Below are 57,671 nucleotides of genomic sequence, written 5' to 3'. Positions count from 1 at the left end.
AAGGTTCTGCACGGTGCCTGACGCTTCGCGAGCGCGGCCCGAGGCCTCCGTACGGGAATCCCCGGTCATGTTGCCCACAACGCCTTCAACCTTGCCGGCGGCATCTTTCGCGGCGCCCGCGATACGGTCCTTGTCCATGTCATCCACTCCGTGAGGAAATTCTCGGACATTTAATTCACAAGGTGGCTCCGGGTTCCGCGTGGTTCGGCGAGGTGGCAGGGCCGCTGTGCTTGCGAGAAGGCAGGCGGTGCGTCACCAACCGGACGAATGCGGTAGCGTCATTGCCGCGCGGCTGCGAAGTGAGGAGTGATGTCCGACGTACCGGCGCTGGTCGCCGATTTGATCCGACTGGAAGGTCTCGGACTGTACAACATTCTCGATACCGCCGCGGAGGTCGGCTTCGACGATGTGGTAATGCTCGCGCGCCGGCTGTGCAACACGCCCATCGCTTTGGTGAGCCTGGTGGCGGAGCGGCGACAGTGGTTCAAGGCGGAGGCCGGTCTTGGTATCTGCGAGACGCCGATCGAGCAGTCGGTGTGCGCCCACGCGATCGCGCAGGGGTCTACACTCAATATTCCTGACCTGACGCAAGACCCGCGGACGTGCGACAATTCCCTCGTGACCGGCCCGCCCTTTATCCGATTTTATGCCGGGGCCCTGCTACGAACTCCCGAAGGACTGGTGCTGGGAACCGTGTGTGTCATCGACACGGTTGCGAGACCGGGCGGGCTCAACGCTGACCAGATCGGTTCGCTGGAGGCGCTGGCGCGTCAGGTGATGATTCAGCTGGAATTGCGCCGCGCCAAGATCGAGGGCGATCAGCTGGCGGCGGCGCAACGCGCCAATGAAATGCGGCTGCGCATGGCGCAGGAAGCCGGAAAGATCGGCAGCTTCGAAATCGACATCCCGACCGACCAGATGACCGTGAGCGAACAGTTCTGCCGGGTCTACGGTCTGGAGTATCAGCCGCTGACACGCCCCGAGGCGGTCGAGGCGCTGGTGTTTCCGGAGGACCGGGTTGAAATATCGACCCGGGAACGGCGCCAGCATGCGGACATGCCGCTGGTCGTTGAATACCGCATCCGCAAGGCAGACACCGGCGAGGTCGTCTGGATATCGCGCCGGGCGCAGTTCGAACTGGATGCCGAGGGACAGCCGGTGCGCATGCTGGGCACCGTGCATGACGTCACCGACCGCAAGCTCGCCGAAGCGCAGCTGCGGCTGGCCAATCTCGAACTTGGCCACCGGATGAAAAATTCGATGACGCTGGTGCAGGCGATCGCGTCGCAGACCCTGCGCAACGTCGCCGACCGCGATGCTGTCAATGCCTTTACCCTGCGCATCGCCGCGCTCAGCCGGGCACAGGACATGCTGGTGAACCAGAGCTGGGTATCGGTTCATATGCGTGACATCGTGGCGAGCGCGGTGGCCGCGCATGGCGAGCGCGCGCAGTTCATCCTGACGGGGCCGGAGGTCGACCTCGACCCCAAAGCGGCGCTGTCGCTGTCGCTGTCGCTGCTGCTGCATGAACTGGCGACCAACGCGGTGAAATACGGCGCGCTCAGCGTGCCGCGGGGGAAGGTCGCGGTGACCTGGTCGAGCAGCGGAACCGAACTCACTTTGGGCTGGGTCGAAAGTGGCGGGCCCGTGGTTCAGCAACCTCATCGAAAGGGGCTGGGGACGCGACTGATTGACATGGGTCTGCTTGGAACCGGTGGGGCCGTGAAGCGTTACGATCCCTCAGGCTTCCGCGTTGAATTTTGCGCCCCGATTGCCCTGATTGAATATGGCGGTGATGGTGGTACGCTCGGCTGACAAACAGATCGTATTGGTCGTCGAAGACGAACCGATGCAGTTACTGATGGCAATCGACCTTGTTGGGGACGCCGGCTTCGAGGCGGTGTGCGCCAGCAATGCCGACGAGGCGGTCGCCATCCTGGAGGCGCGCACCGACATTCGTCTGGTTTTCACCGATGTCGACATGCCTGGCTCGATGGACGGCATGAAGCTGGCTGCCGCGATCCGGGGGCGCTGGCCGCCGATCGAGATCATCATCGTCTCGGGCCACCGCACGGCGAATCTCGATCAGCTTCCGGAGCGCAGCCGGTTTTTCCAGAAACCGTACGATGCCCAGGCAATCATCGCGGCTATGCACGAACTGGCGGCGTAATGCTCCGGCGTTGAACCGGCTCAGCTCAGTTGCCTTCCAGTTGCGCCTTGTAATCGTCGAGCACACCCTGCACGCGGTAGCAGCTCGAGGAATCCGCGGAGAACGGCGCCCAGCGCTTCAGTTCGACAACATAGACCATCGATTCTTTCAGGCCACGCGCGTAGCCGTTTTGCATGTGGATGAGGTCGGTCGGGGAGAGATAGTTATTGAGCGCCTTGATCAGCGCCTCGGTCTGGCCCGGCGTGATCAGGTTCAACGTCTCGCATTGCGCCGCCGCGGCGAAGAATGATCCCGCGCTGGAGGCGACGCTTCTAGGCATTGCCAAAGCCGGAATGACAGATAGGCCGAGCAGCACGATTCCCGCCGCAAGCCACCGCATGACACGGATCGAGCGCGGAATACAATCAGCTGGCGTGCGGGTGAAGTCGTCAATGCGGATGGTCACGGCACGGTGGTGCCGGCGCAATCGTACTTTTCTGTGGTGACCCGATGGCATCGGGAAATTATCCACGTGGCTGTTGCACCGAAATTGCTATCACCGCGTTTTTCACGGCGGTGGAAACCGGTCCCCGCTTTCGCGAGGGCCGAAAGCTACTTCGCAGTTCCTAGCGCGGTAGCGTGGTGGCGCCCATCAGGAACTGGTCGATGGCACGGGCGCATAGCCGGCCCTCGCGGATCGCCCACACCACCAGCGACTGGCCACGGCGCATGTCGCCCGCCGAAAACACTTTCGGCAGCGAGGTGGCGAAATCGGTGAGCGCGGCGCGGACGTTGCCACGCTGGTCGAGATCGACGCCCAACGTCTTCAACATGCCGTCATGGAGAGGATGCACGAAACCCATCGCCAACAATACGAGGTCGGCCTTGAGTTCGAACTCGCTGCCGGGGATTGGCTTGAACTTGTCATCGACCTGCACGCAGTTGAGCTTCTCGACGCGGCCATCGGCGCCGGTAAAGGTCTGGGTCAGCACGGCGAATTCGCGCTTCGCGCCTTCCGCCTGGCTCGACGAGGTCCGCATCTTCAGCGGCCAGTTTGGCCAGGTCATAGCCTTGTCCTCATGTTCCGGCGGTGCCGGCATGATTTCCAGCTGCGTTACCGAGGTCGCGCCCTGGCGGAACGAAGTTCCGATGCAATCGGATCCGGTGTCGCCGCCGCCGATCACGACGACATGCTTGCCGGTGGCGAGGATCTCGTTGACCTCGCCGAGCGGCTCGTGGCCGACGCGGCGGTTCTGCTGCGGCAGGAAGTCCATCGCGAAATGGATGCCCTTGAGGTCGCGGCCCGGGATCGGCAGGTCGCGACCGGCCTCGGCGCCGCCGGTCAGTGCGACCGCCTCATAGGTCTTCAGCAGTTCGGCGGGATCGACCGCGCCGGGCGCGCTGCCGCCGACCGGTGAATTGTAGTGAAAAGTGACGCCTTCGGCTTCCATCTGCGCGACGCGGCGGTCGATGACATGCTTTTCCATCTTGAAGTCGGGAATGCCGTAGCGCATCAACCCGCCAGCCTTGCCGGCCTTCTCGAACAGATGCACGTCATGGCCGGCGCGGGCGAGTTGCTGGGCACAGGCCATGCCGGCCGGACCGGAGCCGACCACGGCGATCTTCTTGCCGGTCTTCACCGGGGCGATCTCGGGCTTCAGCCAGCCGTTTTCCCAGGCCTTGTCGACGATGGCGCATTCGATGGTCTTGATGGTGACGGGGTTGTCGTCGATGTTCAGCGTGCACGACGCCTCGCATGGCGCCGGACAGATGCGGCCGGTGATCTCCGGGAAATTGTTGGTGGAGTGCAGGTTGCGCGACGCCTCTTCCCAGTTGCCGTTATAGACAAGGTCATTCCAGTCCGGGATCTGGTTGTTGACCGGGCAGCCGGGCGTGCCGGGCTGAACCGAGCCGGTGCCGTGGCAATACGGGATGCCGCAATTCATGCAGCGCGCCGCTTGGTCCTTGGTCTCTTTTTCGCTCAGCGGAATGACGAATTCGCCATAGCCCTTGAGGCGCTCGGACACCGGCGCGTAGTTGCGATCGTGACGATCGATTTCGAGAAAACCTGTGATCTTGCCCATACGACTTACTGCCCCAAACCGTCTCTAGCTATTCGTCATTGCGAGGTCGCGGAGGACTGCTTCGCAGTCTTCCCCGACCTCGCAATGACGGCGAGTTTATTCCTGGTGTTACGCCCCGATCGCGATTTTCGGTTCGGCGTCGGCATTGGCCTTCATTTCCTTCAGTGCGCGACGGTACTCTATCGGCATCACCTTGCGGAATTTCGGCAGCCAGCTCTTCCAGTCGGCGAGGATCATCGCTGCCTTGGCCGAGCCTGCATATTTGGCATGGCGCGAGATCAGTACGTGCAGCCGCTCAACGTCCGACGCCAGCAGGTCGGCGAACACGTCGACCTTGCCATGGGCCTCGAGATCACCGCTCTGGTGGAAGCTGTTTTCGGCGATCATCTCCTCCGAAAGCACCGGCTCCAGTTCGACCATCGCCATGTTGCACAGCTTCGCGAAGTCGCCATCCTCGTCGAGGACATAGGCGATGCCGCCGGACATGCCGGCCGCGAAGTTGCGCCCGGTCTTGCCCAGTACCACGACAACGCCGCCGGTCATGTATTCGCAGCAATGATCGCCAGCGCCTTCGACCACCGCGATGGCGCCGGAGTTACGCACGGCGAAGCGTTCGCCGGCGACGCCGCGGAAGTAGCACTCGCCCTCGATCGCGCCGTACATCACGGTATTGCCGACGATGATCGACTCTTCCGGCACGATGCCGGAATTGGTCGGCGGCCGAACGATGATCTTGCCGCCCGACAGGCCCTTGCCGACATAGTCGTTGGCTTCGCCTTCGAGATCGAAGGTGATGCCGCGCGCCAGCCAGGCGCCGAACGCCTGGCCCGCCGTGCCCTTCATCGACACCTTGATGGTGTCGTCGGGCAGGCCGGCGTTACCGTAGATCCTGGCAATGGTGCCGGACAGCATCGCACCGGCGGAGCGGTTGGTGCTGTTGATCTCGATATCGATCTTGACCGGCGCGCCGCGGTCGATCGCAGGCCCCGCCTGCGCGATCAGCGTACGGTCGAGCACGGCCTCGAGGTGATGGTCCTGGGTCTCCGAGTGGTAGATCTTCTGGCCGGGCAGTTCGGGCTGGCGCACGAACAGCTTGGAGAAGTCGAGTCCCTTGGCCTTCCAGTGCGAGACCAGCGCGCTCTGGTCGAGCATCTGCACCTGGCCGACCATCTCGTTGAAGCTGCGGTAGCCGAGCGTCGCCATGATCTCGCGAACTTCCTCGGCGACGAAGAAGAAGTAGTTGATGACGTGTTCGGGCTGTCCGGTGAAGCGCTTGCGCAGCACCGGGTCCTGCGTCGCGACGCCGACCGGGCAGGTGTTGAGATGGCACTTGCGCATCATGATGCAACCGGCCGCGATCAGCGGCGCGGTGGCGAAGCCGAACTCGTCGGCGCCGAGCAGCGCGCCGATCACGACGTCGCGCCCGGTGCGAAAGCCGCCATCGACCTGGACCACGATGCGGCTGCGCAGCCGCTCGCGCACCAGGGTCTGGTGGGTTTCGGCCAGGCCGATTTCCCATGGGGAGCCGGCGTGCTTGATCGAGGTCAGTGGCGAGGCGCCGGTGCCGCCTTCGAAGCCGGCGATGGTGACGTGGTCGGCGCGCGCCTTGGCGACGCCCGCGGCCACGGTGCCGACGCCGATTTCCGACACCAGCTTGACCGAAACCATGCCCGAAGGATTGACGTTCTTCAGATCATAGATCAGCTGCGCGATGTCTTCGATCGAATAGATGTCGTGATGCGGCGGCGGCGAGATCAGGCCGACACCGGGCGTCGAATGGCGCACGGCGGCGATCGTCGCGTCGACCTTGTGGCCGGGCAGCTGGCCGCCTTCGCCGGGCTTGGCGCCCTGCGCCATCTTGATCTGCATCATGTCGGAATTGACGAGATATTCCGTCGTGACGCCAAACCGCCCGGAGGCGACCTGCTTGATCGCCGAGCGCATTGAATCGCCATTGGCCATCGGCTTGTAGCGATCAGACTCCTCGCCGCCTTCGCCGGTGTTCGACTTGCCGCCGATCCGGTTCATCGCGATCGCCAGCGTGGTGTGGGCCTCGCGCGAGATCGAGCCGTAGGACATGGCACCGGTGGCAAAACGCTTGACGATGTCTGCTGCGGATTCGACCTCTTCGAGGGCGATCGGCTTGCGCTTCTCCTGCTCGGCGGTCTTGATCTTGAACAGGCCACGCAGCGTCAGCAGCCGCTCCGACTGCTCGTTGAGAATCTTCGCAAAGGCGCGGTAGCGCTCGAGCGAATTGCCGCGCGCGGCGTGCTGCAGCAGCGACACCGACTCCGCGTTCCAGGCATGGTCCTCGCCACGGGTACGATAGGCGTATTCGCCGCCGACATCGAGCGCGGTCTTGTAGATCTGAATGTCGCCGAACGCCTCGCTGTGGCGACGCACGGTTTCTTCGGCGATCTCGGGCAGGCCGACGCCTTCGATCTGGCTGTGCGTACCGGTGAAATACTTGGCGATGAATTCAGCCTTCAGGCCCACGGCGTCGAAGATCTGCGCGCCGCAATAGGACTGGTAGGTCGAGATGCCCATCTTCGACATCACCTTGAGCAGGCCCTTGCCGATCGACTTGATGTAGCGCTTGACGAGTTCGTAATCCTCCAGCGCGGTCGGCAACTTGTCCTTCATCGCGATGATCGATTCGAAGGCGAGATAGGGATTGATCGCCTCCGCGCCATAACCGGCGAGACAGGCGAAGTGATGCACTTCGCGCGGTTCGCCGGACTCGACCACCAGGCCCACCGACGTGCGCAGGCCGGTGCGGATCAGATGATGATGCACGGCGGCGCAAGCCAGCAGCGACGGAATTGGAATCCGGTCCGAACCGGCCATCCGGTCGGAGAGGATAATGATATTGACGCCTTCGCGCACCGCGCCTTCGGCACGGGCGCACAATTCGTCGAGCACCTGCTCCAGGCCCGACGCGCCAAAGCCGGCGTGGAAGGTCGTGTCGAGCGTGCGCGAGACAAAGTTCGATTCGGCGACGTCGGTGATAGAGCGGATCTTTTCCAGATCGCCGTCGGTGAGGATCGGCTGTTTGACCTCGAGGCGCTTGGTGCTGGTGGTGCCGCCCTTCAGGTCGAACAGGTTCGGCCGCGGCCCGATGATCGAGACCAGGCTCATTACCAGCTCTTCGCGGATCGGATCGATCGGCGGATTGGTGACCTGCGCGAAGTTCTGCTTGAAATAGGTGAACAGCGGCTTCGGCTTGTCGGACAGCGCCGAGATCGGCGTATCAGTGCCCATCGAGCCCGAGGCTTCCTCACCCAAGGCGGCCATCGGCGTCATCAGGATCGAAACGTCTTCCTGGGTATAGCCGAACGCCTGCTGCCGATCGAGCAGCGGCAGGTTCGAGCGCAGGCCCTTGGCCGGCGCGTCGGGCAGTTCCTCCAGCATGATCTGGGTCTTGTTCAGCCACTCGCGGTACGGATGGCTGGAGGCCAGCGATGCCTTGATCTCGTCGTCGGGAATCAGGCGGCCCTGCTCGAGATCGACCAGCAGCATCTTGCCGGGCTGCAGACGCCACTTGGTGATGATGTCCTCTTCCGGAATCTTCAACACGCCCATTTCGGACGCCATCACGATGCGGTCGTCGCGGGTGACGAGATAGCGCGCCGGCCGCAGGCCGTTGCGGTCGAGCGTGGCGCCGATCTGGCGTCCGTCGGTGAAGGCGAGCGCGGCCGGGCCGTCCCACGGCTCCATGATCGCGGCGTGATATTCGTAGAAGGCGCGCCGCTGCTCATCCATCAAGGGATTGCCGGCCCAGGCTTCTGGAATCATCATCATCACAGCGTGCGGCAGCGAATAGCCGCCCTGCACCAGGAATTCGAGGCCGTTGTCGAAGCAAGCGGTGTCGGACTGGCCCTCATAGGAGATAGGCCAGAGACGGCTGATGTCCTTGCCATACAGCTTGGAGTGGATCGAGGCCTGCCGCGCCGCCATCCAGTTGGTGTTGCCGCGCAGCGTGTTGATCTCGCCATTATGCGCGACCATGCGATAGGGATGCGCCAGCGACCAGGTCGGGAAGGTGTTGGTGGAGAAGCGCTGATGTACCAGCGCCAGCGCGCTCTCGAAATCATGTTCGTGCAGATCGGCATAATAGCTGCCGAGCTGGTCGGCGAGGAACATGCCCTTGTAGATCACGGTGCGGCACGACAACGAGCAGGCGTAATAGCCGGCGAGGCCGCGGTCGCGACGCTGGTAGATCGCTTGCGAGATCGACTTGCGCAGGATGTACAGCCGGCGCTCGAAATCATCCTCCTTCATGACGGTATCGCCGCGACCGATGAACACCTGCATGTTGGCGGGTTCGGTCGGCTTGACGGTCTCGCCGAGCGACGAATTGTCGGTCGGCACTACGCGCCAGCCCAGCAGGGTCAGGCCTTCGGCCTTGATCTGGTCGGCGATGATCCCCTTGATGACCTGGCGCCACGCGGTGTCGCGCGGCATGAACAGCGCGCCCACGGCGTATTCGCCGGGGGCGGGCAGGGTAAAGCCGAGCTCGGCGGTCTTGCGGGCAAAGAAAGCGTGCGGAATCTGCACCAGAATACCAGCGCCGTCGCCGAAGCGCGGATCGGCACCGGTCGCGCCACGGTGTTCAAGATTGCACAGGATGCTGATCGCGTCCGCCACGATCTGGTGTGATTTCTTGCCCTTGATGTTGGCGATGAAGCCGACGCCACAGGCGTCCTTCTCCTGCGAAGGGTCGTAAAGACCCAGCGCGGGCGGGCGCCAGCTATGCAGTTCGCGGGCGAATTCAGCCGGTTTCAACGCCGAGTCCGCCGCCAGCGCATCGGTTTCGATCAAGTGGCGCTCGTGCTGTGACTCGCTCATCTTCGTCCTCTCAAACCCCGTGGGGTTTTGCCAAATCCGTCGGCGCACCTTGGGCGGTCGCGGAACCCCCTAGGGCCACCGCTCGCGCGCCGCGAGCCTCGATTTAAGAATGTAGACTGTGATGCCCATCGTCCGCGGTGGCCACCCAAGTTCCGTCATTTCGGGCGCCTCTACCAAGAGGCCGGCACCCGCATACGTTGCAAGCCCTGTGCCGGGTATGCCACATAAATAGAGACAGTAATGCTGTCCTAACACTGACTCTGCCAAATTTTTTTCTATCACACAAGCGCCGGCAAGTCCGCGCCGAACATGCGCATTCAGGCAGCCAAAACGCGTTGTAATGCGAGTTTGCGGCATTCGGTGCCGCGATCCGGCCAAAGCGCTGCCCAATTTGACGATCAGCCTCTGCCCTGTCCATCCGTTTGTCCGGTGGGTGCGTTGCACCGCCGCGCGGGTGGACAGGGCGTGGACCAGGATCTGGCCACGCTCCGGGCGCGGGGGCGTTCATGGAGCATGCAATGAAATATCTTCTGGGATGGGCGGCCTCGCTCGGCATGGCGGTCACGGCCGCCGCGGCGCAGGCCCAATCGCTGCCGCCGATGAAGAGCGATCTTCCACCATTTGTCCATATTTCTGATGTTGGCGGTCCCTATGCGGCGATACCACCCAGCTATGGCGACGGTTACGCGCGCTTCGCGCCGCCAATTCTGCCGCCGCGGGAGATCTACGCCATCCTGCGCGAAAGTGGCTTTTCGCCGCTCGGCGCGCCGCGGCAGCGTGGACTCGTCTATACCGTTTCGGCGATCGACCGGGATGGTGAGGATGGCCGGATGGATCGATGCCCGCAGCGGCCGTATCCTGCGCTTCATGCCGGCATGGCGCATGGGCGACCGGATGGGCAACGAGATGGTGACGCGCTACGGCCCGGCTGGCCCGCCGCTCGATCTTCCGCAGTATCGGCGTGCGCCGCCGCTTCCGGTGCCCTTGCCCAGGATTGCCAACCGGACGCCAGGCGTCCCGTTGCCAAAGGCGCCACCGGTTCGCGCCGTGGCAAGACCAGCCAAGCCGGTGGTCGCGCCGGTCACCGTCGCCGTTCCGCCGGCGCCACCGGCCGCCGCCGCGGCGCCCGCCGAACAATCCGCTGTGGTCACGCCAAAGCCAGGCGAGGTGCGCGTGATCCCCCTCACCGCGGCCCCCGCCGCTCCGCCCGCCGATGCCAAACCCACTGAAACCAGACCCATTGAAACCAAGCCCGCCGAAACCGCGGCCCCTTCGGTGCAGGGGCTGGAGTGAGGTAGCGTGGTCCCGACGGTCGTCCTTGCTCAGGCGGGGACGACCTTGACGTTGGCGGCCTTGATGCCGGGCGGGCCGCGCATCACCATGCCGGCATGGCCGCGGCACATTATACCGTTGGCGTCTTCAGTCGCCGTTTAGCTTTGTCTGATAAGTATTATATTATGCATAATGGTACCTCATCACGCTTGATCTGGGCTCCCGCGGTCGGCTTGTTGCTCATCAGCTGGCTCGCCATCGCCGGCCTGTCGCTGCAGACCCGGCCCGATGCCGAGGTGATCGCGGTGCTGTTTCCACCATGGTGGAATTCTCAACAGATCTTCGGTGCGGCGGCGGCGGCCAGCGCCACGGTTGTGCGACTGACCGGCGTCTCCACGCTGCTGATTGTTCGCCCGGACGACCATGATGGTCTGGCGCGGCTGCGTCGCGCCGGCGTCTTGCTGGCTTTTGACCCTCAGGCAATTGCTGCCTGCCTTAATATTAAAACCAAGGACATTTGACGATGACGACAGAAAGCCAAGGCCTGCACGCGCTTCGCGAAACCGCCAGCAAGACGCTGATCACGCTACTCTGGTTGCACGTCGCCGTCGCCGCCATGATCGGGCTGGCGCTCGGTCGGGAGGTGGTCGGGCCGGTGCTTTTCGCGGCCATGCTGGCCGGCGCCGCGACATTGTCGTGGCGGACCGCCGGCAACGGATCTTCAACCCGCCTGGTGGTAGCGGTCGCGGTGATCGGCGGCGCTTCGCTGTTCACCTATCAGCTGTCGGGAAATGCATGGCAGATCGATACCCACATGTATTTCTTCGCGTCGCTGGCTTGTCTGGTCGCCTATTGTGACTACCGCGCCGTGATCGCGGGCACTGCCGCGGTGGCGCTGCACCATCTGATGCTGAACTTCATCGTTCCGGCGGCGATCTTCCCCGGCGGCGCCGACTTCGGCCGGGTCGTGCTGCATGCGCTGGTGCTGATCATGGAAGCCGGCGTGCTGGTATGGCTGGCGCACCAGCTCGAAGTGTTGTTCGCCACGACCGAGCAGAAGACCGCTGAGGCGGATGCCGCCAATGCCGCCGAGGCCCGCGGCCGCGCTGAAAATGCCGAAGCCGAGCGCCGCCTGAAGGCAGAGTCGGACGCGGCGATGCGCCAGTTGGCGACCGATTTCGAACGCAAGGTGGGCCATATCATCACCGCCGTGGCGGTCGCCTCGGGCGAGATGCAGGGCATGTCGTCGTCGATGAGCAACAACAGTACGGAGGCGGCCCGGCAGACGGCGGCCGCGGCCGCGGCCTCGACCCAGGCCTCGCTCAATGTCGGCACGGTGGCGTCCGCCGCCGAGGAACTGACCGCCTCGATCACCGAAATCGCCCGACAGGCGGCGCGCTCGGCGGAAGTCGCCGGCAAGGCCACCGAGGAAGCGCGCCGGACCAATGAGGTGGTCAATGGGCTGGTGCTGGGCACCGACAAGATCGGCGAGGTCGTGACGCTGATCCAGAGCATCGCCAGCCAGACCAATCTGCTGGCGCTGAACGCCACCATCGAGGCGGCGCGTGCCGGCGAGCACGGTCGCGGCTTTGCGGTGGTTGCCAGCGAGGTCAAGGCGCTGGCCAACCAGACCGCCAAGGCCACCGAGGAAATCGCGCAGCAGATCCAGGCAATTCAGAACGCCACCGGCGAGGCCGTCACCGCGATCGCCGGCATTGGCGGCACCATCGCCGAGATCAGCGAAATTTCCAACGCCATCGCCGCCGCGGTCGAACAACAGGGCGCCGCGACCAGCGAGATTGCCGGCAATGTACAGCAGGCGGCCAGCGGCACCAGCGAGGTCAGCGCCAATATCGCCGGCGTCGCCCAGACTTCCAGCGAGGCCGGCGTCGCGGCCTCGCGGCTGCTGGACGCGGCCAATGGTTTGTCGTCGCAGTCGACGATGCTGAAATCGGAAGTCGACCAATTCCTCGGATCGGTTCGCGCGGCTTGATCGCAAAAAATGCGCCCCGGTTCCCGGGGCGCATGCTTATTGGCAACGTAAGATAACCAGCTTCTTACGCGGCGACCTGCTCGGCGGAGCCTTCGACGATTTTCGGCGCCGCAACCGCACTGGTGGTGCTGATCGGAATGCTGCGCGGCTTCTTGGCTTCCGGAATCTCGCGGACGAGATCGACATGCAGCAGGCCGTTCTCCAGCGAGGCATTTTTTACCTGCACGAAGTCGGCGAGCTGGAAAGCCCGCTCGAAGGCGCGGGCCGCGATGCCACGGTACAATACCTCGGCCTGCGGCGCGGCGTTCTCGTTGGCGGCCTTTTCGCCCTTGATCGTCAGGGTATTTTCCTTGGCGACGATCGAGAGTTCATTGGCGGCAAAGCCGGAGACGGCGACGCTGATGCGGTAGTCGTTCTCGCCGGTGCGCTCGATGTTGTAGGGCGGATAGCCGGGTGCGCTGTTGTCCGCAGTCTGGCCAGACTGGTCGAGCAGCGAGAACAGCCGATCGAAACCGACGGTGGAACGGTAGAACGGGGTCAGATCATAGGTACGCATGGTAGTCCTCCATTGAGCGACTGATTGAAGCAAACCCGCCCGCCATCGGGCCGGGCTTTCATGGCGTGCAGCCTAGATCAGGCCTGCACGAAGGTGATATGGGAGGGGGCAGGCGGCTCGCAAGAGGTCTCCAACGAAGCTTTTTTCGCGCCGCAGCCCTTGATTTCCAGCGATTTTCACCCAGCCGGTCCGCTCATGACGCTTGTCTCGATTCCCGCCAACCCGGTTCCGGACAACGTCGTCAGCGGCACCATCAAGACCCCCGACGGCGCCGAATTGCGGTTCGCGCGCTGGGCGCCGCCGGCTGGCCGCCGGGGCACGGTCTGCGTCTTTGCCGGTCGCGGCGAATGCATCGAGAAATATTTCGAGACCGTGCGCGACCTGCGCGATCGTGGTTTCGCGGTGGCGATGATCGACTGGTGTGGCCAGGGCCATTCTTCGCGGCAGTTGCGCGATCCGCGCAAAGGCTATGTCCACGACTTCGCTGATTACGAGATCGACGTGGAAACCTTCGTGCAGCAGATCGTACTGCCGGATTGCCCGCCACCCTATTTCGCGCTGGCGCATTCGATGGGCGGCGCGGTGATGCTGCGGATTGCCCATGCCGGCAAGCGCTGGTTCGACCGCATGGTGCTGTCGGCACCGATGATCGACCTGCCGGGCCGCAGCACCAGCTTTCCGGTGCGCGCGCTGCTGCGGGGGATGCGGTGGACCGGGCAGGGCGGCAATTACGTGCCCGGCGGCGGCGGCACGCTGGTCGGCAACTCGCCGTTTGTCAGCAACCAGTTGACCGGCGATCCCGTGCGCTATGCGCGCAATGCCGCGATCCTCGAGGAGGACCCGACGCTCGGCATCGCCTCGCCGACGGTGGCCTGGGCGGATGCCGCCTTCAAGGCGATGCATGAATTTCGCGAGGCCAGCTACCCGGTGAAGATCCGGCAGCCGATCCTGATGATGGCGGCGAGCCAGGACACCGTGGTGTCGACGCCTGCGATCGAGGAGTTCGCTTATCATCTGCGCGGCGGCTCGCATCTGGTGATCGCCGGATCGCGCCACGAGATCCTGCAGGAGCAGGACCGCTACCGGCAGCAGTTCTGGGCCGCGTTCGACGCCTTCGTTCCGGGTACACCGCTTTTCAAGTAGCAGGATATCTCGCCATGCTCGGCATCCATTCGCTCTGGCTGTTCGTGCTGTCCGGACTGCTGCTCAACATCACGCCGGGGCCGGACACGGCCTATATCGTCGGGCGTAGCGTGCAGGTTGGCTGGCGCGGCGGGGTCGCGGCGGCGATGGGCATCAGTGCCGGGTGCCTGGTGCATGTATTCGCGGCGGCGATCGGTTTGTCGGCGGTGCTGGCGGCGTCGTCCGTTGCCTTTACGGTCGTGAAATGGATTGGCGCGGCCTATCTGCTCTATGCCGGCGTGCGGATGTTGCTCTCGCATGCGCCGTCGCTGTCGCCGGAGGCCGCGTCCGGGCCCCGCGGGCTGACGATGCGGCAGATCTTCTGGCAGGGCGTGCTGACCAACGCGCTGAATCCGAAGGTGGCGCTGTTCTTCCTGGCGTTCCTGCCACAATTCGTCGGGGCGGATGCGCCGAGCAAGGCTCTGGCTTTCATCGCGCTCGGTCTGATTTTCATCGGCACCGGCACGGCGTGGAATCTCGGTATGGCGGCATTCGCGGCGAAGGCGGCTGGCAGGGTCCGGCGGTCGTCGCGCGCATTGCTCTGGCTGAACCGCGCGCTCGGCGGCATGTTTGTCCTGCTCGGAATACGCATGGCGATGCTGCAGAACCGGTAGCGCTATTTCAAGAACGCATAGGTCGCATTGCCGGTGAGATAGATTCCGAGCAGCAGCATCGCGACCAGAAACCAGCGGCGGAATGCTTCCGGCTGTAGTCGCGACCGCACCGCCTGGCCGACAAACATGCCGGCAAAGGCCGCGGCCATGCCGACCAGTCCGGGCAGAGCGGTGGACGCATTGAGCACACCCGCGCTGGACAGATTGAAGGCCTGCGCCAGCGTTGCCACGGTGAAGTAGACCCCGAGCGCCTGTACCAGTTCGTCCTTCTCCATGCCGATTGACTGCATGAAGGGCATCGAGGGGATCACCTGGATCCCGGTGGCGGCCGCGATCGCCCCGGTAATCAGGCCGACAACGCCACCAACCCATCCTTCATGGGCCGTCGCCACGATAAATTGAAATTTGACCAGGCTGACGATGGCGTAGATCACCAGCAGGATGCCGAGCACGATCGGCGCGTAGCGTGCGTAGGGGCCGATCATAAGTCCGCCACACGACCAAATCGCCACCGCGGTACCCAGCATCAGCGGCCACAGCCGCCGGATGATGTCGCGCAGATAGGGGCCGACGAACGTCTGCCAGATATTGGTAAAGATGGCAGGGGCGATGACAATGGCCAGCGCTTGCACCGGCGGCATGGCGACGGCGAGCAGGCCCATCGACACCGTTGGCAGACCCAGGCCGATGACGCCCTTGACGAAGCCGGCCAGCGCGAACGCCGCGGCAATCAGAATGATCATCGAATCGGGCATGGCGACATCTTGGCCGATCCCCGAACAAGGCACAATCTGGCGGCGCCCCGGCTGGCCGGCGGTACTGTCCACCAGCCGTGCGACATGCCGGAATGAAACCAGTCGCAGTTCAGGTCAGCGTGGCGGAATGATCGATCAGGGTCTGGTAGCACTCGCAGGACACGCGCTCCAGCGCCGGACGATCGACGATCTTGATGACGCCGCGGGAATAGGAGATGACGCCGTCACTTTGCAGCTTGCCGGCCACCTCGGTCACCGAGGTGCGCCGGACACCAAGCATTTCCGCCAGCAATTCCTGGGTCAGCCCGACGACGTCGGTGCCGGCGCGATCAGCCGATTGCAGCAGCCAGCGTGCGAAGCGGGCCTCTACCGGATGCAAGGCATTGCAGGCAGCGGTGATGCGGGCCTGGGTCAGCAGCACCTCATTGTAATGGATGCATATGTTGCGCAGCGGCTCGCTACCAGCGACGACCTTGCGGAAATTGGACGAGGAGATCTTGCTGGTTGTCGTCGGCAACTGTACGACGACGCGTACCATCAATTTGTAGAGGCCGAGACCAGCCATCGCACCTACCACGCCCTCGCGGCCGACGGTGGCGGTTTCGATCGCCTTGCCATCCCTCATCACGGCCAGCAGCGACAGCATGCCGTTGTGCGGGAAGTAGATCTGGTCGACCTCGTCGCCGGTCTCGAGCAACACGAGATTCTGCGGGAACGTGGACGTCGTTAAATGCGGCGCGAGCAATGCAAAATGTTCACGAGGTAATGAGGCGAGTAAGCGATTGCCCATTGGGTCAAGATGCGAAAAAGTCAAAGGTGATTACCTACCCGATCGGTCGGGCGTATTTCCGCAGGGGTGAGAAGAGCGCTCCGAGATAGCGTTCTGCGGGAACCCATTGATATAAGAAGCATAGTGGGCGTTTGTCGGTACGGTACCGGTCTTAGAGGCACTCAAGATTGCAACCCGAAAAAGGCAATAGCCAATTGTGCTGCAATGGATAGCGACGCGGCGGATGATGAGTAGGCAAAGTTTATTTTGTCGGGGAGCGTACGAATCTCGCTTTTTTTACGAATTTCCGCAAGAATAAGTCTTTTTTAGGACTCGCGCTGCGCGTGTCCGCGTGGCTGATCCAGCGTCAGCGGTTGAGTCGTTTCAGCGCCGCTTCGTGAACGCGGGGATCACCGGCCGCGACAATGCGCCCGCCACCTTGCGCGGGCTTTCCTTCCCACGTCGTCACCACGCCACCGGCGCCGGTGATGATCGGAATCAGGGCGGCGATATCGTAGGGCTTTAGATCGGTTTCGATGACGAGGTCGACATGGCCGGCGGCCAGCATGCAGTAGGAATAGCAATCGCCGCCGTAGCGGCTGAGCCGGACGTCTTGCTCGACCGCATGGAAGATGTCGCGGTCGCTGTCATTCATCAGCCGCGGGCTGGTGGTGAACATCACAGCCTCGCCGAGCGCAGCGCAGCGCCGCGCTGCCAGCTTGCGGTCACCGCTGGGCCCCTGGTAGCGCGCCGAGCCGCTGTCGCCGCTGAAGCGTTCGCCGATATAGGGCTGATGCATCATGCCGTAGACCGGGGTGCCCCGGTGTAGCAACGCGATCAGCGTGCCCCAGATCGGGAAGCCGGAGATGAAGGACTTGGTGCCGTCGATCGGATCCAGTACCCAGACATATTCAGCGTCTTCGCGTTCGCTGCCAAATTCCTCGCCGACGATGCCGTGCTGGGGAAAGTTCGACTTGATCAGCCGGCGCATCACCGCCTCCGCGGCGCGGTCGGCCTCGGTCACGGGATCGAAATCGTAGCTGCTCTTGTTGTCCACGCTCAGCGAGGTCCGAAAAAACGGTGCGATGGTCTCGCCGGAGGCCGTCGCCAGTCGGCCGATGAAGGCAGTAAAATCAATGACCGTCACGGCTGCATCCTTTGCGGTACCGGTTTTCGCCGGGACTCGTGCCCGACCTTGGGCTCGCCGCCTGCTATACCGCGTGGTGTCGCTGGCCGCATCTCCGATCGCAACAATCCGAGCGGATTTTCGCGGGCGCATAAGTAAATGAATCGCGTTTCGATTTCCCCAACGCATCCCCCAACGTTCGTCAAAAGTGCATAATTAAATGAATATTGGTTCACTACTAAAGATCAATCACGTTTTCGTCATTTCTTCAAGCCTCTGATATCATTGGCCAATAGTCTCGATTGCGTGCCAATTTGGCCTGTCACCTATGCAAAATTTGCATGAAGAAATCGAGGAAAACTCTTGCTCTTTGTGCGTCGCGGCCGCATATTGTTGCGGTGCGGTAACGCCTCGCGTTATCGCTGCCCTCCTTGGGCGTTTCCTCCCTAGACTTGGGCCGCTTGCCAACGCAAGCGGCCCTTTTTTCTGTCGGAGGGGCGTGCTGCGATGATTAGTGCGCCCGGCTCGAAGCCGCGGTCGATGCATCCGTGTAACACCCCGACAGCCTCGGATGTGAATGACGGGAATCGCCGCGGGCGAAAGGCCATCCGGAGCCGGCTGAGAGGCCGGGCCGTTTGCCATCATGCGTGGCCGATCATTTCAGTGACGTATTGATGTCGCCGAATTTGGAATTGAGGGTGGTGCCAAGGCCCTGAACGGCGGCAATGATCACCAGCGAAATCCCGGCGGCAATCAGGCCATATTCGATGGCGGTGGCGCCCGACTCGTCGGCCCAGAATCTTGCAAGAACGCGTTTCATAAAACCTCCTGAAAAGTTGTGCGATTGTTTTTCGCACTCGGAGGTTGATTTATAATATCTAAGGTTGAGTGAATTTCGACGGTAAAATTTTGCCGTTCAGGAGGGGGGACTGAAGCGCTGCAGCGACTGGCGGTTGACGAAGTCCTGGGGTTCGAAACCGAAAGTTTTCACAACCATTGGTTGCGTTCTGATGATGACAGCCGCGGCAGCCGACTGCGATCCGGCCTGACGCATGATGTGGTTGCTGGCGCGACAATTGTTCGGAGGAGGTCGGGGAAACGGAAGCGATCCGGCTATTCGGCGGCGGCCTGGAAAGGTCCCAGCTCGGTCAGTGGCACCGCGGCCAACGCATCCGCCAGCACCGTAAAATCAGCCGCGATCTGGTCGAACCGTGCGGTGCGCTCGCGGCGCCGTTCGTCCATATAGATCGCGCGGTTGAGCTCGATCTGGATGGCGTGCAGGCCGCTGGCCGGGTTGCCGTAATGTTCAGTGATGAAACCGCCGGCATAGGGCTTGTTCCGCCCCAGCGAATAGCCAAGCCTGCCAAAGGTGGATTCCACCACATCGACGAGGACGCCGGCGCAACTGGTGCCGTAGCGGTCGCCGATCACCACGTCGGGCCGGCGCGGCTCGTCGCGAGAAATCCCGATCGAGGGCATCGAATGGCAGTCCACCACGATCGCGGTGCCGAATGCCTGGTGTGCCTTGTTGATCAGCCGGCGCAGTCCGCGATGATACGGCTTGTACAGCGTCTCGATGCGGGCGAGGGCATCATCGACATCCAGCCGTTCGCGATAGATCTCCTGGCCGTCGCCGACGACCCGCGGAATTGTCCCCAACCCGCCGGCGACGCGCATCGAGCGGGTGTTGGCAAAGCTGGGCAGCCGTCCGGTGAACATTCGCGGGTCGAGCTCGTAGGGCTCGCGGTTGACGTCCACATAAGAGCGCGGAAAATGCACACGCATGACGGGAAAACCACGGTCGCTCAGGCCAACAATCAATTCGTCCATGAACGAATCTTCGGAGCGCCGCAGCGCCACCACGTCGATGCGCGACGCGCTGAGGAATTCCGCGGGATAGACTGAGCCCGAATGGGGAGAGTTGAAGATAATCGGCGCGCGCCACTGCGCGGGCTCGACAATCTCGAAGGGGGGCGACAGGTCACCGTCAGGCTGGGTCATCGGTCGGACGTCATCCCTCGACTACGATCACGCCGCAAACTCGGCCTGGCGCGAGATCGCTGTTTATGAGGGCGTATTGTCGGTAACCCATCGCGATCTGCCAAGTGAAATCGGCCGTCGAAAAAACAATTCGACCGTTGTGTTCGCACTAAAGTACCACCCGTGCCGATTGAGATGGCATCCGGCGCGTCGTCATGGGACAAAGTGTTGCGAGCCTGAGCACGGCCTTCACCCGAAATTTACCAGAGCTCAGGCTTAGTGTTCGCACAGGTCCTCTCATTGGGTTCGACGTCCAACCGCCATGCACAAGATTCTCCTTGCCGAAGACGACAACGATATGCGGCGCTTCCTGGTCAAGGCGCTGGAAAACGCCGGTTTTCAGGTCTCGTCCCATGATAACGGGCTATCCGCCTATCAGCGATTGCGCGAGGAGCCGTTTGAAATGCTTCTTACCGACATCGTGATGCCGGAGATGGACGGCATCGAACTGGCGCGTCGCGCCAGCGAACTCGACCCCGACATCAAGATCATGTTCATCACCGGCTTCGCAGCCGTGGCGCTGAATTCGGATTCGGATGCGCCGAAGAACGCCAAGGTGCTTGCCAAGCCGGTTCACCTGCGTGAGTTGGTCAGTGAAGTGAACAAGATGCTGGCGGCCTGAGGCAAGTCCGCTTTTTTTGAAAAGAGACAGGGATTGGCGCTTCGGCGTCCTTGCCTGTCTCAACCTGACCCGGTATACGGACCGCACCCGTAAGGACTGGACTTAGGGCGCGTAGCTCAGCGGGAGAGCACCTCGTTGACATCGAGGGGGTCACAGGTTCGATCCCTGTCGCGCCCACCATCCAAACCCCACCCCACCCCGCTCACGTTAGCCACCCCGGTTTCACCACCAGCTTTGGCGGTGTGCCGACGTGTAGGGGACGGGCGAATCGCCGTGAACGCATGGTCCGGTGTCTTCCCGCTTCGCACTGCCCAAAAGAATGATATTCTATATGTCTCGCCACGCCGGCAAGGCTGGCCTATATCTTGCCTCGCAACGGGATAACTTTGTGGAAAGAGACCCTGCATGAAGCGGCCGGTAATCGGCGTGATCGGTAACTCCTATCGCATCGAGAACCGCTTTTCGGTGCAGATGGTTGGCGAGGCGAATTTGCGCGCGGTGGCCGAGGTGGCAAACGCGCTGCCTCTGATGTTTGCCGGCATCCCGGAAGTGTCTGACATCAGTGCCCTGCTTGGCGTCGTCGACGGGATCGTGCTGACCGGCGCCCGTGCCAATGTCCACCCGACCCGGTTCGGCGTCGAACCGCATGTTCGTCACGAGCCCTATGACAATGCCCGCGACGCCGTGGCGCTGGCGCTGTGCGAAGCCTGCGTCGATTTGGGAGTGCCGATTTTTGGTATCTGCCGCGGCCTGCAAGAAATGAATGTCGCCTTTGGTGGTTCGCTGCATCCTGAAATCCGCGAAATCCCGGGGCGAATCAACCATCGCATGCCACGACTCGATAGCGGCGAAATCCATCCCGATCCGGCCGTCGTCTTCGCCGACCGTCATCGGGTGCATCTGACGCCGGATGGCATCTTCGCGCGACTGATCGGCCGGGATACGATCGCGGTGAATTCGCTTCATGGCCAGGGGATCGACCATCCCGGCAGGCGGGTCGTCATTGAGGGTATCGCCGACGACGGCACCATCGAGGCGATTCGCATTGCCGACGCGCCGGGTTTTGCGCTGGGTGTGCAGTGGCACGCCGAATATGACCCGCAGCTGAACCCGATCAACCGGGCGCTGTTTCAGGCTTTTGGCGCCGCGGTCGTGGCGCACCAGAACAGCAACTGACCTTGAAGGCTTCGCGTTCGTTTCAATGCTGCGCTGGATCGCGCGGCATTTGTCCAGAAATTCGGCGGCCTGTTCGTGCCGGCCATTCCCAGCGAGATCAACCCCATCGCCGGCAGCGCAATAATTGGCCCCGGTGCCGATCCGCGGCACCAGCTTGAAGCCGATCACGACGATGATGCGCCGTACAACAAAAAGATCAGCGTCATCAAGGTAACGATGACCCGGCCGGACTATTCGCCGACGTTGCGGCGCGTGCGGCGACGACGTCGCAGGGGGCATGAAGGGCGTTGCTCATCACCGGGATTTACCGTGCTGCGACATCCCCGACAAACCACCTTCCGTACAATTCCGTTTTGGCCCCGATTGTGCAAGCATCCCGAACGGCGGACCGGGGCGCTCATCCCAAAGTGGCAGGCGGCCGGTCCGGGTTGAACAGTTGAGGAGAGGGTACATGAAACGCATTCACCTATTGGGCACCGTGGTCGCCATGGCGATCTGCGCGGGGCAGGCTCAGGCGCAGGAGCTGACCGGTACCTTGAAGAAGATCAAGGACACCGGTGCGATCACTATCGGTTTCCGCGATTCGTCGGTGCCGTTCTCCTATCTGGATGACAATCAGAAGCCGGTCGGCTTCGCGATGGACATCTGCTACAAGATCGTCGACGCCGTGAAAGCCGACCTCAAGCTCGAGAAGCTCGAGGTCAAGCTGAACCCGGTGACCTCCGCGACCCGCATTCCGCTGATCGCCAACGGCACCGTCGATCTCGAATGCGGTTCGACCACCAATAATGTCGATCGCCAGAAGCAGGTTTCCTTCACCAACACCCACTTCCTGACCGCCAGCCGCTTCGTCTCGAAGAAGTCCAGCAAGCTCAGCGCGATCGATGACCTCAAGGGCAAGTCGGTGGTCTCCACCTCCGGTACCACCAATATCAAGCAGCTCACTGAAGCCAACGCCGCGCGCAACCTCGGCATCAACATCATCGCCGCCAAGGACCATGCCGAAGCCTTCCTGATGGTCGAGACCGATCGCGCCGTCGCCTTCGTGATGGACGATATCCTGCTCGCCAGCCTCGCCGCCGGCTCCAAGGATCCGACCGGATACGTCATCTCCAAGGATGCGTTCTCCAAGCCCGAGCCCTATGGCATCATGCTGCGCAAGGACGACGTGCCGTTCAAGAAGGTCGTCGATGGCGCGACCGCCGCGCTGTACACCAGTGCCGATGGCAAGAAGCTGTACGACAAGTGGTTCACCCAGGCGATTCCGCCCAAGGGCCTGAACCTGAACGTGCCGATGGGCACCGAGCAGACCAAGGCGTTTGCCAAGCCCTCCGATTCGGCTGATCCCGACGCCTACGCGATGTAACGACGACCACTGCCCATGCAATGGCCCAGCCATTGCATGGGTTCCGGCCAAGGCGCACGTCGCGGGGGACAGTCGTGAATTATAACTGGAATTGGGGAATCTTCTGGGAGCAGACGCCTGAAGCGACCGGCACTTATTTCAGCACGCTGATGAGCGGGCTGGGGGTGACGATCCTGACCGCGATCTGCGCCTGGACCATTGCCTTCGTGATCGGCTCGCTGATCGGCATCATCCGTACCTTGCCATCGAAATGGCCGGTGTTTCTCGGCAACGCCTATATCGAGATGTTCCGCAACATTCCGTTGCTGGTGCAGCTGTTCATCTGGTTTTTCGTCGTTCCCGAATTGCTCCCGCAGGATCTCGGCACCTGGGTCAAGCAGCTGCGTAACGGTCCGTTTTACACGGCGGTGATCGGCATCGGGCTGTATATGTCGTCGCGCGTCGCCACCCAGGTCAGCGCCGGCATCAATTCGCTGCCCAAGGGGCAGCGCATGGCCGGCACCGCGATCGGCCTCACCACCGTGCAGACCTATCGCTACATTCTGCTTCCGCTGGCCTACCGCGTGATCTTTCCGCCGCTGACCTCCGAATTCCTCAACACCATCAAGAACACCGCGGTGGCGCTGACCATCGGCGTGCTGGAACTGACGGCGCGGGCGCGCTCGATGCAGGAGTTCTCGTTCCAGGTCTTCGAGGCCTTCACCGCCGCGACCGTCATCTACCTCGCGCTCAGCGCGGTGGTGACGATCGGGATGCGTTATGCGGAGAAGCGTCTCGTCATCCCCGGCTTCAACGGGGGTAAGGCGTGATGTTCAGCGATTTCGATTTCAACGTCATCTGGCGCAGCCTTCCCTATCTGTTCCAGCAGGGCATGACCTTCACGCTGACGCTGACGGTGATCGCCACCGTCGGCGGTTTGATCCTCGGCACGCTGGTCGCCCTGATGCGGCTGTCGTCGAACAGTGTGCTGTCGACCTTCGCGGCGAGCTACGTCAATTTGATGCGCTCGCTGCCGCTGGTGCTGGTGATCTTCCTGTTCTACTTCCTGATGCCCTATATCGGGCAATGGATCATGCGCGCCGACCAGCCGGTGCAGGTCGGCGCCTATTCGTCGACCATCATCACCTTCACGCTGTTCGAGGCGGCGTACTTCTCCGAGATCATGCGCGCCGGCATCCAGTCGATTCCGCGCGGGCAGGTGATGGCCGGCTACGCCATCGGCCTGAACTACCGCGAGGTGATGCGCTACGTGGTGCTGCCGCAGGCCTTCCGCAACATGCTGCCGGTGATCTTTACCCAGACCATCGTGCTGTTCCAGGACACTTCGCTGGTCTACGTGCTGTCGATCACCGACTTCCTGGGCGCCGCGTCCAAGGTGGCGCAGCGCGACGGCCGCCTTACTGAAATGTATCTGTTCGCGGCGGTGGTCTATTTCGTGATCTGCTTTACCGCGTCGTTCTTCGTGAAGCGGCTGGGCAAGCGCATCAGCATCATCCGCTAGTCCATCTGAGCCTTATCCGTGTCTCCAACATCCGGTCGATCCCCATGCCCATGATCACCATCGACAATGTCAGCAAGTGGTACAACCCGACCTTTCAGGTGCTGAAGAACTGCACCACCGCCGTCGACAAGGGCGAGGTGGTAGTGGTTTGTGGCCCGTCGGGATCGGGCAAGTCGACGCTGATCAAGACCGTGAACGCGCTGGAGCCGGTGCAGGAAGGCACCATTACCGTGGACGGGCTCAACGTCACCACCATGAAAAAGGATCTGCCAAAACTGCGTTCGCGCGTCGGCATGGTGTTCCAGCACTTCGAACTGTTTCCGCATTTGCGCATCGTCGAAAATCTATGCCTTGGCCAGACCCGCGTGCTCGGCCGTTCGGAAGACTCCGCGACGGCCAAGGCGATGAAGATGCTGGACCGCGTCGGCCTGACGGCGCACGCGCAGAAATATCCGGGGCAGCTCTCGGGGGGCCAGCAGCAGCGCGTCGCCATTGCGCGGGCGCTGGTGATGGACCCGATCTGCATGTTGTTCGACGAGCCGACCTCGGCGCTGGATCCGGAAATGATCAACGAGGTGCTCGACGTCATGGTCGAATTGGCCCGCGAAGGCATGACCATGATGGTCGTGACCCACGAAATGGGTTTTGCCAAGAAGGTCGCCAACCGCGTGATCTTCATGGACGCTGGCGAGATCGTCGAGGACGCCAACAAGGACGATTTCTTCGGCAGCCCGCGCAGCGAACGCGCGCAGCAGTTTCTCTCTAAGATCCTGTCGCATTAGAGGTTGCGCCCGCGCATGTCGGCTATGCGTCATTTACTGTGCCGCATTGCGGAAAATTAACGATTGTATCAGGTCTCGCTGGTATTTTGTAACCTGTGAGGACGAAGCCCCGCGTCGCTGATTGAACTCCACCGGCGCGACCAGGTTTCGTCCTCACGGACTTCTCCAACGGGCATGTCCGCCGCGGCCACCTCCAGAATCCGCGCACCTTCGACCATAGATGTAGATAGCAAGACCGATGGTCGTTCGCCGCGGTCGGTGCCTTGGCTCGACCTTTCGTCAACTTCCGGAAAGTAGATTGAGATGATCACGTTCAACCGCGTCGGAAACAAGTTGGGGCTGGCCGGTGTCGTAGGCATCCTGCTTGCGGGTGGACTTGTTATAAACGAGATGCGGACGGAAGGTTCAATCAACGAGGCCAACCGTCATGCCGAGGTGCAGCAGAAAATCGCCGATAGCGCGCGGATGGTGGAGTTCGAGCTCGGCAATATGCGATTTGCCACGCGCAGCGTGCGAACGGCTATCACCACCTCGCAGGTAGACAAGGGCAATGCTGATATCCAGGCCGCCAAGGCGGCTCAGGACCAGAGTCTGGATGCGACGATAGCCCTGCTGGTACAGCCGGCCAACAAGGAGCGGTTCGCAAGGATCAAGGCGATGGCCGGCGAATATGTCGCGAGCGCCGCTGAAATTGTCGGCCTGCAGAAGAAGCTGCTCGAACTGTACCGGACACGGAATGTCGCCGCCCTCGACTGGGATCGCCATCTCGAACAGATGCGGGCGACCACGGCCATTGTCGAAACGGCGAGCTGGGCCGAAGTGAACGTCCAGCTCCGGAACGCCGACATCGCCATCAACGCGGTGCGTGCCGCGGCCTGGCGCTATGCCGCGATGAACGAGGCTCCGCAGAAAGCACTGATCACCAAATACGGCAGCGCGCTGACCAATGCGTTGGCACGCGCCAGCGTCGTCGACGAGAACGAAATGGTACAGGCCGGCCTGACGCAGCTGGGCACGGATATGAAGCGCTTCATGTCGGCCACCAGCGAAGCCATCAACATCAATGACCTGAAAACCAGCATCACCGATACCAAGGCTGCTCCCGCCGGCGAGGCCGCGTCGTCGCTGATCGCCGCCGCCGTGGCCGCGGCGCAGAAATCGACCGTGGAAGCACGCGCCGGGGCGGCCGACGAATTGGCGCGGTCGGGCCTGGTCAATCGGGCACTGGGACTGGCCGTCGTCGCGGTTCTGATCGGCACCATGTTGTTTTCCTTCCTCGGCGTCGCCCGTCCCATGACGCGGCTGAACGGCGCGATGGCGAAGATGGCGGCGGGCGACCTCGACCTCGAAATCCCCGGCGCCGGGCGCGGCGATGAAATCGGCGACATTGCCAAGACGGTTTCCGTGATCCGCGAGAACGCCGAGCAGAAAGCGCGCGATGAAGCCGCCGCGTCGGTCAGTCGCGACCAGCTGGCCGCGGCATCGCGCAAGCGCGACATGGTCAAGCTGGCCGATGATTTCGAGAATGCCGTCGGCAACATCGTTCAGACGGTATCGTCCGCCTCGACGCAGCTCGAAGCATCCGCGGGGACGCTGACGGCGACCGCGGAGCGAACCCAGCAACTCACCATCATGGTGGCCGCGGCCTCGGACGAGGCCGCCACCAATGTGCGATCGGTCGCATCCGCGACCGAGGAAATGGCGTCGTCGGTCGACGAGATCAGCCGCCAGGTTCAGGAATCCTCGACCATCGCCAGCGCCGCCGTCGATCAGGTTCGCAAGACCAATGATCGCGTCGGTGAACTGGCCAGGGCCGCGGCGCGGATCGGCGATGTCGTCGAACTGATCAACACCATCGCCGGCCAGACCAACCTGCTGGCGCTGAACGCCACGATCGAGGCGGCGCGCGCCGGCGATGCCGGGCGCGGCTTCGCCGTGGTCGCCTCGGAGGTCAAGGCACTGGCCGAGCAGACAGCCAAAGCCACCGGCGATATCAGCCAGCACATCCATGGCATTCAGGCCGCGACGCGGGAATCCGTCGGAGCGATCAAGGAGATCGGCGATACGATCGGCCGGATGTCGGAAATCGCCTCCACTATCGCCTCGGCGGTCGAGGAGCAGGGCGCGGCGACGAGAGAGATTTCCCGCAACGTCCAGCAGGCCTCGAGCGGTACCACCCAGGTCAGCAGCAACATCGTCGATGTCCAGCGCGGTGCCGGGGAAACCGGATCCGCGTCGTCCCAGGTGCTGTCGGCGGCGCAGTCGCTGTCCGGTGAAAGCCTTCGGCTGAAGACCGAAGTCGGCAGGTTCCTGGACTCAGTGCGCGCGGCCTAGCGGGAAGGTCTATCGCGGCCTCGCGGACCGCGGTGATCCGCATGGACACCGTGGCGCGCCGATCCATCGGGGCTGATCTGGCGATGCTTCATTCTGATACCAGAGCGGGATGACTTTAGTTTAGTCCAAATCACTGACCTCGCAATGACGGGGGATGGGACACCGATTCATCTTGAGGTCATCCCGCTCTGGCAGGCCGCCTACCACGTTAACGGGCAGGTTAGAGTTTCGATGGTAATTATACACCGTCGTTCTTCGTCCCGTCTCGGCTCTTCTGTTGCATCCGGACCGTCGCGCTGATCAAGGAAAATCGCATGTCGCTGTTTCGTCTCCGAATTCGTGGTCGTCTCTATGCGGGCTTTGGCGCGCTGGTAATGTTCGGCGCCGCCATGGCGGGATTTTCAGTGTGGCAACTCAGCGATATCAGCGGTCAGGTTCGATCGATGAATGTCGGCTCGGCCAACACCCTGCGATCGGTCGAGATTGCCGCCGAGCTGCAATCGATGCGCCGGGCGATGCTGCGATTCATCTTTGACCAGGACCAGGCCTCCTATCAGGAGTCCGGAAGGCTGCTGGACAATGTTGGCAGCCTGCTGGAAGTCGCCATCAGATTGGTGCGGCAGGAAGATCGTCGCGCGGTGTACCGCGAGATCGACAAGAGCGTCTCGGACCTGAAAGGCATGCGGCTCGATCTCGGCGACACTGTCAAATTGATGGTCGATGGCCGCGCCGCTTTGCTTGGCGAAAGCGAGAAACTGACGAGCGGGCTGCAGAAGCTGGTCATTGCCACGCGCAATACTGTTTTCGCCCAGGGAGCGACAAGCCTGCAGTCGGAAACGCTGCTGGTCCAGGTTGCCCAATGGCGATTTCTCGCCAGTCGCGACCAGGGCAGCCTGATGCAGTTCAAGACCAGTATCGGCAACGCACAGAAGCAGATCGCCGAGCTGGAAAAACTGGATATGCCGGCAAGCCTCGAGGCGTTGTTCGGCATGATCAAGGCCAATCTGAAGAGCTATTCGAACGTGTTCGACAAGGCGTCGGTCAATCTGTTGATGATGGACGAGCTGTTCTATAAGTCGGTGACGCCGACCATCATCGTCGCCATCGAAAAGATGGACACCGTCAAGGCGTCGTCGCAGCGGTCGTTCACGACCAACGCCGCGCTGACCGACGAGAAGATCACCGGCACCATCACGACCCAACAGGCGGTCGCCGCCGTTGCCGCCATTTGCGGGCTGCTGATTGCGTTCTTGATCGCGCGGGGCATCATCGGTCCGCTCGCGGGTCTGACCGCCGGCATGAAAAGACTGGCCGATGGTGATTTCGGCGTGGTGTTGCCCGGCCTCGGCCGCCGGGACGAAGTCGGCGACATGGCGCAGGCGGTCGAGACCTTCAAGGTCAGGGCGGAGCAGAAGGCGCGTGACGAGGCGGCAGCCAGGATCGCCGAGGACCAGACCGCCGCCGCGCAGCGCCGGCGCGAGATGATAAAATTGGCCGATGATTTCGAAGGCGCGGTGGGCCAGATCATCGAGACGGTGTCGTCAGCCTCGACCGAGCTCGAAGCCTCGGCGGGAACGCTGACATCGACCGCGGAGCGCTCGCAGCGGCTGACCACCATGGTCGCCGCGGCGTCCGAGGAGGCTTCCACCAATGTTCGATCGGTGGCGTTGTCCACCGAGGAAATGTCCACCTCGATCACCGAGATCGGTCGCCAGGTCCAGGAATCGGCACGCATCGCCAATGCGGCGGTGGCCCAGGCGAAGACTACCAATGACCGGGTCGCCGAACTGTCGAAGGCGGCGAGCCGGATCGGCGCGGTCGTCGAACTGATCAATACCATCGCGGGACAAACCAATCTGCTGGCCCTCAACGCGACGATCGAAGCGGCGCGCGCCGGCGATGCCGGTCGCGGCTTCGCCGTGGTGGCGTCCGAGGTGAAGGCGCTGGCCGAGCAGACCGCGCGTGCCACCGGCGAGATCGGAATGCAGATCAGTAGCATTCAGAGCGCGACCGATGAATCGGTGATCGCGATCAAGGCGATCGGCGATACGATCGGACAGATGTCGCAGATCGCGTCAAGCGTGGCTTCCGCGGTGGACGGGCAGGGCACGGCGACGCAGGAGATCGCCCGCAACGTGCAGCAGGCGGCGCATGGTACCACCCAGGTGACGTCCAATATTGCCGATGTCCAGCGCGGTGCCAGCGAGACCGGTTCGGCGTCGTCGCAGGTGCTCTCCGCGGCGCAGTCGCTGTCGTCGGAAAGCAGCCGGCTGAAGCAGGAAGTCAGCAGGTTCCTGCAATCGGTGCGGGCGGCGTGATATCGACCCAACGGACATCACGATCGCTCAATGAGGCGATCGTGACCGGGCGACACGCCTTTCTTTTGATCGATGATCAATACGACACATCACCGCGTGCTATCATAAAATAAGCAAGTACTTAACCGTATAGCGTGAGACTACGGATGCGAGTATCCGTGCGCGATTGATTGCGGAGGGGGCTCTGCCGATAACTGCTGATCGATCATTTTTTGCTTCGAAATCTATTGCGCTGACGTGTCCTCCTGCGATTCCACAGGCGGCACGCCACCTGTCTGTACGGAGATCTTAATTGTCATCGCAGCACATGGCTTTCGCCCCGGAACCGGAAGTTTCCCACGCGCGCACCGTTTTTGGCCTCGTACCCCGGATCATGCTGCTCTTGATCTCGGGCATCCTCGCTTTGGGCATCTGCGTGACCAGCGTTGCCTGGTACGTGCTGGACCGCGGTGCCAGCAGGGCCGCCACCGAGCGGGTTGAAACCAATCTGCGGGTGGCATGGGAGGTACTTGGTTCCAAAGGCAAGGATTTCAGCATCGCTGACGGCAAATTGCTGCGGAACGGACAAGTGCTGAACGGCGACACGGCCATTGTCGACAAGGTCAAGAGCCTGGTCGGCGGCACCTGCACGATCTTCATGAATGATACCCGGATCACCACCAATGTGATGAAACCGGATGGCACGCGCGCGGTCGGTACGCAACTGGCGCGCAACGCGGCCTATGCGGCGATCTTCGACCGCAAGACGTCGTTTCGTGGCGAGACGAAAATTCTCGAAGAGCCGTACATGACGGCCTATGATCCGATCCTCGATGCCAGCGGGCAGGTGATCGGCATTCTGTATGTCGGTCTCAAGAAAGTCGACTTCCTGGAAACGGCGCAGGAGACGCTGTGGACGATCATCTCTGCCACCCTGCTGGTCATGGCGCTTGCGATCGTCGCCAGCTATCTGGCCGCGCGTAACGGCGTCGCCCGGCCGTTGAAAGCAAGTATTGCGACGATGAACCGGCTGGCCGCGGGTGATTTGTCAGCCGACCTGCCGGTGCACCGCAGCCGCGATGAAATTGGCCAGATCATATCAGCGCTCGCGGTGTTCAAGTCCAACGGGCTTGAGGTCGAGCGGATGAAGACCGAACAAATCGAAGCCGAGACGCTGAGCGTCGAGCAGCGCCGTCAGGACATGATCCGGATGGCCGACCAGTTCGAAGGCGTGGTCGGAAGGATCGTTGATGCGGTCTTTTCGGCATCGGCCGAATTGGAGGTTTCGGCTGGCAAGCTGTCCGGGACGGCGGAGCGTTCGCAGCAATTGACCAATCTGGTCGCCGACGCCTCGGAAGTGGCGTCGACCAATGTGCAGTCGGTCGCCTCGGCCACTGAGGAGATGGCCTCGTCGGTCAACGAGATCAGCCGTCAAGTGCAGGAATCCGCGCGTATCGCGGGCGAGGCGGTCGAACAGGCCCAGCACACCAATGATCGCGTTTCCGAACTCGCCGTGGCCGCTTCACGGATTGGCGATGTTGTCGAGTTGATCAACAACATCGCTGGCCAGACCAATCTGCTGGCGTTGAACGCCACGATCGAGGCGGCGCGTGCCGGGGAGGCCGGCCGCGGCTTCGCGGTGGTGGCCTCCGAAGTGAAGGCGTTGGCCGAACAGACCGCGAAGGCAACCGGCGAGATCTCCGCGCAGATCAGCGGGATTCAGGCCGCGACGCAGCACTCTGTCGGTGCGATCAAGGGAATCGGCGCGACCATCGGACGGATGTCGGAGATTGCGTCGACCATCGCCTCCGCCGTCGAGGAACAGGGCGCCGCGACCCGGGAAATTTCCCGCAACGTGCAGCAGGCGGCGCAGGGTACCACCCAGGTCACGTCCAATATCGCCGATGTCCAGCGCGGTGCCAGCGAGACCGGTTCGGCGTCGTCGCTGGTGCTGTCGGCGGCGCAGTCGCTGTCGTCGGAAAGCAACCGGCTGAAGCAGGAAGTCAGCAAGTTCCTGCACTCGGTGCGGGCGGCGTAGTCCGGCGCGGTGCCGCCTCATCGGGCTGTCGAGGCGGCGATGGCGGCCGGTGCCTGCAGAGTGACTTCGGTAGATCGCAGTCGCCCGGGCTGCTTTTTAGCGATGATGGAACGCCGCCGTTAACCACCGTTTTAGATCTGTGGTGTTATGTTCTTCATAACGATTTAAGCCGTCGAATGAGGAAACCGGCATCGGTTCCGATATTCGCGGCCCCACACCGCCCTATTTTATAATGTTTTCTTCAATTCATTGACCATGCGGCGCAGGCAGCGCCGACACAACAACGCTCCGCCGATCATCACGACCCGCCAATCGCCAAGCGCCGGCCGCGCCGCCGCTCCTGCTTGCGATCGCGGCTGTCCCGAATTTCGACAATTCCATTCCGAGGAACGTCATGACCATGATTCAGAACCTGCGCATTGGCACCAAACTCGGATTCGCATCCGCCATCGGCATCCTGTTGCTCGGCCTGATGATCTATTTGCAGATCAACGGCAGCGCGGAGGTGGCCCTGACCAATGCCAATGCCGCGCGCAGCGTGGCCGTGGCCTTGGATGGCGCCGAAGCCAAGGCCTTCACGCGCGGCATGCAACTTGGTCTCCGGGAAATGATTCTTTCGCAGAGCCCCGCTGACATCCAGAAGGCCTCGGATACTTACGCGGAAAATGAAAAATCCGCCCGCCGGTTCATCGCTGATGTTGCAAGCCGAACGCAGTCTAATGAGAATCGCGACCGCGCTGCTCAACTTGAAGCAGCGATTACCCGATTCACACGGGGCAAAGAGCGGATCGAAGCGGTGCGCAAGGAAGCCGTCTCACTGATCGCTAAGCGGAATGCCGGCGAACTGACCACCGAGGGCGCGACCCGGATCACCCAGCTAGCTGACGAAATTCCGCGGATTCGCCGCGAAGTGACGCTTCCTGTCAGCGCCGAGATCGATACGCTGTCCGATCAGATTACCGAAACTGCGAAGACGAGGGGCGAAGCGGCGAAGGCCGCGGCCGATGCGAAAATCGCATCGGTCGACCAGATCTCGCTGATCCTGTCCATCGTGACCGCGCTGATGCTGGTCGGTACCTGGCTGTTTTCCGTCTTCGCCATCGCCCGGCCGATGCGCGAGCTGAGTGTCGCGATGAACGACCTCGCCGAGGGCAATTTCGCCGTGGTGCTGCCGGGGCTCGGCCGCGGCGACGAGATCGGCGACGTCGCCGGCGCCGTGGAGAAGTTCAAGGTCAAGGCGCGGGAGCGCGCCCATGCCGAGGCCGTGGCCCAGCAGAACCAGGAGCGCGACGCCGCTGAACAGCGCAAGCGCGAGATGGTCAAGATGGCCGATGATTTCGAGAACGCGGTGGGCGAAATCGTCGATACGGTGTCGTCGGCCTCCACCGAGCTCGAAGCTTCCGCCAGCACGCTGACCGCCACCGCCGCGCGCGCGGAGGAACTGACGACCATGGTGGCCGCGGCCTCCGAGACCGCCTCGACCAATGTGCAGTCGGTGGCGTCCGCGACCGAGGAAATGGCTTCATCGGTCAACGAGATCAGCCGCCAGGTGCAGGAATCCTCGACCATCGCCAACCACGCCGTGTTGCAGGCGCGCAAGACCAATGATCGCGTGGCCGAACTGGCCAAGGCGGCGTCGCGGATCGGCGACGTCGTCGAACTGATCAACACCATCGCCGGGCAGACCAATCTGCTGGCGCTGAACGCGACGATCGAGGCGGCGCGCGCCGGCGAGGCCGGCCGCGGCTTCGCGGTGGTGGCATCGGAAGTGAAAGCCCTGGCCGAGCAGACCGCCAAGGCGACCGGCGAAATCAGCGCGCAGATTTCCGGCATCCAGACGGCGACGCAGGAATCGGTCGGCGCCATCAAGGAAATTCGCGACACTATCGGGCGGATGTCGGAGATCGCCTCGACCATCGCCTCGGCGGTGGAGGAGCAGGGCGCCGCCACGCAGGAGATTTCCCGCAATGTGCAGCAGGCCGCGCAGGGCACGCTGCAGGTGTCGTCGAACATCACCGACGTGCAACGCGGGGCTTCCGAGACCGGCTCGGCCTCGTCGCAGGTGCTGTCGGCGGCGCAGTCGCTGTCGTCGGACAGCAACCGGCTGAAGGTGGAACTCGGGCGGTTCCTTGGTCAGGTGCGCGCGGCGTAAGATGGCGGCTAGTACAGGAGCGGGTGCATCGTACCGGCTCCTTCCCTCTGCCGGTTGGTCGTGTCGATGCCCGGGCTGACAATCAAGAAGTCAATTAGCTGAGCTACTCGCCGACGGTCATGACCGGGGGATTTTTGAATGATGCTTGCCAGCCTTTCGATCCGAACCAAGATTATCAGTGTCGTTTCTTTCCTGCTGCTCGCGATGTCGGTCATGGGTTTTCTGGCCATTCGCAACCTGCATGCGATCAATGCGCATGCGGCTGAAATCCAGGCCAGCTGGTTACCGAGCGTCCGCATATTGGGGGAGATGCGTGGCAGCGTTGCTTCCTACCGCAACGTCATTCGCGGTCACCTGTTGTCGCCCAAGGCCGAGGCCAAGGCGGACGCGGAACGACGGCTGGCGACCTTCGTCGCCAATTTGACGAACTTTCGCACGCGCTATGAAAAACTGATTTCGTCGCCGGAGGAACGGTCGATTTACGACGAATGGGCGCGGCGATGGGACGTCTACAAGATAGCGTCACTGGAAATTCTGGCATTGTCCAACCAGAGCGTCGGCCGGTTTCCGCAGGACGCCCAGGATCTGAACGAGACCAAGGTTATTCCGATGGGTCAGTTGTCGGACCGTCTGCTCGACAAGGATATCGACCTCAACAACAAGGGCGCCGACACCGCCGGCGCGGCGGCCGCGGCGGAGTATGAGTCGGCGTTGATGATGCTGACGACGCTGCTGGGCCTTTCGGCCGTGCTGGGCATCGGCCTTGCCGTCTATCTTGTGCGCGACGTGTCGAGCGGGATCAATTCCATCATCCGGCCGATGCAGGCGCTGGGCGCCGGCGATCTCACCGCGGTGGTGCCGCACCAGGGCGTCAAGACCGAAATCGGCGCGATGGGCGACGCGCTGCAAATCTTCAAGCAGGCGCTGATCGACAAGAAGGCGGCGGATGAAACCGCCATGGTCGATGCCAGTGCCAAGATCGAGCGTGGCCGCCGCGTCGATGGCATCACCCGTGATTTCGAGGCGACGATTGGCGATATCGTCAATACCGTGTCGTCCGCCTCGACCGAGCTGGAGGCATCGGCCGGCACGCTGACGGCGACAGCCGAGCGCGCGCAGCAACTCACAACGATGGTCGCCGCGGCTTCCGAGGCCGCCTCGACCAATGTTCAGTCGGTCGCCTCGGCCACCGAGGAAATGGCCTCTTCGGTGAACGAGATCAGCCGTCAGGTGCGGGAATCCTCGATTATCGCTGGTCAGGCGGTTGATCAGGCGCGCAAGACCAATGATCGTGTGGCTGAATTGGCGAAAGCCGCGGCGCGGATCGGCGACGTGGTCGAATTGATCAACACCATCGCCGGCATACCAATCTGCTGGCGCTGAACGCCACGATCGAGGCGGCCCGCGCCGGCGAGGCCGGCCGAGGCTTCGCGGTCGTGGCGTCGGAAGTAAAGGCGCTGGCCGAGCAGACGGCCAAGGCGACCGGTGAAATCTCGACGCAAATCTCGGGCATCCAGGCGGCGACGCAGGATTCTGTCGGCGCGATCCGGGAGATCGGCGACACGATCGGCCGGATGTCGGAGATCGCCTCGACCATCGCCTCGGCGGTGCAGGAGCAGGGCGCCGCCACGCAGGAAATCTCCCGCAACGTGCAGCTCGCCGCGCAGGGCACCATGCAGGTTTCGTCGAACATCACCGACGTGCAGCGCGGCGCCAGCGAGACCGGCTCGGCGTCGTCGCAGGTGTTCTCCGCCGCGCAGTCGCTGTCATCCGACAGCGGCCGCCTGAAGGCCGAAGTCGGAAAATTTCTGCGGTCGGTACGGGCGGCTTAGAGCCGGAAGCGTTTAATCTGGTTCGCAACTTCTGCCCCGTGATTGCGAGGTCAGGGAAAGCTCATTGGCTTTCCCCTTGGCGAAGCGACGCGGCAATCCAGCATGCCACAAGCAAGAAGACTGGATTGCTTCGTCGCAAGCGCTCCTCGGAAGAAAGGGCACTTGTCCCGGACGCGGCGCAATGCGCCTCCGCAGGAGGCGTCATGCGCCGCAGAGCCGGGACCGCCAAAAACGTCGTTGCCTGATAAGGTCCCGGCTCTGCGGAGCGGCATGGCGGCGATGCAAGGGCATCGCCTGAGAATGCCGCACCGCGTCCGGGACACGAACCCTATCTTTCATATCTCAGGATCGGCCAAAGGCCGGTACCGAACTCGCAATGACGGGGCCAGTGATACGAATTATTATAAAGCCATCCCGCTCTAGCTTCCGTGGCCGGCGTCGGGTCGGCCTTGCCGGCCGCGCGCCCTCGAATGGTGGAAGAAAGGGGCATCGAGCAAGCAAAGGCCGATGCTCTAAACATGCGGAACTGCTTCTTAACCAAATACCACCATGCTGTGGACGCGACGTTGATGTCGAGATCCGTTTTCGACTGTTGATTTCTGTATGACGCCACGGCGATTTAGCCGTCAAACACCGATTTTCGTCGTGCCACGTGCCCGACACCCCGATTGAGGGATTGATATGTTCGCCAGCCTTTCCATTCGCGCCAAGATCTCGAGCGTCATCGCTGTTCTATTGCTGGCCATGACCGGGATGGTTCTGTTGGCCGTCGGCAGAATGCAGATGATCGATGCCAGCGCCACCGAACTGAGCAGCCGCTGGTTGCCGAGCGTCCGGGTCCTGGGAGCGCTGAAGGCCAACACCATCACCTACCGGACCACGGTACGGGCCCACATGCTGGGCGATACCGCCGCCGAGAAGGAGGCGATGGAAAAGAGGTTGATCGCCACCATCAACGAGGAGGCGACCCTGCGCGCAACGTATGAGAGCCTGATCAATTCGGCCGAGGAACGCGGGATCTACAATGGCTGGCGCGACAAGTGGGCCGAGTACATGAAGAGCGCGGAGCAGGTGCTGGTCATGTCCCGCAACAGCATTGATAAAAGCATCCGTGATGCCCAGGTGCTGAACCAGACGACCGTCAATGATATCGGCAAGGCGGCCGATGCAATCCTCGAAATGGACATCGCACTCATCAACAAGGCGGCTGACGCCGCCGGACGCATCGCTTCCGAAAATTACCGCACGGCATTTGTCATGCTGACCGGCCTGCTCGGAGTCGCAGCGGTGCTTGGCATCGGCATCGGCATTTACCTGGTCCGCGACGTCTCGCGCGGCATCGCCTCGATCGTCACGCCGATGCAGGCGCTGGGCGCCGGCGATCTGACCGCGATGGTGCCGCATCAGGGCATGAAGACCGAGATCGGTTCGATGGGCGATGCGCTGCAGATTTTCAAGCAGGCGCTGATCGACAAGAAGGTGGCGGATGAAGCCGCGATGGCCGAGGCCGACAGCAAGATTGAACGCGGCCGTCGCGTCGATGGCATCACCCGGGATTTCGAGGCGAAGATCGGCGAGATCGTCGACACCGTGTCCTCCTCTTCCATTGAACTCGAGGCATCCGCGGGGACGCTCACGGCCACGGCGGAACGTGCGCAGCAGCTGGCCACGCTGGTCGCCACGGCTTCCGAGGCCGCCTCGACCAACGTACAATCGGTCGCTTCGGCTACCGAGGAAATGGCCTCCTCGGTGAACGAGATCAGCCGCCAGGTGCAGGAATCTTCCACGATCGCCAACCAGGCCGTCGATCAGGCGCGCAAAACCAACGACCGTGTTGGCGAACTAGCCCAGGCGGCGTCGCGGATCGGCGATGTCGTCGAACTGATCAATACCATCGCCGGGCAGACCAATCTGCTGGCGCTGAACGCCACGATCGAGGCGGCGCGGGCCGGCGAGGCCGGTCGCGGTTTCGCGGTGGTCGCCTCCGAAGTGAAGGCGCTGGCCGAGCAGACCGCCAAGGCGACCGGCGAAATTTCGGCGCAGATTTCCGGCATCCAGGCGGCGACGCAGGATTCTGTCGGCGCGATCCGCGAGATCAGCGACACCATCGGCCGGATGTCGGAGATCGCCTCGACCATCGCCTCGGCGGTGGAGGAGCAGGGCGCCGCCACGCAGGAAATCTCCCGCAACGTGCAGCTGGCCGCGCAGGGCACCATGCAGGTTTCGTCGAACATCACCGACGTGCAGCGCGGCGCCAGCGCCACTGGCTCGGCGTCGTCGCAGGTGTTTTCCGCCGCGCGATCGCTTTCGTCGGACAGTAACCGGCTGAAGGTGGAGGTCGGCAAATTCCTCAACTCGGTAAGGTCGGCGTAGCCAATATCTGGCGCGGTGCCGATCGAAAGACGACGGGGGCACCGGAGCCCTGTCGTTCAAACAAGAAGTCCGGTTTGACCATTCATCAACAGGCGGTAACATGAGCAAGATCAATCGTATCGGATACAAGCTTGGCTTGGCTGGACTTGTTGGCGTTATCGTGTCGATTGGCGGGATTGCCAATCAGAGCATGACCCAAGCCTCGCTGGCTGACCTCAATGCCCGGCGGGACGCGCAGCAGACCGTTTCCGAACAGGCGCTCACCGCCGCGATCGGCTTTCGCAGGGTCCAGCTTGCGAGCAAGGATATTCGTTACGCCAAAAATCAGGTCGATATCGACAAGGGCGTCGGCGAGCTTCCGGTGGCCAAATCATTATATGAAAAGCCGCTGGATACCGCGATCGCGGCGGCTCCGGAAGCCGAGAACAAGGCGCGGTTCGAAAAGATCAAATCGCTGGTCGCCGATTACAGCGTCGCGGTTGACGAACTGGCAAGGCTGGGGCGCAGGAAGTTCGAACTGCTTGGTGTGAGCAATGCGCAGGCCGCCAGTTGGAGCGCAGGACAAGAAGCGCTGCTTGCCCTGCCAGGCATAACGCAAGACCCGGGCCGCGCTGCTATCGAGCGTGAAGTGTATGAGGCAACGGCCATCTTCAATGCGATTTCCGCCGCCAGTTGGCGCTTTGCAACCACGGGCGAGCCGGAGTTGAAGAGCAAGATCGCGGGCGGCGAAGTTCGGGTCCGCGACATTCTCGCACGTGGCGGTTCGCTTGCCGAAGATCCCGCGGTGCGAGGCGCCATCGAGGCACTCGCGCCGATCGCCAAGGCGTTCATCGCGACGACGGTGGAACTGATCAAGATCGAGGAGAACACCGCCACCTTGCTTCAAACCCGTGCCTTGCCGGCCGCAAATCAAGGGTCCGAGCAGATTAGCGCGTCGCTGGTCACGGCACGAAAGTCCGCGGCCGAGGCCCGGGAATTGGCCGCAAATGAGTCGCTGCGGGCCAGCCAGATCAGCCTGGCGCTGTCGGCGGTGGTGGTGCTGTCGATCGTCGGTTCCGTGGTGTTTGCGTTTCTGGGCGTGGCGCGGCCGATGACGCGTCTGAACGCGGCGATGGGGCGTATTGCGGCCGGAGAAATCGAGGTCGTCGTTTCCGGCGCGGATCGTGGCGACGAGGTTGGCGACATGGCCAAGACCATCACCGTGATTCAGGAAAATGCCGAGCGCAAGGCGCACGCCGAAGCCGATGCGATCGTGCTCAGCGAGCAGCGCGCGGCCGGGCAACGCAAGGCGGAAATGCACAAGCTTGCCGGCGATTTCGAGGGCGCGATCGGGGACATCATCGAGACCGTTTCCTTGGCCTCGACCGAACTGGAGACTTCCGCCAACACCCTTTCGGCGACCGCCGCGCGCGCGCAGCAACAGACCCTCGCGGTCGCCGCCGCCTCGGAACAAGCCTCCACCAACGTACAATCCGTGGCATCGGCCACCGAGGAAATGGCGTCCTCGGTCAATGAGATCAGCCGTCAGGTTCAGGAATCGTCGCGCATGGCCAACGAGGCGGTGGACCAGGCGCGCAAGACCAACGACCGCGTCGGCGAATTGGCCAAGGCGGCGTCGCGGATCGGGGATGTGGTCGAACTGATCAACACCATCGCCGGGCAGACCAATCTGCTGGCGTTGAATGCGACGATCGAAGCGGCGCGAGCCGGGGAGGCAGGTCGCGGCTTCGCGGTCGTCGCCTCCGAAGTGAAGGCGCTGGCCGAGCAGACCGCCAAGGCGACCGGCGAAATTTCGGCGCAGATTTCCGGCATCCAGGCGGCGACCCATGAGTCCGTCGGCGCCATTCGCGAGATCGGCGACACCATCGGTCGGATGTCGGAGATTGCCTCGACCATCGCCTCGGCGGTGGAAGAACAGGGCGCGGCGACCCAGGAAATCTCCCGCAACGTCCAGCAAGCCGCGCGCGGCACCACCCAGGTGAGTTCGAATATCGGTGAGGTGCAGCGCGGCGCCTCCGAGACCGGCTCGGCCTCGACGCAAGTGCTGTCAGCGGCGCAATCGCTGTCGTTGGACAGCCAGCGCCTCAAGGCCGAGGTGGGCCGCTTTCTGGATTCGGTACGCGCGGCCTGAAGCGTCATTCAGCCTGCTGCGCTCTGAACCATTGATCATACATTTGAGGAAATATGACTCGCTTCATCCTGAACCTGCGTATCGGAACCAAGCTTGCAATTTCATCGGTACTTGGTATCGCTCTGACTGGCTTCATGCTCTACAGCCAGATGATCGGCGCCGCCGCGGTTCGCGGCACTTACGAGGTCGGCTTGCGGCAGATGACCGTGGCGCAGATCGCCGCGGAGATCAAAGCTTCGGCGCGCGGTATGCAGACCGCGGTTCGGGATGTGCTGGGCGCGAAGGTCGCCGCGGACCTTCCCAAGGCGGATGAGTACTTCGCCGCCCGGCAAAAAACCGCCGTCGAATTCCTGGCCCAGATGTCGGAGATCTCAAAAACGCAGGAAAACCAGGCGCGAATTTCAAAATTGACCGGCTTGATCGCCGATCTCGCCAAGGGACGCCAGCAGATCGTGGCGCTGCGGGCCGAGACGATCGGGCTGACCGCCGGGCAGGCGATCGTGGATGCTGACAAGGCTGCCCGCATTGTCAAACTTAACGAGGGGATTGAAACGATCCGCGCGCAGCAGATGGTTCCCACCAGTTCTGAGATCGAGGCCATCGCCACCGACATTATCGACTTCAGCAAGCAGCGTAGCCAGGCGACACAAGCCGAAGCGGTGGCGCGGACGGTAGCGTCGGAGCAGTCCACCGCGGTTCTCGCCGGTGCGACCGTCCTGCTGCTGATCGGGACTTGCCTGTTCTGCGTCTTCACCATCGCCCGGCCGATGCGGTCGCTCAGCACATCGATGCTGGAACTCGCCGAGGGCAAGTTCGAGACGGTGCTGCCCGGCCTCGGCCGTGGCGATGAGATCGGCGACGTCGCTGGCGCCGTGGAAAAATTCAAGCTCAAGGCACAGGAGCGCGCGGTGCAGGAGGCGAACCGACAGGCCGAGCAGGCCGGCCGAGCCTCCGAACAGCGCAAGCGCGAGATGCGCCGACTTGCCGATGATTTCGAAAGCGCGGTGGGCCAGATCGTACAAACGGTGTCGTCGGCGTCGACCGAACTGGAGGCTTCGGCCGGGACGTTGACGGCGACGGCGGCGCACGCGCGGCAGTTGACGGCGACGGTGGCGGAAGTTTCGCAGGCGGCTTCCAGCAACGTGCAGTCGGTGGCGTCCGCCTCGGAGCATATGACGTCCTCCGTCCATCAAATCAGCCGCCACGTGCAGGAATCGGCGCGCATCGCAGGCGAGGCCGTGCAGCAGGCGCAGAAAACCAATGACCGTGTCGGCGAACTGGCCAAGGCCGCCGCCCGCATCGGCGATGTCGTCGAACTGATCAACACCATCGCCGCCCAGACCAATTTGCTGGCGCTCAACGCCACCATCGAGGCGGCCCGCGCCGGCGAAGCTGGCCGTGGTTTCGCGGTGGTCGCATCGGAAGTAAAGGCGCTCGCCGAGCAGACCGCCAAGGCGACCGGCGAGATCAGCACGCAGATCCACGGCATCCAGTCGGCCACCGGGGAATCCGTGACGGCGATCAAGGAGATCGGCGACACCATCGCCAGGATCTCCGAGATTGCCTCGACCATCGCCTCCGCGGTGGAGGAGCAGGGCGTCGCCACGCAGGAAATCTCCCGCAACGTGCAGCTGGCCGCGCAGGGCACCATGCAGGTATCGTCGAACATCACCGACGTGCAGCGCGGCGCCAGCGAGACCGGCTCGGCGTCGGCGCAGGTGCTGGCGGCGGCGCAATCGCTATCGGGCGAGAGCAATCACCTCAAAGCCGAAGTCAGCAAGTTCCTGGAATCGGTGCGTGCGGCGTAATCGCTCGAAAATCACACCATGTCGTCCCGGCCAAGTGAGCGAAGCGAAGGCTGAGCCGGGACGTCGCTACTTCACATTCGATAGCACCAGGCCGGCGACATCCATATAGGTCCGGACCAACGGTGCGATGAAGCGATGCGCCGCGGTCTTTGACACCATCGTGTCATGCAGGATCAGGTGGTCGATGCCGGTGGTCAGAAAGCACGCGATGGCGTCGCGCGGAGTCTCGACGATCGGTTCGCCCTTGACGTTGAACGAGGTGTTGAGCAGCACCGGCACACCGGTCAGCGCTTCGAACTCCCTCAGCAGCCGATATAGTATCGGGTTGGTGTCCTCGGTCACCGTCTGCACCCGCGCGGTGCCGTCGACATGGACGATGGCCGGAATTCTGTCGCGCCATTCCGGCCGTACCGGCTTGGCGATCAGCATGAACGGCGAATCCTCGTCGCCCTCGAAAATTTCGTGCGCGCGTTCGGCCAGCACGATCGGCGCGAACGGGCGAAACGGCTGGCGGTGCTTGACGCGGCTGTTGATGGTGTCCTTCATCTCCGGCCGGCGCGGATCGGCGAGAATACTGCGATGGCCGAGCGCGCGCGGGCCGAATTCCGAGCCGCCCTGGAACCAGCCGATCACCTGCTGATCCGTCAGCAGTTTCGCGGTATCGCGGCAGATATTGTCGCTGCGCACCGCGCGGGTCTGCGCCTTCACCAACGTTCGCCGCGTCGCCGCCTCGACATCGGCGTCGGGATAGGTTTTTCCGGTGTAGGAGTGCTTCATCACGAAGCGGCGCGGCTGTTGCTGCAGCTCGAGCAGGCCGTAATAGGCGCAACCGATGGCGATGCCATTGTCGCCGGCCGCCGGCTGGATCCAGACCTTGTCGAAGCCGGACTCGCGGGCGATGCGGCCATTGGCGACGCAGTTCAGCGCGACGCCGCCGGCGATGCAGAGGTTTTTCGCACCGGTGGTTTCGCGCAACCAGCGCGCGCGGGCGAGCAGCACCTTTTCGGTGTCGTCCTGCACCCGCCAGGCGAGGTCCTCCCAGTGCCGCATCGAGGGATGGTTCTCCCATTTGCCGTCCTGGTCCGGCACGTAAGGCTGGTTGTAGTCCGGTGACCAGCGCGGCACCGTCAGCACATTGTCGGCGATCTGCATCAACGGCCCGATCGCGTCGTGGCGGCCGTAGGGCGCCAGCCCCATCAGCTCGCCGCACTTGTTCCAGTCGCCGAACACATAGGTCGAGGCCCGGCTGTACAGCGCGCCGAGGCCCGGCATGTTGTAGAATTCGTCGCTGAGGAAGCCGCGGTCGGGCTCCATCCAGACTTTCTTCACACAATCGAGCCTGCTGCCGCTGAAGCTGTAATAGCTCTCGGACTCCCTCGCCAGCGGCGAGCCGGCGTCCGCGGCGGGAAACGACTCCATGACGTCGGAGCGATAGCTGCCGACGCCATCGACGATCATGATGGCCCCTTCGTCGAACGGGCACACGGCAAAGGCGCTGTAGGCATGCGCCAGATGATGCGAGATCGTCACCACCTTGCCGGTTCGCGATCGATATAGCGGATGTTTGGTCGCTTCGGCGCGCTCATAGTCCGGCAGGAAGCCCGGCATGTCCTGATACACCAGCCGGTCTTCCATTTCCGGCACCGGGAGGATGTAGCAGTTGCTGACCACCCATTCGACGTCGTCGAGCGTGATACCTTCCGCACCCAGGCAGTAATCGATCACCTCCCGGTAAAAGCCGGTAGCGTGCTTTTCCCGGGTGATGCGCTCCTTCTCGATCGCATAGACGATCTCGCCATCGCGAAGCAGGCAGGCGCTGACGTCGTGATCATAGGTGTTGAGGCCGATAATATAGCGAGGCTTGGGCATGGATCATTTTCTGCGACTGTGGAACGCAAAATATCGGAGATCAAAGTGGTCGGCGTGAGGCATGGCAGCATCGGGCGCGCACGGTGCACCTGCGAAGACAGCCGCGAACATAGAGCGCGAGATCACGAAGGCAACATCAACGATCGGGCAATGCGCGTTTGTTCGCAAGCGCGGAATGGTTGCAACCTCACCGGCGCCAACGCCTGAACCCATTCTTGTCCGATCGGTAGTTAACGCCTTGCCATGGCCATAATACTAATATGTTTTCAGACTAAGCGCGAATTGAGTTTGGCCACGGTTCAATTCGACGACGGAAGCGTTCTACGTTTGCTGCTTCGATGGAATGGGAGAACCCGAGAATGGCTCACACCACATCTACCAGGCGCCATAATTTCGTGACCCGCTGCCTCGCGGCGATGGCGCTGATCTCTGTGTATTGCGTCGGCATTATCGGCGCTTCGGCCGTGTTGCTGACCACGGCGAGTACGTCGGCTGATGCCCGTGGGGGCGGGCGTGGCGGCGGCGGCCGCGGGGGTGGTCGCGGCGGCGGTTTCCGCGGTGGCGGCGGTTTCCGTGGCGGTGGCGGTTGGGGCCGTGGCCGTGGCCGTGGCTATGGCTTCTACGGCGGCCCGCGCTTCGTGACGCCGGGGTGCTATTTCAGCCGTCGATGGGGCCGGGTGATCTGCCCGTATTGATCCGGGTGTCGGCGCTGTAGCGCCTGACAGGTCGAATGGCGGGGCGTATCAGGAAGCTGATACGCCCCGTTTATGTTACGAATGCCGCGGCCGTGATCCCAGGCGGGCTTGCCTTTTGACGCGATCGCGTCAATTCCATAGGGACAACCGCGGCTCCCGGCCGCGCGGCCTTTGACCCTCGCACCCCGGAATCCCCATGAGCGCCTTGTTCTCTCCGTTCACCATGCGCGACCTGACGTTGCCCAACCGCATCGTGGTGTCGCCGATGTGCCAGTATTCCGCCGTGGATGGCTGCGCCACCGAGTGGCACATGATGCATCTGGGTACGATGGCACTGTCCGGCGCCAGCCTGCTGTGCCTGGAGGCGACCGCCGTGGAAGCCATCGGCCGCATCACCCCGGGCGATCTCGGTCTCTATGACGATGCGACCGAACAGGCGCTGAAGCCGGTGCTGGCGGCGATCCGTAAGCATTCGAAGGTCGCAGTGGCGATGCAGCTCGCCCATGCTGGTCGCAAGGCGTCAAGCCATGCGCCGTGGGACGGCGGCCAGCAGGTTGCGCTTGCCGATGGCGGCTGGGTCGCACAGGCGCCGTCGCCGGTGCCGCAGAAACCCGGCGAATTGATGCCGCAGCAGATCGACGCCGCCGGCCTCACCCGTATTCGCGACGCTTTCGTAGCGACCGCGAAGCGTGCCGACCGGCTCGGCATCGATGCGCTGGAGCTGCATGGCGCGCATGGTTATCTGCTGCACGAATTCCTGTCGCCGATTTCCAACCAGCGCACCGACGAATATGGCGGTTCGCTGGAAAACCGCATGCGCTTTCCGCTCGAAGTGTTTGACGCGGTGCGCGCTGTATTCCCCGCGGGCAAGCCGGTCGGGTTTCGCGTTTCGGCTTCGGATTGGGTCGAAGGCGGCTGGGATGTCGAGCAGACCATCGTGCTTGGCAATGAGTTGAAGAAGCGCGGCGTCGACTGGATCGATGTCTCCTCTGGCGGGGTCTCCCCGCAGCAGAAGATCACGCTCGGGCCGGGCTATCAGGTACCGTTCGCCGAGGCCGTGAAAAAGGCCACCGGCGTGCCGGTGATGGCCGTGGGGCTGATCACCGAGCCGCAGCAGGCCGAGGACATCATCGCTTCCGGCCAGGCCGACTTCGTCGCGCTGGCGCGCGGTCTGCTCTACAACCCGCGCTGGCCGTGGCATGCCGCGGCCCAGCTCGGCGCCACGGTTGATGCCCCGCCGCAATACTGGCGCTCGCAGCCCTCGACGCAGAAAGCACTGTTCGGCGATACGACGTTCGGCGGACGCTGAAACCGATTATTCCGGAGCGCGCGCTGCGCAAGCGGTGCGCGCTCTGGAATCCGCAAATGATTGGACGTCTCCAGGTTGCGGCCTGTGTTCCCTGCGGAACCCGTCCTGGAACAACAGACGCAGCCGTAACAGAGGCATTGCCACTCATGGCAGCCCTGCGGCTGGGTGCTTTACACGACAGAGTGTCGCACCTAGACAGGCGGCACGCGACCTGCCTCGCCGGCCTGCGCGCATGACATTCACCGGGCGGCAGGAGATCCCACTGATGAAACGGCACTATCTATGGCTGTTGCTGCTTCCCTTCATCGGTCTGCTGTGGCTGCCGTTCTATAATTTCAAGGATCCCGCGCTGTTCGGCTTCCCGTTCTTCTACTGGTACCAGCTCGCCTGGGTACCCGTGACCGCCGTGCTGACGTGGATTTCCTACCGGACCTATCCCCATGAAGACTGAACTCGATATTCCCGCGCTCGCGGTCTTCACCTTCTTTTTCGCGCTGGTCACTATCATGGGGTTTGTCGCAGCACGCTGGAAGCGTCCGAAGACGCTGGCCAGTCTTGACGAATGGGGCCTCGGCGGTCGCCAGTTCGGCACCTGGATCACCTGGTTCCTGGTCGGCGGCGACTTCTACACCGCCTATACGGTTATCGCGGTGCCTTCGCTGGTGTATTCGGTCGGTGCCTACGGCTTCTTCGCGCTGCCCTATACGATCCTGGTCTATCCGATCGTATTCCTGGTGATGCCGAGGCTGTGGCAGGCGGCCAAGGACAATGGCTATGTCACCGCCGGTGATGTCGTCTATGGCCGCTATTCCTCACGTACGCTGGAAGCCGCCGTCGCCATCACCGGCGTAATTGCCACCATGCCCTATATCGCGCTGCAGCTGATCGGCATGGCCGCGGCCGTCAAGGCGCTCGGCTTCGAGGGCGAATGGCCGCTGATCGCCGCCTTCCTGGTGCTGGCGCTGTATACCTACTCGTCGGGCCTGCGAGCGCCGGCGCTGATCGCCTTCGTCAAGGACATCATGATCTACATCGTCGTGATCGCGGCGGTGTCCTACATCCCGGGCAAGCTTGGCGGCTACGCCGCGGTATTCACCGCGGCCGAGGATGCGTTCAAGGCCAAGGGCTCCGGCAGCATCCTGCTGCAGCCCAGCCAGTACATCGCCTATGCCACGCTGGCGCTGGGCTCGGCCCTGGCGGCCTTCATGTATCCGCATACGCTGACGGGCATCTTTGCCAGCAAGAGCGCCACCACCATTCGCAAGAATGCGGTGCTGCTGCCGGCCTATACGCTGATGCTCGGCCTGCTGGCGCTGCTTGGCTATATGGGCCACGCCGCGCATCTCAAACTCGCCAGCAACAATGACGTGGTGCCGGCGCTGTTCCAGAACCTGTTCCCGGGCTGGTTCGCCGGCTTCGCCTTCGCGGCGATCGCGATCGGCGCGCTGGTGCCGGCGGCGGTGATGAGCATTGGCGCGGCCAATCTGTTCACGCGCAATTTCTGGAAGGCCTACGTCAATCCGGATGTGACGCATGCCCAGGAAGCCGGCGTCGCCAAGGTTGCCTCGCTGGTGGTCAAGGTCGGCGCGCTGCTGGTGATCATCTATCTGCCGACGCAGTTTGCGCTGGACCTGCAATTGCTCGGCGGATTGTGGATCCTGCAGACGCTGCCAGCGCTGGTCTTCGGCCTGTTCACCCGCTGGTTCACCGCGCCGGCGCTGCTCGCCGGCTGGGCGGTCGGCCTGTTCGGCGGTACCTACCTGACCTGGATGGACGGGCTGAAGCCGTTGCATCTGCTCACGATCGGCAGTTTTTCGGCAACCGCCTATGTCGGCCTGATCGCGCTGGTCGCCAACATCCTGGTGGCGTCGATCATCAATGTGATCGTGCGCCAGACCGCCGGTCCGTTCGCCTCGGATAGCTGGGTCGGCCTGCCCAAGGCCTGAACGCGTTCACCCGCGGCCTACCAGCCGCGGGTACCTTCGCCGCCCTTGAACGGGCCGACGATTTTTGACGTGATCCAGCCGCCATAAAAATCGCCCTGCTGCGCCTGCACTTGCTCGTCGCCCACCCAGCATTCATCGACCTTCGAGGCATAGAAGGCGGGGTAGCCGGCGATCGCGGCAAAGGCCGGCGTCGGCGTCGAATAGCTCCACGCCACGTTATCGGCGCGCCGGCCGTTGACCTCCAGCGACCAATAGATCGCCTGGCCCTTGAATTCGCACCACGAGCTTCCCGAGGCCCGGGCCAGATACTCTTTGGCGAGATCTTCCGGCGGCAAATAATACACCGGCGGATGGCTGGTCTCCAGCACGCGATAGCCGGCGACCGTGTCGGCGATGGTCTCGCCATTGAAGATCACGCGCAGCCGTTCGGTGACCTTCTCCAGCCGCGGCGGACGCGGATAGTCCCACGCTGATTCCTGGCCGGGCTCGGGCTCGATACGGGCGGGCTTGAACATGGTCTCTCCAATTATCTGACGATCATCGGGAATGTCACGGCGATCGCCCAGGCGAACACCGCGGCATTGGCCAGCGCGCCGGGCAGCGGATGGTAGGTGGCACGGTAGCACCATTGGCTGATCAGGCCGAACGCAAAGAACAGCAGCAGGATCGCCGGCACGATGATCGCGAGGAAGAACAGCTTTGTTGGATTCAGCGCTACGGCGATTGCCAGCGACAAAAGGAAGGCGAATTTCGTCAGCGCATAGGCGCCGCGCCGGGCGCCGGCGCCGCGCGTCAGCCATTCATCGGCGATGAAATAGGGCAGCGCGCCGGCCGCGATCGCGGCCATTACCGGCCAACGCAGTGGAATTGGCCAGAACGAGAATATGTAAGTGTCCAGCGCCAGGCCGAAGCCGATGATGTTGTAGGCGGCCACCGCGAGCGCCGCGAGGATGATGGACCGCTTCGAAATTGTGGCTGTCGCCGGTTCCGTTGGCCGCAGCCATAACAGCATCGTGCCGGTCAACGCGCCATACAGCAGGAAGTGCAGCGCGAGATAATCGCCAAGCAGGATCGACAAGAAATCCGTCGGCAGCTTGCACAGCAGCAGTGGCGTCAGCACGGCCGGCGCGAACGTCGCCAACAGCAGCGGTTTCCAGCTCAGGCCGCTGCCCGCAGGCGCCGCGGCAACCCGCGGCAGCACCGAGGATAGTGGCCAGGCCATCGCGATCAGCCCACCGAACAACAGCGCCAGCGAAACGCCGCGGCGATCGACGAAGCTGTCACCGGTGAGGCCGAAAGCCTGGTTCAGCCATTGCCGCGCGGCGATCATGCTGTCGTGGCTGTACAGCACGCCGATATGCTCGACGCCGGACGCCAGCACCAGTTTTCGCGCGGTGCCCTGCGTAAAATCGCCGTAGGTCTCGTTGGCCACCGCCTTGCCTCCCGTCGCGAGGCCGACGATCCGCAGCCCCTCGTCGCGCAGCATCTGGGGTTCGAGAGCGCCGACGATCACCAGTAGGTTATGCGGGCTGCTCGCGGTGACCACCGGCGAGAACACCGACACCGCGACGGTGGCTTGCACATCCGGATTTGCCTGCGCGTAGCGCACCACGATATCCGAGGCCATTGAATGGCCGAGCACCGCGAGCCGCCCGTCGCTGCCCGGCAGCGCGCGGGCAAAGGTCACGACCTCGCCAAGTTCCTTCTGCAGCGCGGCGGTGATACCGGTGCCTTCGCTGATGTCGCCACGCATCGGCCGCGGATTGCGGCCGTGGCCGAGGAAATCCAAGGTGACCGCGAGATAACCGTTGCGTGCCAAAGTGAGTGCGAATGGCTGCATCAGCTGTTGCGAACCGGCAAAGCCATGGGCGATCACCACGACAGGCGCGGGCGTGTCGCCCACGGGCCGGAACACCGTCACCGGCGTGGTACCGACGATCGCGCGGGAGATCTGCAATCCATGCCCGGCATCACTCAGGTTGAGGATAGAAATTGCGATGGCGCCGATCGCCAGTAGCGCAACCGCGCCCTTGGCCCAAATCGCCGCGCGCATGGTCGGTGATCCCGGCGGCGGGCGACCCGGCATGCCTCAGTCTTCGCCGGAAATATGCTTGCGCCGGATCCGCCGCACCGTCCACCAGATCGCCAATGCCGCCACGGGCACGAAAGCGGCGGTGACGATGCTCGGCTCCAGATGCAGCCTGCCGCTGTCATGGGCGGCCTTGGCGAGATAGCCGAACAGGCTGACCACGTAATAGGTGATCGCTGCCACCGACAGGCCTTCGACCGTGGTCTGCAGCCGCAGTTGCAGCCGGGTCCGGGCGTTCATGGATTTCAGCAGTTCCTGGTTCTGCTGTTCGAGTTCGACATCAACGCGGGTGCGCAGCAAATTGGCGGCGCGCGCCAGCTTGACCGCCAGATTGGACTGCCGGTTCTCGATGGTCACGCAGGTGCGCAGCGCCGGATTCATGCGGCGGGCGAGGAAGGACGACCAGGTCGGCAGGCCGCCGACCTTGCGCTCGCCGATGGTCTGCAGCCGCTGGGTGACGATGTCCTCATAGGCCCGGCTGGCGCCGAACCGGAACCCGCTGATGGCGGCGCCAGCCTCGACATCGGCGGCCAGTGCCGTGAGTTCGTCGAGCAGCCGGTGATTGCTCGGCAGGTCACCGGGGCGGCGCATTTCCTGGGTGACTTCCGCCAGCCGCTGCTCGCTGGCAGCGATCGAGGGCGCCAGCCGCTGCGCCTCGGGCAGGCCGAGCAGCGCCAGGGTCCGGTAGGTTTCCAGTTCGATGACGCGCTGCGCGAGCGCCCCGGCGCGTTCGGCCGGCATGCCGCGATCGATCAGCAGGATGCGGACGAACCCGGACGGCCCGGTCTGGAAGTCGGTGGCATAGATCGCGGCGCCGTCGGAATTTTCCGCCACCGCCAGGCTGGCACGGTCGAATAATAGCTCCGGCGCAGTGCGCTCGCCATCTTCGGCCATTGCGTGCAAGTCGATCGCCACCAGCAGCGGTCCGGGCTGTGGCACCAGCCTCATCGGCGATGCCAGGGAGGCCGCGTCGGGGTGAAACGGGCTACCGCCAGGCGGCGAGCGCATCTCCCAGGTATAGGTGGTGAACTCGGAATGCTGTTCCCAGCGCAGCGTAATGCTGCCGAACGGCACGCGGTGGTGCTTCTCGCTGGGGCCGGGCGGCGGCAGGCCGCGGGCCACGCAGAACACCACCAGATTGGCGCGGTCGGCCTGGGCCAGGGGGCCGGTGGTGTCGAAGGCAAAATGAATGATCCGGCAGGGCACCTCGATGGCAGTAAAGGGCCGCGCATGGACCTCGCCGAGCACCGCCGCACGCAGCGGGTGTGGCACCAGATGCGCGCCTTCGCCATCGCCGATCAGGACTTCAGCACTCACGCGCGTCCTCATTCCAGCCATCGATCACCGGCGAACCAGCCGGCTTTCCTGACTACCATTGCGCGCCGCGGGATAGAAGCTGATTCATCCTGACTGTGAAGGCCGGCCCGGTGATCCGCGGGAAATAAGAGCATCCGTTTGCATTCCGTTGCCGGCTGGCTTTAATCTCCTGGCAACAGGTTCCGCGTCAATTGCGCGGTCGACGGGGATGGAGCGTGCTTGGTGACAGTTTCTATGCGTATCGGCACGCGAAAGAGCACGATGGCGCTGGCGCAGACCGAAGAGATCGCGCGGCGGCTGTTGGTGGTGGCGCCTGAGCTCGATGTCGAGATCGTCAAGTTCGACCCGGTGGGTGACCGCGACCAGACCAGCAACCTGTTGCGCCATGGCGGCAAGGGTGGCGCCTTTGTCGGCGAAATCCGCGCCGCGGTGCGCGCCGGCACGCTGCAGGCCGCGATGCATTCGCTGAAGGACATGCCCGGCAATGAAGATACGCCCGGCCTGGTCATCGGCGCGGCGCTGGTGCGCGATCCGCCGACCGACGCGCTGGTGCTGCGCGACGGCGTGACGTTGGAAGATCTGCGGCGCGCGCGTGGCGAGGGTTTCAAGATCGGTACCAATGCCGTCCGGCGTGCCGCCTATGCGCGGCGGCTGTTTCCCGCGATCGAGGTGATCCACTTTCGCGGCGCCGCCGACACCCGGGTGCGCAAACTCGACGGCTGCGAGATGCAGCGGCTGCCGGGCGGCGGCGAGGTCGGTCCCGCCGATGCGCTGATCATGGCGCGCTCCGGCCTCGAACGCGTCGGGCTGGCGCACCGCATTGCCCATGATTTCTCGATCGAGGAGATGCTGCCGGCCGCCGGGCAGGGCATCGTCGCGGTCGAATGCGCGGCGTCGGACTGGGCGACGCGGCGCTATCTGTCGCTGATCGACGATCCCGCCGCACGGCTGTGCTGCGACGCCGAACGCGAAGTGCTCTGGGTGCTGAACGGCCACTGCAATTCGCCGATCGCGGCCTATTCGATCATCAGCGGTCACGACATGTCGATGACCGCCTCGGTGCTCGACGAGGCGGGCGGTCATTTCATCGAAGTGACGCGCTCGGGCCCGGCGGACCGGCCGCGCGAACTCGGTCGCGCCGTCGGGCTCGATTTGCTGCACAAGGGCGCCGGCGAGATCATCGAACGCAGCCGCCCCGAACCATGACAATGTAGGATTTCGCATGGCGTCAGTGTTTCCGTTTTCGGCGATCGTCGGACAGGACGAGATGAAACTGGCGCTGCTGATTGCCGCCGTCGATCCCAAGGTTGGCGGCGTGCTGGCATTCGGCGATCGTGGCGCCGGAAAATCCACCGCCGTGCGTGCGCTGGCGGCGCTGCTGCCGAAGATGAAGGTGGTCGCCGGCTCGCGCTACAATTGCGATCCGGAGCGGCCGGAGGAATTCTCCGACGAGAGCCGCGCGCTGGCCGCAAGAGGTCCACTGAAGATCGCGCAGGTCCCTGTGCCCGTCGTCGACCTGCCGCTCGGCGCCACCGAGGACCGCGTCGTCGGCGCGCTCGATCTGGAACGCGCGCTCGCCAAAGGCGAGAAGGCGTTCGAGCCTGGCCTGCTGGCGCGCGCGCATCGCGGCTTCCTCTATATCGACGAAGCCAATCTGCTGGAGGATCACCTCGTTGATCTCTTGCTCGACGTCGCGGCCTCCGGCGAGAATGTCGTCGAACGCGAAGGCTTGAGCATCCGCCATCCCGCGCGTTTTGTCCTGGTCGGCACCGGCAATCCGGAGGAAGGCGAGCTACGCCCGCAACTGCTCGATCGCTTTGGCCTGTCGGTGGAGGTGAAGACGCCCGACAATCTCAAGGACCGCATCGAGGTGGTGCGCCGCCGCGATGCTTTCGAGCGCGACGGCGCGGCGTTTATTGCGAGCTGGGCGAAGGAGGAGACTAAACTGCGCAAGAAGATTGTCGTCGCGCGCGAACGCTCGCCCTCGGTGGCGGTGTCCGACGCGGCGCTGGAACGCGCGGCGACTTTGTGTATGACGCTTGGGACGGACGGGTTGCGCGGTGAACTCACGCTGATGCGCGCGGCGCGCGCACTCGCCGCTTTGGAGGGCGCCAGCGATGTCACCGACGCGCATCTGAAGCGCATCGCGCCGTCGGCGCTTCGGCATCGGCTGCGCCGCAATCCGCTCGACGACGCCGGCTCCAGTGTCCGCGTTGATCGCGCCGTTGCTGAGATTTTCGGATGAGCGCGGCGCGCTGGGCCGATGCCATGGTCGCGGCGCGATTGTTCGCCGTCGATCCCGCCGGCACCGGCCTGCTGCTGCGCGCCCGCGCCGGACCGGTCCGCGAGCGCTTTCTGGCGCTGCTGCGCGCGGCGCTGCCGGCAATGCCTCCGCTGAAACACCTGCACGTGGCAATTGCCGATGGTCGGCTGCTCGGCGGCTTGGATCTCGACGCCACGCTGCGCGCCGGCCGGCCGGTGGCCGAGCGCGGAGTGCTGGCCGAGGTCGATGGCGGCGTGTTGCTGCTGGCGATGGCGGAGCGCATGTCGCCGGCAACCGTGGCGCATGTCACGGCCGCGATGGATTCGGGTGAATGCCTGGTCGAGCGCGACGGCCTGTCGCTGCGGCTGCCGGCGCGGTTCGGCGTCGTGGCGCTCGACGAGGGCCTCGAGGACGAAGGCGCCGCGGAAGCACTGTGCGACCGGCTGGCATTGCATGTCGATCTCGACGATGTCGCGTGGGGCGACACCGTCGAATTCGCCATCGATGCGAATGATATCGCAGCGGCGCAAGCGCGGCTCGCATCGCCGCGGGGGAGCGATGCGCAAATTGAGGCGCTGTGCGCCGCCGCCGCCGCGCTCGGCGTCGTTTCGCTACGCGCGGTGTTACTGGCGCTGCGCGTCGCCCGCGCCAGCGCGGTGCTGGCCGGTCATGCGCATCTCGGGCAGGACGACGTCGCGCTGGCGGCGCGTCTGGTGCTGGCCGCGCGCGCGCGAATTCTTCCCGAGCGACAGGAACCGCAACCGGCCGAGTCGCCGCCCGAGCCCGACGACCCGTCGGGCGATCGTGCGCCGGAGGACGAGCCGGCGCCGGATCCCGGTCGCGCGCTCGATGAAATCATCCTCGCAGCCGCGCAGGCGGCAATCCCGCCGGGCGTATTGGCGGCGTTGCAGGCCTCCGCCGGGCGCGCGCAAGCGCGTTCCTCCGGCAGGGCGGGGGCCTGGCAAAAATCGAACCGGCGCGGCCGGCCGACTGGCGCGCGGCGCGGCGAATTGCGCGCCGGGGCCAAGCTGAACCTGATCGCGACGCTGCGCGCGGCGGCGGCGTGGCAGCCGCTGCGCCGGCGGGAGGCGGCGAACGCGGGAGTGCAACCGCCATCGCGCATCCTGATCCGGAAGCATGATTTCCGCATCAGCCGTTTTCGGGCGCGCAGCGAGACCGCGACCATCTTCGTGGTCGACGCCTCCGGCTCGGCGGCGCTGCACCGGCTGGCCGAAGCCAAGGGGGCGGTCGAATTGCTGCTGGCGGATTGCTATATCCGGCGCGACCAGGTCGCACTGATCGCGTTTCGCGGCGCCTCCGCCGAAGTGCTGCTGCCGCCGACGCGTTCGCTGGCGCGGGCCAGGCGCAGCCTCGCCGGTCTGCCGGGCGGTGGCGGCACGCCGCTGGCCGCCGGGCTCGATGCCGCCGTGCTGATGGCGGATGCGGTTCGTCGCAGGGGCCAGACGCCGACGGTGATCGTGCTTACCGACGGCCGCGCCAACATCGCCCGCGACGGCGCCCAGGGCCGCCCGCGCGCCGAACAGGATGCTGGCGCCGCGGCCCGACAGCTTCGCGCTGCGGGCATCCTGTCGGTACTGGTTGATACATCGCCACGGCCGGGGCCAATGGCCGCGCAATTCGCGCTCGAAATGGGCGCGCGCTATCTGCCGCTTCCGCATGCCGATGCGACGTTGCTGGCGCAGGCCGTGCGCGCGAGCGGGGGATAGGTGTCATTCTGGGGCGCACGGCAGTCGGCGCAGCCGGCTGGCGTGCGGATCCGGAATCCCGAGCGGTTCATCGCATCTCTGGATTTCCGGTTCGCTCGCGGCTCGCCGCTGCCGCCCCGGAATGACCGTGTTATCCGCTTACCCTTCATCCCCCTCCGACATCCCCACCGCCCACAGCGCGAAGGCATAGGCGATGGCGATCTCGTCGAGCCGGTTGAAGCGGCCGGAGGCGCCGCCATGACCGGCGCCCATATTGGTGCGCAGCAGCACCGGGCCGCCGCCGGTCATGGTGGCGCGCAACCGCGCGATCCATTTCGCCGGCTCCCAATAGGTGACGCGTGGATCGGTGAGGCCGCCCATCGCCAGGATCGCCGGATAGTCCTGCGCCGTCACGTTGTCATAGGGCGAATAGGACAGGATGGTCTTGAAGTCGGCTTCGCTCTCGATCGGGTTGCCCCATTCCGGCCATTCCGGCGGCGTCAGCGGCAGCGTGTCGTCGAGCATGGTGTTCAGCACATCGACGAACGGCACCTCGGCGACGATGCCGGCGAACAGGTCGCCGGCGCGGTTGGCGACCGCGCCCATCAGCATGCCGCCGGCGCTGCCGCCATGGCCGACAATGCGCTGCTCGCTTGAATAGTTTTCGGCGATCAAGGCGCGCGCGGAAGCGGCGAAATCGTCAAAGCTGTTGGTCTTCCTGTCGCGCTTGCCGTCGAGATACCAGCCCCAGCCCTTGTCGGCGCCGCCGCGGATATGCGCGATGGCATAGACAAAACCGCGGTCGACCAGAGACAGCCGGTTGGCCGAGAACGATGCCGGCATCGCCATGCCATAGGAGCCGTAGCCATAGAGCAGCAACGGCGCCGCGCCATCGCGCTTGAGGTCTTTGCGGTGCAGGATCGATACCGGCACCTCGGCGCCGTCATCGGCCTTCGCCATGATCCGGGTGGTGACGTAGTCGGCCGGGTTGTGGCCGGAGGGGATCGCCTGCCGCTTGCGCAACACCCGCTCGCGTGTCGTCATGTCGTAGTCGTAGACCTCCGACGGCGTTGTCATCGACGAATAGGCGAAGCGCAGATTGGTGGTGTCGAATTCGTAGCCGCCCATGGCGTCGAGCGAATAGGCGGCTTCATCGAAGGCGATGGCGTGTTCTTCCGAGGTCGCGAGATCACGGATGATGATCGCGGGCAACGCATTGGCGCGCTCGACCCGCACCAGATGGCCGGCGGTGAGATCGATATCGATCAGATAGATGCCTTCGCGATGCGGGATCAAATCGCGCCAGTTGGTTCGCGCGGGGGCGGCGAGCGGCGCGGTGACCAGCTTGAAGTCGATCGCATTATCGGCATTGGTGAGGATGAACAATTCGTCGCCGCGGTCGGCCAGCGAATATTGCACACCCTCCTCGCGCGCCGCGACCAGGCGCGGCGGCGCCTCGGGATGGGCGAGGTCGAGCAGGCGCTGCTCCGAGGTCTCGTGGTCGCCGCCGGCTATCACGCCGAACCGGCCGCTGGAGCTCTCGTGAATGTGCGTGAACCAGCCGGCGTCGGGCTCTTCGTAAATCAGTCTGTCGTCCGCCTGCTTCTGCCCAAGCCTGTGCAGCCAGACCTGCATCGGGCGATGATTGTCATCGAGCTTCACATAGAAGAACGCTTTTGAGTCCAGCGTCCACACCACGCCGCCATCCGTCTCCTCGACCAGGTCGGCGCTGTCGGTGCTGGTCGCCCAGTCGCGCACCCGGATCGAAAAATATTCCGAGCCGGCGATATCCGCGCTCCAGGCTTCCAGCGCGTGGTCGGGCGAGTGCCGGGCACCGCCGAATTTGAAATATTTGTGGTCGGCGGCCAGTTTGTCGCCGTCGAGGATGATGGTGGCCTCGCCGCCGTCGCGCGGCGTGCGGCCGTACATCTCGTGCTGGCCGCCCTCGCGGAATTTGCGCAGGTAGGACCATGGCCCGTCCTTGGCCGGCACGCTGGAATCATCTTCCTTGATGCGGCCGCGCATTTCCTTGACCAGCGTCTTCCGCAGCGCCGCGGTGCTGCCAAGCAGGCTGTCGCTATAGGCGTTCTCGGCTTCCAGATATTGCCGGATCTCCGGGTCCAGCACCGCGGGATCGCGCAGCACTTCCTGCCATTTCGCGTCCTTCAGCCAGGCGTAATTGTCGGTGACCGTGATGCCATGGGTGGTGAAGCTGTGCGGATGAACGGGCGCCACCGGTGCGGCGATCGGGGAGGTCGGCTTTGTCATGAACGCTCTTTTCGGGAGGAAATGATCGGACTATTGCTGGAGCCACACGGCTGTACCGCTCCGCCAATGTTGGACATTCCATGGATATAGAGATTCTCGACCGTCTTGCCATCCGCGACCTGATCGAAAACTGGGTGGTCTGGCGCGATGCCGGCGACTGGGAGCGGTTTCGCAGCGTCTGGTTCGATGACGGCCGCATGATGGCGACCTGGACCCAGGGCACCGCCGACGAATTCATCGCCATGAGCAAGGCTGGCTGGGCCAAGGGCGTCAATATCCTGCATTTCCTTGGTGGCAATTCGATCGACCTCGCAGGCAACCGTGCCGTCTCGCAGACGAAGATGACCATCTCGCAGCGGGCGCTGGTTCACGACGTCCTCGTCGATGTCGTCTGCACCGGGCGCTTCTA

43 protein-coding genes, 1 tRNA gene and 1 pseudogene (1 of these 45 running past the window's edge) are annotated in these 57,671 nt (G+C 63.6%); 30 read left to right on the top strand and 15 right to left on the bottom strand.

Annotated elements, in window-relative coordinates:
* Window positions 1–138, bottom strand: partial view of a CsbD family protein gene (locus tag Q0S16_RS24210; protein WP_295854368.1) — the 5' end (the start) only. The gene continues 225 nt to the left of window position 1, outside the view; only the first 138 of its 363 coding nucleotides appear in the window; the start codon lies at window positions 136–138; the stop codon falls past the left edge of the window.
* 171 nt (window positions 139–309) lie between these two features.
* Between Q0S16_RS24210 and Q0S16_RS24205 the strand changes: the two genes are divergently transcribed.
* On the top strand, window positions 310–1,815 hold the full coding sequence (locus tag Q0S16_RS24205) for an HWE histidine kinase domain-containing protein (protein WP_295854366.1): 1,506 nt from the start codon (window positions 310–312) through the stop codon (window positions 1,813–1,815).
* Entirely contained in the window at window positions 1,787–2,170 is a 384-nt protein-coding gene (locus Q0S16_RS24200; protein ID WP_295854363.1) for a response regulator, read from the top strand. Before Q0S16_RS24205 ends, Q0S16_RS24200 begins: the two co-directional genes overlap by 29 nt.
* 25 nt (window positions 2,171–2,195) lie before the next feature.
* Here Q0S16_RS24200 and Q0S16_RS24195 read toward each other — a convergent pair whose 3' ends face one another.
* The 3 genes from Q0S16_RS24195 to gltB all read right to left on the bottom strand — a co-directional run bounded on the left by Q0S16_RS24195 (window position 2,196) and on the right by gltB (window position 9,081).
* Window positions 2,196–2,549 carry a hypothetical protein gene (locus Q0S16_RS24195; protein WP_295854360.1) on the bottom strand — a complete coding sequence of 118 codons (354 nt, stop codon included), beginning with the start codon at window positions 2,547–2,549 and terminating at the stop codon, window positions 2,196–2,198.
* 226 nt (window positions 2,550–2,775) lie between these two features.
* Window positions 2,776–4,233, bottom strand: coding sequence for a glutamate synthase subunit beta (locus Q0S16_RS24190; protein ID WP_295854357.1), 1,458 nt, complete (start codon window positions 4,231–4,233; stop codon window positions 2,776–2,778).
* A gap of 108 nt (window positions 4,234–4,341) precedes the next feature.
* Window positions 4,342–9,081 (bottom strand): glutamate synthase large subunit, encoded by a 4,740-nt coding sequence (gene gltB, locus Q0S16_RS24185; RefSeq protein WP_295854354.1) that lies wholly within the window; start codon window positions 9,079–9,081, stop codon window positions 4,342–4,344.
* Between the two features lie 822 nt (window positions 9,082–9,903).
* Between gltB and Q0S16_RS24180 the strand changes: the two genes are divergently transcribed.
* From Q0S16_RS24180 to Q0S16_RS24170, 3 genes are all read left to right on the top strand, one after another.
* Window positions 9,904–10,374 carry a hypothetical protein gene (locus Q0S16_RS24180; protein WP_295854351.1) on the top strand — a complete coding sequence of 157 codons (471 nt, stop codon included), beginning with the start codon at window positions 9,904–9,906 and terminating at the stop codon, window positions 10,372–10,374.
* 95 nt (window positions 10,375–10,469) lie between these two features.
* Window positions 10,470–10,874 (top strand): hypothetical protein, encoded by a 405-nt coding sequence (locus tag Q0S16_RS24175; protein WP_366517858.1) that lies wholly within the window; start codon window positions 10,470–10,472, stop codon window positions 10,872–10,874.
* 2 nt (window positions 10,875–10,876) lie between these two features.
* Window positions 10,877–12,346 carry a methyl-accepting chemotaxis protein gene (locus Q0S16_RS24170; RefSeq protein WP_295854348.1) on the top strand — a complete coding sequence of 490 codons (1,470 nt, stop codon included), beginning with the start codon at window positions 10,877–10,879 and terminating at the stop codon, window positions 12,344–12,346.
* 64 nt (window positions 12,347–12,410) lie between these two features.
* On the opposite strand, the gene Q0S16_RS24165 is transcribed toward Q0S16_RS24170, so the two are convergent.
* Window positions 12,411–12,902 (bottom strand): Hsp20 family protein, encoded by a 492-nt coding sequence (locus Q0S16_RS24165; protein ID WP_295854346.1) that lies wholly within the window; start codon window positions 12,900–12,902, stop codon window positions 12,411–12,413.
* Window positions 12,903–13,097: 195 nt separating this feature from the next.
* Between Q0S16_RS24165 and Q0S16_RS24160 the strand changes: the two genes are divergently transcribed.
* Together Q0S16_RS24160 and Q0S16_RS24155 are read left to right on the top strand one after the other, a co-directional pair.
* Window positions 13,098–14,045: an alpha/beta hydrolase gene (locus Q0S16_RS24160; protein ID WP_295854344.1), complete on the top strand. Its 948-nt coding sequence runs from the start codon at window positions 13,098–13,100 to the stop codon at window positions 14,043–14,045.
* 14 nt (window positions 14,046–14,059) lie between these two features.
* Window positions 14,060–14,698, top strand: coding sequence for a LysE family translocator (locus Q0S16_RS24155; protein ID WP_295854340.1), 639 nt, complete (start codon window positions 14,060–14,062; stop codon window positions 14,696–14,698).
* A 2-nt stretch (window positions 14,699–14,700) separates the two neighbouring features.
* On the opposite strand, the gene Q0S16_RS24150 is transcribed toward Q0S16_RS24155, so the two are convergent.
* From Q0S16_RS24150 to Q0S16_RS24130, 5 genes are all read right to left on the bottom strand, one after another.
* A complete protein-coding gene (locus Q0S16_RS24150) occupies window positions 14,701–15,453 on the bottom strand; it encodes a sulfite exporter TauE/SafE family protein (protein WP_295854337.1) in 753 nt (250 codons plus the stop codon).
* Window positions 15,454–15,562: 109 nt separating this feature from the next.
* A complete protein-coding gene (locus Q0S16_RS24145; protein ID WP_295854335.1) occupies window positions 15,563–16,243 on the bottom strand; it encodes a Crp/Fnr family transcriptional regulator in 681 nt (226 codons plus the stop codon).
* A gap of 346 nt (window positions 16,244–16,589) precedes the next feature.
* Window positions 16,590–17,369, bottom strand: a complete 780-nt coding sequence (gene hisN / locus Q0S16_RS24140; protein WP_295854332.1) for a histidinol-phosphatase — start codon at window positions 17,367–17,369, stop codon at window positions 16,590–16,592.
* A gap of 634 nt (window positions 17,370–18,003) precedes the next feature.
* Window positions 18,004–18,168, bottom strand: a complete 165-nt coding sequence (locus tag Q0S16_RS24135) for a Flp family type IVb pilin (protein ID WP_295854330.1) — start codon at window positions 18,166–18,168, stop codon at window positions 18,004–18,006.
* Window positions 18,169–18,461: 293 nt separating this feature from the next.
* A complete protein-coding gene (locus tag Q0S16_RS24130; RefSeq protein ID WP_295854327.1) occupies window positions 18,462–19,349 on the bottom strand; it encodes an N-formylglutamate amidohydrolase in 888 nt (295 codons plus the stop codon).
* A 301-nt stretch (window positions 19,350–19,650) separates the two neighbouring features.
* On the opposite strand from Q0S16_RS24130, the gene cpdR reads away from it, so the two are divergent.
* From cpdR to Q0S16_RS24055, 15 genes and pseudogenes are all read left to right on the top strand, one after another.
* Window positions 19,651–20,010, top strand: a complete 360-nt coding sequence (gene cpdR, locus Q0S16_RS24125) for a cell cycle two-component system response regulator CpdR (protein WP_295854324.1) — start codon at window positions 19,651–19,653, stop codon at window positions 20,008–20,010.
* 105 nt (window positions 20,011–20,115) lie between these two features.
* Window positions 20,116–20,190 (top strand) — tRNA-Val (locus tag Q0S16_RS24120).
* 225 nt (window positions 20,191–20,415) lie between these two features.
* Window positions 20,416–21,186 (top strand): gamma-glutamyl-gamma-aminobutyrate hydrolase family protein, encoded by a 771-nt coding sequence (locus Q0S16_RS24115; protein ID WP_295854321.1) that lies wholly within the window; start codon window positions 20,416–20,418, stop codon window positions 21,184–21,186.
* 451 nt (window positions 21,187–21,637) lie between these two features.
* Window positions 21,638–22,552 carry an amino acid ABC transporter substrate-binding protein gene (locus Q0S16_RS24110; RefSeq protein ID WP_295854319.1) on the top strand — a complete coding sequence of 305 codons (915 nt, stop codon included), beginning with the start codon at window positions 21,638–21,640 and terminating at the stop codon, window positions 22,550–22,552.
* Window positions 22,553–22,626: 74 nt separating this feature from the next.
* Window positions 22,627–23,361, top strand: a complete 735-nt coding sequence (locus Q0S16_RS24105; protein ID WP_295854316.1) for an amino acid ABC transporter permease — start codon at window positions 22,627–22,629, stop codon at window positions 23,359–23,361.
* Entirely contained in the window at window positions 23,361–24,053 is a 693-nt protein-coding gene (locus Q0S16_RS24100) for an amino acid ABC transporter permease (protein ID WP_295854313.1), read from the top strand. The genes Q0S16_RS24105 and Q0S16_RS24100 overlap by 1 nt, the downstream gene beginning before the upstream one ends.
* 50 nt (window positions 24,054–24,103) lie before the next feature.
* A complete protein-coding gene (locus tag Q0S16_RS24095; RefSeq protein ID WP_295854389.1) occupies window positions 24,104–24,835 on the top strand; it encodes an amino acid ABC transporter ATP-binding protein in 732 nt (243 codons plus the stop codon).
* Window positions 24,836–25,138: 303 nt separating this feature from the next.
* A complete protein-coding gene (locus tag Q0S16_RS24090) occupies window positions 25,139–27,169 on the top strand; it encodes a HAMP domain-containing methyl-accepting chemotaxis protein (protein WP_295854310.1) in 2,031 nt (676 codons plus the stop codon).
* A 314-nt stretch (window positions 27,170–27,483) separates the two neighbouring features.
* On the top strand, window positions 27,484–29,487 hold the full coding sequence (locus tag Q0S16_RS24085) for a HAMP domain-containing methyl-accepting chemotaxis protein (RefSeq protein WP_295854307.1): 2,004 nt from the start codon (window positions 27,484–27,486) through the stop codon (window positions 29,485–29,487).
* Window positions 29,488–29,779: 292 nt separating this feature from the next.
* The gene (locus Q0S16_RS24080; RefSeq protein ID WP_295854304.1) at window positions 29,780–31,504 is read left to right on the top strand and encodes a cache domain-containing protein; all 1,725 of its coding nucleotides are present in this window, start codon (window positions 29,780–29,782) and stop codon (window positions 31,502–31,504) included.
* A 394-nt stretch (window positions 31,505–31,898) separates the two neighbouring features.
* A complete protein-coding gene (locus Q0S16_RS24075; protein WP_295854302.1) occupies window positions 31,899–33,656 on the top strand; it encodes a methyl-accepting chemotaxis protein in 1,758 nt (585 codons plus the stop codon).
* 141 nt (window positions 33,657–33,797) lie between these two features.
* Window positions 33,798–35,488 (top strand): annotated as a pseudogene (locus Q0S16_RS24070) (methyl-accepting chemotaxis protein).
* A gap of 681 nt (window positions 35,489–36,169) precedes the next feature.
* Entirely contained in the window at window positions 36,170–37,861 is a 1,692-nt protein-coding gene (locus Q0S16_RS24065; RefSeq protein WP_295854299.1) for a methyl-accepting chemotaxis protein, read from the top strand.
* Window positions 37,862–37,961: 100 nt separating this feature from the next.
* Window positions 37,962–39,992: a methyl-accepting chemotaxis protein gene (locus Q0S16_RS24060; protein ID WP_295854296.1), complete on the top strand. Its 2,031-nt coding sequence runs from the start codon at window positions 37,962–37,964 to the stop codon at window positions 39,990–39,992.
* 53 nt (window positions 39,993–40,045) lie between these two features.
* Complete coding sequence (locus tag Q0S16_RS24055) at window positions 40,046–41,800, top strand: HAMP domain-containing methyl-accepting chemotaxis protein (RefSeq protein WP_295854293.1); 1,755 nt, start codon at window positions 40,046–40,048, stop codon at window positions 41,798–41,800.
* A gap of 66 nt (window positions 41,801–41,866) precedes the next feature.
* Here the strand turns inward: Q0S16_RS24055 and Q0S16_RS24050 are convergent, their stop codons facing one another.
* Window positions 41,867–43,669: a carbamoyltransferase C-terminal domain-containing protein gene (locus Q0S16_RS24050; protein WP_295854290.1), complete on the bottom strand. Its 1,803-nt coding sequence runs from the start codon at window positions 43,667–43,669 to the stop codon at window positions 41,867–41,869.
* Between the two features lie 359 nt (window positions 43,670–44,028).
* On the opposite strand from Q0S16_RS24050, the gene Q0S16_RS24045 reads away from it, so the two are divergent.
* The 4 genes from Q0S16_RS24045 to mctP all read left to right on the top strand — a co-directional run bounded on the left by Q0S16_RS24045 (window position 44,029) and on the right by mctP (window position 47,619).
* Window positions 44,029–44,364 carry a hypothetical protein gene (locus Q0S16_RS24045; protein ID WP_295854287.1) on the top strand — a complete coding sequence of 112 codons (336 nt, stop codon included), beginning with the start codon at window positions 44,029–44,031 and terminating at the stop codon, window positions 44,362–44,364.
* A 196-nt stretch (window positions 44,365–44,560) separates the two neighbouring features.
* Window positions 44,561–45,673, top strand: a complete 1,113-nt coding sequence (locus Q0S16_RS24040) for an NADH:flavin oxidoreductase/NADH oxidase (protein WP_295854284.1) — start codon at window positions 44,561–44,563, stop codon at window positions 45,671–45,673.
* A 265-nt stretch (window positions 45,674–45,938) separates the two neighbouring features.
* Entirely contained in the window at window positions 45,939–46,124 is a 186-nt protein-coding gene (locus Q0S16_RS24035) for a DUF3311 domain-containing protein (RefSeq protein WP_295854279.1), read from the top strand.
* Window positions 46,114–47,619: a monocarboxylate uptake permease MctP gene (gene mctP, locus Q0S16_RS24030; RefSeq protein WP_295854275.1), complete on the top strand. Its 1,506-nt coding sequence runs from the start codon at window positions 46,114–46,116 to the stop codon at window positions 47,617–47,619. The genes Q0S16_RS24035 and mctP overlap by 11 nt, the downstream gene beginning before the upstream one ends.
* Window positions 47,620–47,636: 17 nt before the next feature.
* Here the strand turns inward: mctP and Q0S16_RS24025 are convergent, their stop codons facing one another.
* Genes Q0S16_RS24025 through Q0S16_RS24015 form a run of 3 tightly spaced genes read right to left on the bottom strand, consistent with a single transcriptional unit; the run spans window position 47,637 to window position 51,025 of the window.
* Window positions 47,637–48,134, bottom strand: coding sequence for a DUF427 domain-containing protein (locus Q0S16_RS24025; RefSeq protein WP_295854272.1), 498 nt, complete (start codon window positions 48,132–48,134; stop codon window positions 47,637–47,639).
* Between the two features lie 11 nt (window positions 48,135–48,145).
* Window positions 48,146–49,672 carry an alpha/beta fold hydrolase gene (locus Q0S16_RS24020; protein ID WP_295854269.1) on the bottom strand — a complete coding sequence of 509 codons (1,527 nt, stop codon included), beginning with the start codon at window positions 49,670–49,672 and terminating at the stop codon, window positions 48,146–48,148.
* A 36-nt stretch (window positions 49,673–49,708) separates the two neighbouring features.
* Entirely contained in the window at window positions 49,709–51,025 is a 1,317-nt protein-coding gene (locus Q0S16_RS24015) for a DUF3422 domain-containing protein (RefSeq protein WP_295854266.1), read from the bottom strand.
* Window positions 51,026–51,247: 222 nt separating this feature from the next.
* Between Q0S16_RS24015 and hemC the strand changes: the two genes are divergently transcribed.
* From hemC to Q0S16_RS24000, 3 genes are read left to right on the top strand one after another with little or no spacing between them, the layout of a single operon-like run.
* Window positions 51,248–52,231 (top strand): hydroxymethylbilane synthase, encoded by a 984-nt coding sequence (hemC, locus tag Q0S16_RS24010; protein WP_295854262.1) that lies wholly within the window; start codon window positions 51,248–51,250, stop codon window positions 52,229–52,231.
* Between the two features lie 16 nt (window positions 52,232–52,247).
* Entirely contained in the window at window positions 52,248–53,270 is a 1,023-nt protein-coding gene (bchI, locus tag Q0S16_RS24005) for a magnesium chelatase ATPase subunit I (RefSeq protein WP_295854259.1), read from the top strand.
* Complete coding sequence (locus Q0S16_RS24000; RefSeq protein WP_295854256.1) at window positions 53,267–55,015, top strand: magnesium chelatase subunit D; 1,749 nt, start codon at window positions 53,267–53,269, stop codon at window positions 55,013–55,015. The genes bchI and Q0S16_RS24000 overlap by 4 nt, the downstream gene beginning before the upstream one ends.
* Before the next feature lie 138 nt (window positions 55,016–55,153).
* On the opposite strand, the gene Q0S16_RS23995 is transcribed toward Q0S16_RS24000, so the two are convergent.
* Window positions 55,154–57,262 carry a S9 family peptidase gene (locus Q0S16_RS23995; RefSeq protein ID WP_295854254.1) on the bottom strand — a complete coding sequence of 703 codons (2,109 nt, stop codon included), beginning with the start codon at window positions 57,260–57,262 and terminating at the stop codon, window positions 55,154–55,156.
* Between the two features lie 80 nt (window positions 57,263–57,342).
* Between Q0S16_RS23995 and Q0S16_RS23990 the strand changes: the two genes are divergently transcribed.
* Window positions 57,343–57,671, top strand: a 329-nt coding sequence (locus Q0S16_RS23990; RefSeq protein ID WP_295854251.1) for a nuclear transport factor 2 family protein, incomplete at its 3' end; no start/stop codon positions are given.

This window comes from Tardiphaga sp. (assembly GCF_025356345.1).
Taxonomy (GTDB): domain Bacteria; phylum Pseudomonadota; class Alphaproteobacteria; order Rhizobiales; family Xanthobacteraceae; genus Tardiphaga.
The sequence above is the reverse complement of the archived record's forward strand: the minus strand, read 5'-3'. Positions and strand labels throughout refer to the sequence as shown.

What these genes read in the sequence shown, in the direction of transcription:
- Q0S16_RS24205 (WP_295854366.1), top strand. Translation starts at nt 310, where the DNA reads ATGTCCGACGTACCGGCGCTGGTCGCCGATTTGATCCGACTGGAAGGT.
- Q0S16_RS24200 (WP_295854363.1), top strand. Translation starts at nt 1,787, where the DNA reads ATGGCGGTGATGGTGGTACGCTCGGCTGACAAACAGATCGTATTGGTC.
- Q0S16_RS24195 (WP_295854360.1), bottom strand. Translation starts at nt 2,549, where the DNA reads ATGCGGTGGCTTGCGGCGGGAATCGTGCTGCTCGGCCTATCTGTCATT.
- Q0S16_RS24190 (WP_295854357.1), bottom strand. Translation starts at nt 4,233, where the DNA reads ATGGGCAAGATCACAGGTTTTCTCGAAATCGATCGTCACGATCGCAAC.
- gltB (WP_295854354.1), bottom strand. Translation starts at nt 9,081, where the DNA reads ATGAGCGAGTCACAGCACGAGCGCCACTTGATCGAAACCGATGCGCTG.
- Q0S16_RS24180 (WP_295854351.1), top strand. Translation starts at nt 9,904, where the DNA reads ATGGCCGGATGGATCGATGCCCGCAGCGGCCGTATCCTGCGCTTCATG.
- Q0S16_RS24175 (WP_366517858.1), top strand. Translation starts at nt 10,470, where the DNA reads ATGGCCGCGGCACATTATACCGTTGGCGTCTTCAGTCGCCGTTTAGCT.
- Q0S16_RS24170 (WP_295854348.1), top strand. Translation starts at nt 10,877, where the DNA reads ATGACGACAGAAAGCCAAGGCCTGCACGCGCTTCGCGAAACCGCCAGC.
- Q0S16_RS24165 (WP_295854346.1), bottom strand. Translation starts at nt 12,902, where the DNA reads ATGCGTACCTATGATCTGACCCCGTTCTACCGTTCCACCGTCGGTTTC.
- Q0S16_RS24160 (WP_295854344.1), top strand. Translation starts at nt 13,098, where the DNA reads ATGACGCTTGTCTCGATTCCCGCCAACCCGGTTCCGGACAACGTCGTC.
- Q0S16_RS24155 (WP_295854340.1), top strand. Translation starts at nt 14,060, where the DNA reads ATGCTCGGCATCCATTCGCTCTGGCTGTTCGTGCTGTCCGGACTGCTG.
- Q0S16_RS24150 (WP_295854337.1), bottom strand. Translation starts at nt 15,453, where the DNA reads ATGCCCGATTCGATGATCATTCTGATTGCCGCGGCGTTCGCGCTGGCC.
- Q0S16_RS24145 (WP_295854335.1), bottom strand. Translation starts at nt 16,243, where the DNA reads ATGGGCAATCGCTTACTCGCCTCATTACCTCGTGAACATTTTGCATTG.
- Q0S16_RS24135 (WP_295854330.1), bottom strand. Translation starts at nt 18,168, where the DNA reads ATGAAACGCGTTCTTGCAAGATTCTGGGCCGACGAGTCGGGCGCCACC.
- Q0S16_RS24130 (WP_295854327.1), bottom strand. Translation starts at nt 19,349, where the DNA reads ATGACCCAGCCTGACGGTGACCTGTCGCCCCCCTTCGAGATTGTCGAG.
- cpdR (WP_295854324.1), top strand. Translation starts at nt 19,651, where the DNA reads ATGCACAAGATTCTCCTTGCCGAAGACGACAACGATATGCGGCGCTTC.
- Q0S16_RS24115 (WP_295854321.1), top strand. Translation starts at nt 20,416, where the DNA reads ATGAAGCGGCCGGTAATCGGCGTGATCGGTAACTCCTATCGCATCGAG.
- Q0S16_RS24110 (WP_295854319.1), top strand. Translation starts at nt 21,638, where the DNA reads ATGAAACGCATTCACCTATTGGGCACCGTGGTCGCCATGGCGATCTGC.
- Q0S16_RS24100 (WP_295854313.1), top strand. Translation starts at nt 23,361, where the DNA reads ATGTTCAGCGATTTCGATTTCAACGTCATCTGGCGCAGCCTTCCCTAT.
- Q0S16_RS24095 (WP_295854389.1), top strand. Translation starts at nt 24,104, where the DNA reads ATGATCACCATCGACAATGTCAGCAAGTGGTACAACCCGACCTTTCAG.
- Q0S16_RS24090 (WP_295854310.1), top strand. Translation starts at nt 25,139, where the DNA reads ATGATCACGTTCAACCGCGTCGGAAACAAGTTGGGGCTGGCCGGTGTC.
- Q0S16_RS24085 (WP_295854307.1), top strand. Translation starts at nt 27,484, where the DNA reads ATGTCGCTGTTTCGTCTCCGAATTCGTGGTCGTCTCTATGCGGGCTTT.
- Q0S16_RS24075 (WP_295854302.1), top strand. Translation starts at nt 31,899, where the DNA reads ATGACCATGATTCAGAACCTGCGCATTGGCACCAAACTCGGATTCGCA.
- Q0S16_RS24065 (WP_295854299.1), top strand. Translation starts at nt 36,170, where the DNA reads ATGTTCGCCAGCCTTTCCATTCGCGCCAAGATCTCGAGCGTCATCGCT.
- Q0S16_RS24060 (WP_295854296.1), top strand. Translation starts at nt 37,962, where the DNA reads ATGAGCAAGATCAATCGTATCGGATACAAGCTTGGCTTGGCTGGACTT.
- Q0S16_RS24055 (WP_295854293.1), top strand. Translation starts at nt 40,046, where the DNA reads ATGACTCGCTTCATCCTGAACCTGCGTATCGGAACCAAGCTTGCAATT.
- Q0S16_RS24050 (WP_295854290.1), bottom strand. Translation starts at nt 43,669, where the DNA reads ATGCCCAAGCCTCGCTATATTATCGGCCTCAACACCTATGATCACGAC.
- Q0S16_RS24045 (WP_295854287.1), top strand. Translation starts at nt 44,029, where the DNA reads ATGGCTCACACCACATCTACCAGGCGCCATAATTTCGTGACCCGCTGC.
- Q0S16_RS24040 (WP_295854284.1), top strand. Translation starts at nt 44,561, where the DNA reads ATGAGCGCCTTGTTCTCTCCGTTCACCATGCGCGACCTGACGTTGCCC.
- Q0S16_RS24035 (WP_295854279.1), top strand. Translation starts at nt 45,939, where the DNA reads ATGAAACGGCACTATCTATGGCTGTTGCTGCTTCCCTTCATCGGTCTG.
- mctP (WP_295854275.1), top strand. Translation starts at nt 46,114, where the DNA reads ATGAAGACTGAACTCGATATTCCCGCGCTCGCGGTCTTCACCTTCTTT.
- Q0S16_RS24025 (WP_295854272.1), bottom strand. Translation starts at nt 48,134, where the DNA reads ATGTTCAAGCCCGCCCGTATCGAGCCCGAGCCCGGCCAGGAATCAGCG.
- Q0S16_RS24020 (WP_295854269.1), bottom strand. Translation starts at nt 49,672, where the DNA reads ATGCGCGCGGCGATTTGGGCCAAGGGCGCGGTTGCGCTACTGGCGATC.
- bchI (WP_295854259.1), top strand. Translation starts at nt 52,248, where the DNA reads ATGGCGTCAGTGTTTCCGTTTTCGGCGATCGTCGGACAGGACGAGATG.
- Q0S16_RS24000 (WP_295854256.1), top strand. Translation starts at nt 53,267, where the DNA reads ATGAGCGCGGCGCGCTGGGCCGATGCCATGGTCGCGGCGCGATTGTTC.
- Q0S16_RS23995 (WP_295854254.1), bottom strand. Translation starts at nt 57,262, where the DNA reads ATGACAAAGCCGACCTCCCCGATCGCCGCACCGGTGGCGCCCGTTCAT.